This is a genomic window from Nostoc sp. LEGE 12454, assembly GCF_056620565.1.
This window is the reverse complement of record NZ_JBWQXL010000024.1, coordinates 1-57,671: the sequence shown is the minus strand read 5'-3', so window position 1 is coordinate 57,671 and position 57,671 is coordinate 1. Positions and strand designations below refer to the sequence as shown.

Here is a 57,671-nt window from a genome sequence, read left to right as displayed (position 1 = left end):
CGACAAGTTGATTTTGAAGCTTCTTCACCTGGGCAACTTTGGCGATTTTGTCTAAATCTAAAGGATGGGACAGTCGGGCGGGAATTGATTGAGAGCCGCTGTTGTGAATTTCCCAGTATACATCCGGTGAATGTGGCACGCCCTTATCGATATCTATATATAGGTGCGGCTCATGCAAAGACTGGTAATGCTCCCTTACAAGCGTTGCTGAAAATTGATTTAGAGTCTGGAGAAAGACAACTTTGGAGTGCTGCACCCCGTGGTTTTGTCGGTGAACCGATTTTTGTCCCGCGCCCAGGTTCTGAAAAGGAAGATGATGGTTGGGTATTAGCTTTGGTTTATGATGCTGCCGATCGCCGCTCAGATTTGGTAACTTTGGATGCTAATGATTTCTCTAAAGGCGTAATTGCTCGCCTACATCTGAAGCATCATATCCCCTATGGTCTGCATGGAAGCTTTACTTCTGAGGTTTTTGGGGAAATTTGATCGCTTATTTGGGTGAAACCATTTTTTCGCTGGCAATGATATGCAAATCTATATTTTTGAGCAAGCGCACTAATTTTTGCGTCAAAGATCCTTTGAGGAGCATTTGCCAGCGCGATCGCTGACTTTCACCAATTACAATTTGGGTAATCCGATATTTCTCGGCAACTTCCGCGATCGCATTAGCTATATTACCGTTGGTAACACGAATAAAATTGCCTTCAAATTCTTTACAAAGTTTCTCACAAGTGTGGATGTGTAAGCTTTCTTCTTTGGTGAGGAAACGTTCTGGATCGGCAACGAACAAGGTATAAAGCGGCGCGTTCATATAGTTAGCCAACCTCGCACCCCGACGTAACAATTGCACTGAGTTGGGATAGGTGGATACACACACCAAAACCCGCTCGTGAATATTACAGAATTGTCCGTTGGGAGTAGAGGCGATCGCATTTTCTTCCACGTTGTCTGCCACTTCCCGCAAAGCCAACTCCCGCAAAGCAATCAGGTTACGGCGTTGGAAAAAATTATCAAGGGATTGTTGGATTTTGGGCTGTGCGTAAATCTTCCCTTCTAATAACCGTTCTTGCAGCGTTTCTGGTGTGACATCTACTACCACTATTTCATCTGCTTCATCCATAATCCTGTCAGGAACGCGCTCCCGGACTACCACACCTGTAATTCTGGCTACTAAGTCGTTGAGACTTTCCAAATGTTGCACATTCATTGTGGAGTAAACATCAATCCCGGCTGCCAAAACTACTTCTACATCTTCGTAGCGCTTTTCGCGTGGGGAACCAGGGACATTGGTATGGGCAAGTTCATCGATTAAGACTAATTGGGGCGATCGCTTTAAAATAGCATCTGTATCCATATCCGTCAGCGTCAACTCACCGCGAGGATATTGCTTACGAGGTATAATTTCCAGTCCCTCTGCCTTTTCCGCTGTCTCCTTGCGTCCGTGGGTTTCCAAAAGCCCAACGACAACATCAATTCCTTCGTGTTTGAATGCGTGTCCTTCTTCCAGCATCCGGTAGGTTTTGCCTACTCCAGGAGCCATGCCAATAAAGATTTTATGCTTACCACGTCGTCGTGCTGGATAAGGCGAGTAACTTGCAGAATTTAAAGGCGCATTTTCAGCCGAACCAGTATTGGTCATTTGTCCTTTGTCATTGGTCATTTGTCATTGGTAAGGATTTTAAGCCTATTTTCGTTTCGTAAATTTGGTTTATTCCCGCCCACTTACTTAGTACTCTTACTTCATCGGAAACGAAAACAGCGCTTTACCCATGCCCCATGCCCAATGCTCATTTACTGATTTTGCTGACGATTAATATCTTGCAAATCAAGAGCATAATTCAATCGCAGAACATTGACTCCCGGTTCGCCAAAAATCCATAAAAATCTGTCATCAGTATACTTATTAATTAAACGTAAAATCTCATCTTCTTTTACTCCCCGCGCACCAGCAACTCGCGTCAATTGCTGCCGCGCTGCTTTAAAGGAAATATGCGGATCTAAACCAGATCCAGAGGTATAAATGATATCAGCTATCGGTTGAAGATTTTCCTCTCGCAATTTATCTGCCTCTTCTAAAATCCGCTTCAGTAATTCTGGATTGCTGGCAGCGAGATTGCTAGCTCCAGAGATGCCGGTTGGCTTGGCTTTTTTTCCTTGACTATATCTAACAGTACTAGGACGAGAATGGAAATATCGCTCAGATGTGAATACCTGACCGATTAAAGCAGAACCAATTGGTTCATTACTTAGATTCCGCACGATACTGCCATTAGCTTGATAGGGCAAAAAAACTTGACCCACTACAAGAATTACCAGCGGATAGATGATTGCAGTCAACAACCAAAGCATTAGAGTTATAAAAATTGCTCTGATAGTTTCTCGAATAATAGCCATAAAAAGTTTTCCAATTGCGCCTAGAATTTAATTTTTAATTTTTAATTTTTAATTCTTTTGCCCACCTAGCAGGATGTTACAAGATGCTGTTAGCAACAGCATAAACAACTGGGGCAGTTACCACATTCAAGCACAGCAAGATAAAAATAGCGAGTGGTAGATGTTGTTTATGCCATTGCGACTAAACAAAGGATATCGCCAAAGGAGTGCTGAATGAAAACGATATTTATTCATATTCTTCTTGTCCTCCCTATCAACAGGTAAAAGTAAAAATGTTTATTATTTTACTTTGGTCAAGATGCGATCGTTTTTCAGCGTCTCTACTTTTGCTATCCTTAAGCCAAGCCTACAAGTGTAATCAGTACATCGATCGACTTAATTGCAATAAACGGCGCAATCACCCCACCTAAGCCGTAAATTAAGATATTGCGTTGGAGTAACTGATTAGCTGTCAGCGGTCTAAACCTCACACCCTTTAATGCCAAGGGAATCAAAGCGGGAATAATCAAAGCATTATAAATCAATGCTGAGAGTACAGCAGATTTAGGGCTAGTCAAATTCATAATATTCAGGCTTTGCAAATTAGCAGCGACAAATATCACTGGAATAATTGCAAAGTATTTAGCAATATCATTAGCGATGGAAAATGTCGTCAATGCCCCGCGAGTAATCAACAATTGCTTACCAATACCAATGATATCGAGTAGCTTTGTGGGATCGGAGTCTAAATCGACCATGTTAGCGGCTTCTTTTGCAGCTTGCGTTCCTGTATTCATCGCCACACCGACGTTAGCTTGGGCTAATGCTGGAGCATCGTTAGTTCCATCTCCCGTCATGGCAACCAGTTTACCTGCTGCTTGTTCCTGTTTAATGATACTGATTTTGTCTTCTGGTGTGGCTTCGGCAATAAAGTCATCAACTCCAGCTTCTTTGGCAATGACAGAAGCAGTAATTCGATTGTCTCCAGTTAGCATAATGGTACGCACTCCCATCCGTCGCAGTTGCTCAAAGCGATCGCGGATACCAGGTTTAACTATATCTTTGAGATAAATAATCCCATAGATTTCGTTATCTAGGCTAACTGCTAGGGGTGTACCTCCCAAGTGGGAAACTCGTTCGTAGGCAGCATCCAATTCTGGTATGTCGCGTCCGTTACGAGAACGGACAAATCCTTTAATAGCTTCTACTGCACCCTTTCTGGCCTCATAGCCACCAGGTAAGTTCGTACCACTCATCCGGGTTGTAGCGGAAAAACTCACTCCTTCTGCCTGACTGGAGTCAAAATCAAACCGTGCGCCTAACTTTTCTGCCAGTCGGACAATGGATTTACCTTCTGGTGTATTGTCAAAGACACTAGCTGCCCAGGCAACATTAGCAATTTCCGACATTGAATGACCGTTGAGGGGAATAAACTCTTCCGCCAGACGGTTGCCGAGGGTAATTGTACCTGTTTTGTCGAGAAGTAAAGTATTGATATCACCACAGGCTTCGACTGCTCGTCCTGATGTGGCAATAACGTTAAATTGGGCAACTCGATCCATACCAGCAATACCGATGGTACTTAGTAAGCCGCCAATGGTGGTAGGAATTAACGCTACTAATAGGGCAATTAAAACTGGGACGCTAACTGGACTGTTGACATAGTAAGCAAGTGCAGGCAAGGTGACTACGACTAACAAAAACACTAAGCTGAGAACTGCTAACAATACCGTAAGGGCAATTTCATTGGGTGTTTTGCTGCGTTCTGCCCCTTCTACCAAGGCAATCATCCGGTCAATAAAGCCTTTGCCTGGGTCAGTAGTTATACGGATAATTAGTTCATCTGAGATAATCCGCGTTCCACCAGTGACGGAACTGGCAACATCGGAGCCTGATTCTTTTAATACTGGTGCAGATTCCCCAGTAATTGCCGATTCATCCACTGAGGCCACACCCATGATTACTTCACCATCGGCGGGGATGATATCGCCAGCAACGACGTAGATGGTATCGCCCTGTTTGAGGCTGGTGGATGAAACTTCACTAATTGTGCCATCGCCAGCAAGTTTTTTAGCGATCGCCTCTAACTTTGTTAACCGCAAGGCATCGGCTTGGGCTTTACCCCGTCCTTCTGCCACTGCTTCGGCAAAATTGGCAAACCAAACTGTAAAGAATAAAATCCCCGACAACAAGGCGTTGAAAACTTGCGGGTTCTTTTGAAGGGCTGGGCCAAATAGGTTGGGATCGATCGTTAGCAATAGGATGATGATTGTCCCTACCCAAACCACAAAGATTACTGGATTTTTGATTGCATACTTAGGGTTGAGCTTGACAAAAGCATCTCTAATTGCTCTTAAGTACAGCCACTTATTATTTGCCCTAGTCTTTTTACGTTTTTGGCGGCGATCGCCAGAACGAGAACTTGGGCGTCTAGCTTTGAAGTTAGTTGCCACTGGATTCATAAATAAAGTTAGCAGTGAGAAGTTAGGAGTTAGGAGTTATAGGAACTTCTAATAAAAAAATATCCAAACTGTAGGATGCGTTAATAACGCATCCTACGAAACCGGATAATTTATAAGATAACGGCAAGAGCCAGGAGAAAATAAGTATGAATGAAAACTTTAGTTCTGAGTAATTACCCAGTTAAAAATAAGATACTGGTACGAGACGCCTAGTGCAAGATATAGCTGAGTGCTGTTAGCGGGGCGTTGAGCCAGTGCTGAGTATAAACCTAGTTGCTTCCAGGCTTTGAGCAATCAACACGTCCTAAGATGTCTGACTACAGCTATATAACCTTTCTTACTTGAATCTCACACTTTTAAGTCTGGGTTACTCCTTCCTCCTGCCTCCTGAATTACTTTTTGATATCTTCTTAATTTCAAACTTATAACTCATAACTTTTCTAACTGCCAGATGCTAGTTTCAAACCCTCAGCTATGGGGCCTAAAGCCAGAACGGGAAAGAAAGTTAATACTCCCAAAACCAGCGTTACTCCAGCCGCGATCCCAGTAAATACCAAAGAATCAGTTCTTAGGGTAGCAGGAGTTTCTTCTACTGGTTGTTTGCGAGACATCCCGTCAGCTAGCAGCAGGATGGCAATCATCGGAATGTATCGTCCTCCGATTAGGCTAACTAAAGTACTCAAGTTCCACCATAGGGTGTTATCCCCCAAGCCCTCTAAGCCCGAACCATTATTTGCTGCTGCTGAGGCATATTCATAAACTACTTGAGAAATACCGTGATAGCCAGCGTTGCTAATTCCAGATAGGGAGATGGGATAAGCCAAAGCGATCGCACTGGGGATCAAAACTAGAATTGGGTGAATCAACAGCACTACACTAGCGAGGACGATTTCCCGTTTTTCAACTTTGCGTCCTAAAAACTCTGGGGTACGTCCTGCCATGAGTCCAGTGAGGAAGACTGTGAGAATTAAGTAAATAAATAAGTAAGCTGTTCCAGTTCCTTGACCACCCCAGATAACTTGGATAAATAAGTTGAAGAGAGTCGAAAATATTCCTTGCGGCATCAAAGAATCGTGCATCCCATTCACAGCACCAGACATAGTAGCAGTAGTCATAACTGCCCAAAATGCTGTTTGTGCCCAACCAAATCGAACTTCTTTGCCCTCTAAATTGGGCTGTTCTAATCCAAAGGCGGTATTAACCAGGGGATTACCTTGCAGTTCTCCCACGGCTGTCACTCCCACCAGAACTACAAAAATCACAAACACCATCCAAAAAAGTAGCCAAGCTTGTTTGATGTTATTGGCAAATATACCGTAGGTGTAAATCAAGGCTGCTGGTATAGAAATCATGGCGAGCATTTCTATCAAATTAGAAGCGCCATTGGGATTTTCAAAGGGATGTGCTGAGTTTACGCCAAAAAAGCCACCGCCGTTCTCGCCCAAAAGTTTGATCATTTCAAAGGATGCCACCGGGCCTCTGGCGAGATATTGCGTCCCGCCTTCTAAGGTTTGTACATCCATAGTTCCAGCTAAGGTTTGTGGTACACCTGTTACCAGCAAAGCGATCGCGCCAATAATCGAAATCGGCAGCAATATTCGCGTAATTCCACGGACGATATCGACGTAAAAGTTTCCCAGTCTTCTACCCGTTAACCCGCGAATAAAGGCAATTCCCACAGCTAAACCTGTGGCTGCGGAGGTGAACATCAAAAAGCCTAAAGCCGCTACCTGGCTAAAATAGCTTAAGGTTGTCTCACCTGCATAGTGTTGTTGGTCAGTATTGGTTACAAATGAAATCGTTGTATGCAGCAATACATCCCAACTGGGCGCACCGAAGCCGTTTGGATTCCAGGGTAAGAGTCTCTGAAAATAGATCGAGAAATACACTGAAATACCCATAATCAAGTTAAAACAGAGTATGGCCCGGATATACTCCCAACCTGTCATGTCATCTTTTCTCCGAACACCCGCAAATACGAACATACTCCGCTCTATGGGGTTCATTAAAAAATCAAGCAGTGTTTTTTCTCCCAAAAAGACACGCGCTATGTATTTTCCGAATAATGGAGTGATTGCTATGACAATACACAGCGTTAAGCCAATTTGCAAAAAACCTTGTCCCATATATTTCGCGCTAAATTAAATTTAAGTGGTAGTAAGCCAATTCTTAGAAATAATAGATTAACTGTAGGAGTATTTGATTTCAAGGGATTTTCCTAAACAGTACTGAGTGCAAAAAGCAATAATCACACTCAGCATCAAATCAGTTTCGAGTAGTAAGTGCCTCGGCTGAGAGTAGTAAGATTTATAAGTACTAATTTTTACTCATAACTTTTTACTCAATACTGGCTGAACGTCCCACTACGGCTAACATAACTCCTGAATATTTTCAGTTTTGACTATTTTCCAGATACTTATTAAAGTTTTCGTTAAGAATATTTAATTTTGACTCTTAATTTATCTATCTCACTACTTAGGACTATTTGTTTATACAATACATTTTGCAAGTTTGCTACTTTCAAAGAATATAAATATCATAAAGTATTTTCTTAATGGGATTAGGGATCGGGAAGATAGTGGTAGATACCTCGCTTATTGTAGGCAACTACCCAGTTTCCATTCTCCAGTCTCCTTTATTGCATTGGGATAATCGTAGTTTTCGGGTTAATTCTTAAGTTGGTATTTGCAGATATAGATTGTAATTGTGTGAATGAAATAGTTATACAGATTGGATAATCACAATTTTTTAGTAAATCATAAATGACGATGTTTAGTCGATTATTGACTATGAAAGTAGCTATAAATGAGCGGGGAAAGACCTATGGACTAATAACGATCGCCTTTGCGATCGTGATAATACTGGAATATTTGACACCCCCAGAGTACGTATTTGGCTACCTCTACACAGGGACGATTTTGTTAGCAGATTCTCGATTGAATCGGAGAGCAGTTTTGGGGATCACTCTTGCAGCTACAGGATTAACACTGTTGAATTTGTTTGTGCCCGGAGGAGAAATGATTAATTCTCCAACGTTGGCAAATCGGTTAATTGCAGTATTGGCGTTGGTGGTAACGGGTTGGTTAAGCGATCGCAACCACCGCAATGAAGAAGCGATCGCTTATACTCAAGCACAATTACGCTCCCAAGAACAACTGGCTATCATGCGTGAAGATTTTGTTTCTACCCTAACGCATGATTTGAAAACACCTTTATTAGGGGCAATTGAAACGCTGAAATATTTTCAAAATGAGCAATTCGGTGAAATCACGCCGATGCAAGCAAAAGTATTACAAACAATGGCTCGTAGTCATCAGAGTACATTGCAATTAGTCCAAACGCTTTTAGATGTGTACCGCAATGATGCCGAAGGGCTGAAACTACAGATATCGCCAGTTAACTTGGTGACAGTAGCGGAAGAGATCGTTGCTACCCTGACAGAACTAGCGAAAACACGCCAGGTTTATATTTCTCTGCACTATGGCGAATCAGATTTTCGCAGCTTTCTCTGGGTAAATGGCGATTCTTTGCAACTTGGGCGAGTCTTCAGCAATCTCCTGAGTAATGGCATTAACCATACCCCTCGTGGCGGTAAAGTGGAAGTAGTATTTGAAGGTTATTCTAGCGATCAAGTGGTAAAAATACTCGATACTGGTTCCGGGATTACCGAAAAAGAGTTACCTCACTTATTTGAGAGATTTTATCAAGGAAATAGCGATCGCCACGTCTCCGGTTCTGGACTAGGACTTTATTTGACTAGGCAAATTATTACTGCTCATGGGGGTACAATTTGGGCAGAGAATCGCTCACCACGCGGCGCACTGTTCGCTTTCCGACTTCCAGCTTGTCCACCACCGGGGAGATGAGGAGTGGGCAGGGGGGCAGGGGGGCAGAGGGGCAGAGGGGCAGGGGAGCATGGGAGCAGAGGCAGAAGAATTAATGACAAATGACCAATGACAAATAACAAATGACCAATGACAAATGACAAATGACAAATGACAAATGACAAAAATCTTACTAGTTGAAGATGATGAATTGTTTCGGCTTGGTTTGCGGATGCGGTTGCAACAAGAAACCAGTTTGGAGATTGTCGCAGAAGCGGAAGATGGGGAACAAGCTGTAGAATTAGCCAATCACTATCCTCTGGATTTGGTGTTGCTGGATATAGGTTTACCGGGAATTGGCGGGATTGAGGCTTGTCGCCAAATCAAGCAGAAGCACCCAAATTTACCAGTTTTGGTTCTAACGTCTCGTTCTGAAAAACCACTGATTTCGCGGTTAATTGCCGCCGGGGCGCAAGGTTACTGTCTTAAAGGTATTCCGGCTGAGTCTTTGATATTGGCAGTGCGATCGGTTGCTGCGGGCGCTTCTTGGTGGGATCAAACGGCAACAACTGAAATTAGAGCCGCTTTTGAGGGCAATTCGATGGCGGTGCAGTCTGCAAAAACTGAGGAATCTTTAGAAAATCCTTTAACGAAGCGGGAGCAAGAAATTTTGGCACTGGTAGCAGCTGGCAAAAGCAATCAAGAAATTGCTGAAATTCTCTACATTGCCCCTGGTACAGTGCGGGTTCATGTCCATGCTATTTTACAAAAACTAGAAGTACGCGATCGCACTCAAGCCGCAGTTTTAGCTATCCAAAAAGGATTGGTAGCACCAGAATTGTTGATGAATTAGATTTATTGGGAAAGAAAGTCTTTTAAGATTTTGAAAATTGCGATGAGGTATCAGGTTGCTGCTCTATGGGAATTTCGATCGCAAACTCTGCTCCTTTGCCCACAGATGAGTTACAGCTTATATTTCCTCGGTGTTTTTGGACGATAATCTGATAACTAATAGATAATCCAAGCCCACTTCCTTTGCCCACAGGTTTTGTGGTAAAAAATGGGTCAAATAAACGCGATCGCAACGACTCTTCAATACCAAGACCATTATCAGCTATCGCAATTTTGACTAGATTCAAGTCTGTCACCTCTGTATGAATCCGAATTTGGGGAGTAGAGAGTAGGGAGTAGGGAGGAGAAGATTGATTCCCCATTCCCTCTTCTAGAAATTGATTCCCTACTCCCCACTTTCCATGCTCTACTCCCTCCTCTATTGCATCAATAGCATTATTCAACAAATGCATAAATACTTGATTTAGTTCACTCGCATAACAAGTGACTAGGGGTAAGTTACCATAATCTTTCACTACAACAATTGCCGGACGATTGGCTGTTTCCCTGAGCCGATGTTGTAACATCACTAAAGTATTTTCGATGTCTTCATGGATACTGACCCGTTTCATCTCTGCTTCATCATGCCGAGAAAAATGTTGTAGCGCCAGTACAATTTCCTGAATGCGATCGGAGCCTCTATACATTGCACCTATCAGATTTTGCAGATCCTTAATGATAAAATTCAAGTCTACATCTTTGGCTATCTGCTGAATTTTTGGTGTGGGTTTGGGATATTCTTGCTGATAGACCTCAATCATCTTCACTAGGTCTTCCACATATTGACCAGCATATTGGAGATTTCCATAAATAAAACTGATCGGGTTATTAATCTCATGAGCCAGTCCAGCTACTAACTGTCCTAGCGCCACCATCTTTTCATTCTGAATTTGTTGAACTTGAGAGGCTTTCAAGTTGTCAAGAGCCTGTTGGAGTAAAAAGTTTTTTTCTTGCAGTTTAACTTGGAGCAAGCGTAAATTAATCTGATTTTCAATTCGCAACACCACTTCTGCACCATGAAAAGGTTTTGCAATATAATCTACACCACCAACATCAAATGCCTTTACCTTATCGACAACATCATCCAGAGCGCTAATAAAAATTACTGGGACTTCACTAGTTTTATCGTCAGCTTTTAGTTGTTGACAAACTTGGTAGCCATCCATACCTGGCATATTGATATCCAGCAAAATCACATCGGGCAAAACCATTTGACATGCAGTCAGTGCCATTTTACCGTTTAAGGCTTTGCGAACTTCAAAACCTTGTGCAGTCAACATCGCCGATAAAAGCCGCAAATTATCTGGGGTATCATCGACCACCAAAATATTTCTTTTCTGATGGTTAGTTTGATTAAAATGCATTATTGATCAAAAGTTATGCGTATAATTATTGAGGATAGTAAATCCTTCTTTGAAATCACCCTAAAATTTGTTAATCGATTTCACCGAAATTCTTATATTTATAGTTTAACTCTCACGTGGCTGGAGAGTTTTGCAGATTATCGAAGCTATTGGCCAGTTATCACCTTTGGCAACATGATGAATTGTTGTCAGGATTGTAGTAAATAGCACTCACAGATAATAAGCCAAGGATCGACAATAAAATTTTTTCCAGGTGCTAATTGATAGCTACCATTGAGGTGCTGAGGCGAGCAACTCAACAGCCAGTCGTTGTTCTATAGGTTTAGAAAATAGATATCCTTGAGCAAAATTACAGTTTAAACTTCTCAATTGGGCTAACTGTTCTTGTGTTTCGACACCTTCAGCGATCGCACTCATCCCCATTGAGTTGGCAATGCCAATCATTGCTGGTACTAACCCCATATTCTCTTTGTTCTCCTGCATCCGTTTGACGAAGGATTTATCAATTTTGAGTGCATTCAAAGGAAAGCTATGCAGGTAACTTAAAGAGGAATATCCTGTACCAAAGTCATCCATAATTAACTTGATTTTTCGCTGCTTTAGTTGTTCAAGGATTATTTTGATCGCATCGGTATTTTCCATAATTACACTTTCGGTAATTTCTAATTCTAAATATGCCGGATTTATTTGATTTTCATAAATTATTCGGTCAATTTGTTCTACCAAATTCGGCTGCAAAAATAACCTTGCACTCAAATTGACACTCATAGTTAGAGGTTCTGGTGTGACTGGATAATGTTGCCAGATGCTTAATTGATGACAAGCTGACTGTAATACCCAAGTATTGATGGCATTAATTAAACCCGTTTCTTCGGCCACAGGAATAAATTCTATGGGAGAAACCAAACCACGAATTGGATGTTGCCAGCGCACTAAGGCTTCAAATCCAGAAATTCTGCCTGTAACCAGGGAAATAATTGGCTGATAGTAAACGAGGAATTCTCGCCTTTCAACAGCCCTCCGCAGGTCATTTTCTAACTCTAAAAGCTGAATAGCTTCCTGATGCATCGCTGGATTAAAAACGTGATAGTTGGCTTTTCCTTGAGCCTTAGCCCGATACATTGCCGTATCAGCATCTCGCAGCAAATACTCTGGACGATCGTAATCTTTATTGCCCCAACTAATGCCAATACTGGCATTCATAAATACTTCATATCTGGAAAGTTGAAAAGCAAGTGATAACTGTTGCAAAATCCTTTCTGCAACTTGGATTGCTATATTGACATCTGTGATATTTTCTAGGAGAATTCCAAATTCGTCCCCGCCCAATCGTGCTAAAGTATCAACAGGTATCAGACATGCTTGTAAGCGGTGAGCAATGGCTATCAGCAATTCATCTCCTACCGGATGACCAAGAGAATCATTAACAACTTTGAAGCGATCGCAGTCCAAAAAAAGTACTGCAAACTGATAATTAGATTCTTTTTTCGCCCGATTTAGAGCATTTTCTAATCGCCTAATAAACAAAACTCGGTTTGATAATCCCGTCAGGGAATCATGCAGTGCTATATCTAGCAGTTGACTTTGCAATTTCTGGCGGGAATCGATTTCTTGTTGAAGTTTTTGGAGAGTTTTTTCTAGCTCTCCAGTCCGCTGTTTTACCCGATGTTCTAGTTCAACATTTAGTTTCAATATTTCTAATCGCGCCGATCTCAATGCTAGTTGATTTTGCACGCGCACTAAAACTTCTTGAAACTCAAAAGGTTTGGTGATGTAGTCTACACCACCCACTTTAAAGGCTTTAACTTTGTCAAAAACATCATCTAAAGCGCTAATAAAAATTACTGGAATATCGGCTGTTAAATCCCAAGCTTTAAAGGTCTGGCAAATTTCATACCCATCTACTTCTGGCATCATGATATCGAGTAGAATCAAATCAGGTAATAATGTTTGAGTTGCTGTCAGTGCCATCTGCCAGTTCAAAGCTTTACGAACGTTATACCCTTCCCTTGTCAATATGGAGGATAAAACCCGGAGGTTATCCGCCATATCATCAACGATCAAAATATCTTTTTTATTAGGGTCTAAATGCTCGTAATTCATTCTAAGTTTGTTGTAGTCAATTCCATGATTTTCTCAAACTGGTAGTTATTTGCTAAATCCCTGAGAACTTGGAAAACTTGAGCATTATCTGATGGAATTTCTTTGAGTAACTCTAAAATCAATTCATCGCTACAGCTGGCTGCGGCATAGTGAATCTGTTGGAGCCACTCAGGTGACATTTGTGATAAATGGCCCAGGAGTTCGGCAACACTTACAAAAATCTGTGTAGCTCGATCGACAACTACTGTGTTTGTGGTTTCTACTTGATTGGTATATTTTAAACCCAGATGTTTGCTCAGTTTTTCCAATAATACTTCCTGTTTGAATGGCTTGCGAATAAAATCATCACAGCCAATGGACAAAATTTTCTGGCGTTCTTCCTCAAAGGCGCTAGCAGTTAGGGCAATAATGATTGTATTTGTATTGGAGCGATCTGGCATTGTTCTAGAGAAGTCGTAAGGGGGAGCCAAGGCTGTTGGCATCCGCGATCGCCAAGTGGACGCACCATTCGTAGAAGTATCATTTTCTATAACACCAGTTGTTTCTGGTGCGGAAGACTCTTTGCGTACAACTTTCAGAACCTCACCCTCGACTGAATCGGTTAACTCTTCTGCAAGGTACTGGCTCCCCGATGACACCAGTTGTTTCAATTTTGGGAACCTCCGCGACGTATTGGCTGTCCCATGTCCGACTTCTCTAGCTTTAATAATTCTTGTGGCTTCGTAACCGTCCATAACTGGCATTCGCATATCCATAAAAATCAGGTGTGGTTGCCAAGATTCCCAATTAGCGATCGCTTCACTACCATCTGTAGCTTCGTTAACTTCAAAGCCGAGAGATGTGAGAATTTTAACTAGTAATATACGGCTTTCTTTGGAGTCGTCAACTACTAGGATACGGTATACTTTTTCACTAGGAGCTAAAGCTCTAATTTGTGATTTAATTTGGTCGATCGGGATTTCTCTGGGGCAAGTTAGAGCAATCTGAACATCAAAGGCAAATGTACTACCTACACCAGGCATCGTGCTGACAGTAATATCTCCTCCCATCAGTTGCACGTATTTACGGCTAATCGCTAAACCCAGTCCCGTCCCTTGTTGGAATTTTCTGCCGATTTCAGTTTGCTCAAAAGCCTCAAATAGCAAGTCAAGTTCTTGTGGAGCAATACCACAGCCAGTATCTTGTACCTCGAAGAAAAGAAGAGACGGATAAGAAAGATTTTGCTCCTCCTGCTCCCCTGCTCCCCTGCTCCCCTGCTCCTCTGCTCCCCTGCTCCCCTGCTCCCCTGCTCCCAGTCTTACCCGTAGCGCCACCTTCCCTTTATCGGTAAATTTAATAGCATTTCCCAAGAGGTTGAGCAATACTTGACACAGTTTATTTTCGTCAGTTTCTATGTATTTAGGAATATCTGGCGCATATTCAAACAGTAATTCTAAATTTTTAGATGCAGCACGCAAGTGCAACATCTCTTCTAAGTTTTTCAATAAATAAATTAAGTCAAAGCTGCTGGAATTTAAGGTGATTTTACCAGCTTCGATTTTAGACATTTCGAGAATGTCGTTAATTAATTTCAGTAGATGTTCGCCAGCACGATTAATTATTGCCAAGTTTTCTTGATGTTCGCTAGATAGCGAATAATCTTGACTCATGACTTGGGTAAAACCAAGAATGGCATTGAGTGGGGTACGCAGTTCGTGGCTCATGTTAGCTAGGAATTCGCTTTTGGCGAGGTTGGCGGCAGCACTTCGCGCCGCTTCTCGAACAGCTGCTTGTTGTTCCTGTGCAGCGATTTTTTGCGATTGAATCAGTTCTTCTTGGGTGGTTTGCAGTTGCTCGATAACTTGCTGAAACTCTTTAGTACGTTTTTTGACTTGAGCCTCTAAGGTGCGATTGTATTCTGCTAATAACTTTTCTGTTTGTTTGCGTTGGGTAATATCAAAAAATGTGGCGATCGCAAAAGCCACCTTCCCTGATTCATCATAAATTGGCTTTCCTAAAACCTCAATGCGAGTAATATTGCCACAATAGCGAATTTCCATATCATCAACCCTGATGCTTTCCCCAAGCAATGCTCTCAAAATCGGCAAGCGATCGCTGGGGTAAAGTCGATCTGTTCCGGCAAGGTAAGCTTGATATATCTCTGACAATTCTTCGACTTTAACTTCTGCGATCGCTCCTTGACCAAGAATTTGCTGCCCAATCTGATTTGTATAATAAGGTTCACCTTCAGCATCGATGATAAATACACCGACCGGTATGGCTTCTAAAAATTGAGTTAGCTGACTCTGATTATGAGATAGCGCCTCATTTAAAACTTGCATCTGGGCATTCTTTGCTTCTAAAGCACTAAAAGATGCTTGGAGTTGTTTTGCCATAGTTTCAAATGATTTGGCTAGTTCCCCCAGTTCATCGGAACGCTGAATATTTGGTGTTTCCTCCCATTCACCTTCAGCAATTTTCTTTGCCGATCTGTTTAATTGTAAAATTGGCTTAATTACCCAACGAGCAGTCAAAATCCCAATTCTTGTAGCCACTAAAAAAGCAACTATGCACAGCAAAATCGTGATGCGGGTGTTGGCATTAATTTGCTCCATAAATTCGCCTTCGGGAATCACCGCCACAATTAGCCAATCTAAACCCAGTTCGTCCTTCCAGCTTTTTACCTGCACAAAGTAACGCATTCCATCGGCGGTAAAACTTAGCTGTTGCTTCCCCACAACCAACTTAAGACTGCCAAAGCGTTCGATCAAAGACTGTGTAGTGAGTTTAATTAAAGGATTTTGACTATCTAATGCTGATAGACGTTTTCCTTTACCATTAACGATCCTATATGCTGGCTCGCTAGTAGAAGAAGCTACTATTAACCCAGAACGCTCTAAAATAAAAGTTTTACCCGACTCTTTGACCTTTAACTTAGCTAAAAACTTGCCGATTTGTGATAAGAGCAAATCAACACTAATCACCCCAACGAATTTGCGATTTTTATCGTAAACAGGATAGCTGGAAGATATGGATAAAACTTCTGGTTTATCTTCCCATTGATAAATTTGACTCCAAACTCGTTTGCCTCTCTTAACTGGATCTGTATACCAAGCTTCTAGGCGAGGATCGTAATTTTTGACTTGCTGTAAATGGCGGCGATTTCCTTGTTTGTCTGTAGGATAAACATAGAGTTTGCCTACACCATACTTGGCGCTAACTTCATTAATTAAGAGCTGGCCATTATCTAGACGCTCAACACCGATAAATTCACCTTTGGGATTGGCAAAGCTGTTGTAGCCAACATTGAAAACCTGCATTTGTTTCCAAAAGTAATTGCCGGTGGTTTGAAAGTCCGAAAGGTTGAGCAAACCTAGCTCAATTGCATCTAAGTTGATTTGATTAATTTGCTTTGGAGTTGTTAAATAGCTATCGAGATGCTGTTCAATGCGATCGCAGATTTCATTTTCTAATTGAGTAGCAAGCTCCCTTACCGCTTTTTGGCCGTTTTGATACGAAAGATAGCCCACAAGTCCCACTGCACCACAAATTTGCATGATAAAAGGCATAATCAGAACATATCTTAGAGGCATCTTGGCATAAACTTTGCCAACTAAGCGATTAAATGATTTGACGGGCTGAAGTTTGGATAACATTGTAGTTTTATTCTTCCCCAGCATCTACTAGGTGCATTTTGCCGTGCTAGCTACATTGTATATAAGTACAATTACGGCATATATCGCTCTTTATGAAAATTTTATATTTTTAGTATAAAATAGTATGAAATACTTATAATTCTTTGACTGGCTGACTTCCTCCAACACCTAATTTTCACACTTTGCACAGGAGTAGTCCACTATAGAAATCGTCTATGTGGGTACGCCATTACACTTGAATTTGCTCAGTTTTATCTGGCAATATTTCCACAAATTTTCTCAGATGAACTGAAATTTAACCAATAAGCTCCAGTATGCCATTCTAAAATTCAGGTTGCCATTAGCACCCAATCCTAAATTTAATTTTTAATTGTTGAGGTGTTGATTTTCTGGTCTGGAAACCCCTGGACTTTGTACAAGAACTTATATTTAACTACAGCAATTTTAGAATTGTTATGCAAATACACAGCAGAAACAAAAAAAATATATAAAAAATTTACTTTGGATTTTTTATTTTGACAAAATGTAAACTTTGTTATATAGTTGTGTCAACTTCATCACCAATTTGTAAAATTTTTCCGGCTGACAATCGGGGTAGTTGAGTATTGATACTCAATCGATAAAAGTGATTAAAGGGCGATGAAGCAACCCAATTTGGCAAAGTTGCTTGTCGCTGGGTTATAAAGATTTTTTGAAAGTTTGGGTAAGCTTCCCCTAAATAAGAATTGCGTGTTGGGACTATACAACGCTGACATGGGTTAACCCCAAAAAAATCTACATCTCCCACTCGAAAAGAGACTAAATCACCTTGTTCGCTAAATAGCCGATCTTCCCAAAATGCTGGTACACCACCAATCTCGATGTTGGCACGCATTCGACGGCGCATTTCATCTACACTTAAACCAGGAAACCAAGAAGCTACCTCTGCCAATGTGGCCGTACTAATTACTGTTGGGCCAAGTGAGTGTGTATCGTCAGGAAAACCCATTAAAGAGTTTTGTCCCAAGGTGACAGCAAACTCAAAATAATCACTCAAAGTTGCTTCTAAGGCTTGCCGTTCCTCATCTAGATGAAAAATCTGTTGTAAGTTGCGATCGGGGATTTGCAACGAGATAATTCTATTTAAGAGTGCAAATTGTGCCCTTATTAAATGGATTTTAGCATGACGTTTGCCATTGACAAATCTACCTTGTTCGTCAAAAAGGGCAAACTCGCGGTCATACTGTAGTGCGCCACTGGCAAGAACTTTAGCGTTCTCAACTTCAACACCATCCAGTGATTTAACTGGATACAGCAAAATCTTAGCTAGGTAAGGCGTCACGTCGCTTCGCTCCGAATTCAAAATTCAAAATTCAAACATTTTAGACACCCATAAATAAATTTAGGGGTTTGTATCCTTTTCGTTTTCGGTCATAGCAATATTTGAATTTGAGATTTGGCAAAAAGTCGCAGTATCTGGCAAAGAGCGAACTGAACTTTTCAAGACGGATTTTGGATTTTAGATTGGTGATTTAGTAGTCCCCAATCTAAAATCTAAAATTCTTTTGTTAATGAGCTATTTGAGCAATATTGTTTGTTATTTTATGGATATACTGGCGATTTATCGATTCCGCCAACATGATTTAAAGGCCAGAAGCGAACTACAGCACGCCCAATGATATTCTGGCGGGGGACAACACCCCAGCAACGGCTGTCATAACTACTGTTACGATTATCACCCAGTACTAAATATGAATCGGCAGGTATAGTCTGGGGTTTTGCCAAAAAAGGTGGCTGTGGCCCTGATTGGCAAACATCAATAACTGTGGTCTGCCCAGAACTGAGGTAATTAGATTCTGGTAGAGGTTTGTCGTTGATATAGACTTTGCCATCCTTAAGTTGTATTTTCTCTCCAGGTAAGGCAATTATACGTTTAATAAAAGCATCTTGATATTGTTCTTTTTGTAGCTCTTTCGTCGGTGAAAATACTACTATGTCTCCCCGTTGCGGGTCAGCAAACTTATACTTCAACTTATCGACAATAATTTTGTCTGCCTCCCACTGGTTTGGCGTACCATGCAGAGTCGGTTCCATTGATCCAGAAGGAATCCAGCGTGCTTCAGCAACAAAGGTACGAATTCCTAAAGCTAGAACAATGCTCAATACAATTGTTCTACCTAGCTCTGCGATCCAAGAATTATCGGGTTGTTGACTAGAGTTGTTATCAGACACTTGATTATGCATGAAATTACTTAACTTAACGAAAGATGTAGGTAATTAACTCACCTAGTGAGACTTTATCTGTTAATCTTAACGGGAAAATTTTAATTTCCTAGTTATGTTTGCATCTTGACTACCAATTTTAGATTGTGGATTGGGAAGCAGGTAGGAGGCAGTGTTTCGACTACGCTCAACAACCAGGCAGGAGGTAGGAGGCAGGAGGTTTGAATTTAGATAAGGCTTCTATATTAAGACGCTCTCGCGTTCAACCCTATCTAATTGCAGTCCACCAAATCGGAGATTTTGTGGGGGACTTAAACTCCTGCTGCCTCTGTTGTTAAAAATAAACTTTTTTTTAAGGCGCGGCAAAAATTGGTTACTCCGATCGCGAATAAGTTTAACCTAAAAGCATGGTTCTCTGTAATACATAGCTCCCTGTCTAAACTTGGTTATTCCTATGTCATCGCCAAAAATGTTACTGATTCGCCGCGCTCGCATAATCTTACCCGATGGTGAACTGATGGTTGGAGATGTGTTGACGCGCGATCGCCAAATAGTCGAAGTTGCGCCAGAAATCTCCCAAACAGCACTAGCCACTGAAATTGACGCAGAAGGCTTAACTTTGTTGCCAGGAGTTATCGATCCGCAGGTGCATTTCCGGGAACCTGGACTAGAACACAAGGAAGATTTATTCACCGCCAGTTGTGCCTGTGCTAAAGGGGGAGTCACTTCTTTTTTAGAAATGCCCAATACGCGCCCCCTAACTACCACACAACAAGCTTTAGACGACAAGCTAGAACGGGCCTCACACAAATCCTTAGTTAATTATGGCTTTTTTATTGGGGCAACAGCAGAGAGTTTACCAGATTTGCTTTTAGCAAAGCCAACACCGGGAATTAAGATTTTCATGGGGTCGATGCATGGTCAGTTGTTAGTTGATGGCGAAACAGCATTGGAGGCGATATTTGCCAAAGGCGATCGCTTAATTGCCGTTCATGCCGAAGACCAAGCTAGAATCAACCAACGCCGCCAAGAATTTGCCAATATTCACGATCCAGCCGTTCACTCGCAAATTCAAGACGATCGAGCGGCATTGCTGGCAACCGAACTAGCATTAAAACTTTCTCAAAAATATCAACGTCGGTTGCATATTCTCCACATGTCAACAGCGCTGGAAGCAGATTTGCTGCGTCAGGAGAAACCGAGTTGGGTGACAGCAGAGGTGACACCACAGCATTTGTTATTAAATACTAGTGCCTATAAAACAATTGGCACATTAGCACAGATGAATCCACCTTTGCGATCGCCCCACGATAACGAAGTTCTCTGGCAAGCTTTGCGCGATGGCGTGATTGATTTCATTGCGACAGATCACGCGCCACATACCTTAGAAGAAAAAGCTCAAGAATACCCCAATAGCCCTTCGGGAATGCCTGGGGTGGAAACTTCCCTTGCTTTGATGTTAACTGCGGCAATGGAGGGCAAGTGTACTGTGGCTCAAGTTGTAAACTGGATGTCTAAAGCTGTAGCTGTGGCTTATGGTATTCCGAATAAGGGAGCGATCGCCCCTGGTTATGATGCCGATTTGGTGCTTGTAGATTTAAACACATACCGCCCAGTCCAGCGCGAAGAACTTTTAACCAAATGCCGTTGGAGTCCTTTTGAAGGCTGGAACCTCACCGGCTGGGCTAAAACCACCATTGTCGGCGGTGAAATAGTTTATGACAAAGGCCAGGTAAATACGCAAGTGCGGGGTCAAGCTTTGACTTTCTTGTAGCAAATATTTATTTAACTTTACAGCAACTACATCAGGTATATTCCTCCCAAACTTCACGCCAGATTGCAGGGGTGGGGTATTTCTGTACCTCACAACGTAGAAATTTGCTGTATTTCTAAGTGTTTCAAGTTCAATCTTCAATAACTACTCCATTTTTGCGATCGGATTACCTATTTAGATCGCAAAAGATGCGATAAATCATCACAAAGACGCGATAAATTACCGTCTCTACGAAAGCTTGATTATTGTAGAGACGGCGATTCATCGCGTCTCTTGCCTTAACCAAACAGCATTGCCGGAGGCGGAGCCTCTAGGACGACATTCCCAGTCTTCGACTGGGAACGAGACAAACGAGACAATATTTAAAAGCTTCTTCTAGGCTGGTTTTCAAGTTAACTTCACATCAATGCTACGCATACCCCCTCTACAGAGAAGCAAGCTATAAGTAGTGTCTCGTAGAGAAAGCACTTCGTTAAAAAAAACTTAGGTATTCTTCCAGTCGGATAAATCGGATAAGTCGGATAAGAGTAAACAAGCTAATGGAATTGTATTGTGATTCATCTCACGATCCTTGTCCACAGAAATAATCAAAGAGAATTGCTATGTCTTTCAAAATTTTGGCTTTAGACGGTGGCGGTATTCGTGGAGTTGTTGCAGCACGAATACTTCAACAAGTAGAACAAGAAATTAGAAATCAAGGAAAAGGAGAGTTTTTACACGAATATTTTGACATGGTTGCTGGTACTTCTACTGGTTCGATATTAGCAGGAGGGATTGCTATTGGAAAGGAGAGTGATGAACTCATTAAAATGTATAAAAATAGAGGCAAAGATATATTCCCTTTGGAGATAAAAGAGCGCTACAAAAACTTTCCGTCCATCATCAAATCAATTATTGATGTATTTTCCCCATCTAAATATTCTCATGATGGAATTACTAGCGTACTCAAAGATGCCTATAAATCCACAAGAATCAAGGATATCGAAAAACCCATTCTTCTGATTCTTGCTTACGATACGCTATATCGCAACACAACCTTTTTTACAAATTGTCATCCCGATTTAGGAGACAGATGGTACGATGACTGTTATTTATGGGAAATATGTACCGCTTCTGCCTCAGCACCTACTTTTTTTCCACCATATAAATTAGAACCTGTAGATAAACAAAAATTTGGTGACTGGGAATTCCCCCACATTGATGGAGGAGTTTCTGCTAATAATCCTGCTCTGGCAGCTTTGAGTCTAGCAATGAGGATTAGCCAGTCTTCAGTATCTCCAGAAATCAAGCAACAATATAAACTAAATAATCTGCGATTGGAAGATATTTCTATCCTTTCTATTGGCACAGGTCAAACTGGTCAACCATATCAATATAAGCAAATAAGCAAATGGAGAGGCTTAGACTGGATTAAAAATCTTACTAACATTTTCATGGAACCTACATCTGAGATTGATAGTACGATTTGCCGACAAATTATGGGTGGATATGAGTCTAAACGTTACTTACGTCTTCAGTTTGACTTAAATGAGACATTTAAACCCAAACCAAAAGAGACTTATAAAGATCCTCGCATTGTCTTACCTCCAGAAGAGCGGAAAAATAAATTTACAGGGGAAAAAGTCACTGAAGAAATAGATAATACTAATTCCGAGATTCTTCAGCAGTTAATAGATACTACCTCTGCATTCATCGATCAAGGTCTTACGTACTATACCAGAGACGATTCCGGTTCTCCGATAAAAAAGGCGATCGCGTCTTTTATTAGAGATAACTAGCCATCTGTGTCATTATTTACAAGCGTCTACAATTGGTTGGGGTTTGAATACCCATCCAATTGATTTTTACATACCCTTCAAGACTTTTTCTGGCTCGTTCCATTAGCTGAGATAATCAAGGAGCGATGCCTACGGCGGTAAACTACGCACGTAAGCTCTAGCAATAACTGCCTTCTTTGATAAATTCTCGAAATTGTATTTAATTTACTAATTAAAATTTGCTTTTCTGATAAAGTTTAGTAAAGTCAAGCTTTACCTCTTCTTTGTACTACTGCTATCAAATCGTAATAATACCTAAGTTGTTTAATTAGTAATTAACGAGGAGAAGATATAAAACATCTTTTAGCAACCAAATAGAATGTGTAATCCAATACATTTTTCTCAGCCCTGTTTTGTCTTGTTGCCGCAGTATTTACCGAATGTTTTCCATGACAACTGAGGCAGAGAAAATAATATGTTTTTAGACATTTTAGCTAGCCTGCAACGGTTATTTGTTGGTTATATTCCAGCCGCCGTATTGGGTAGTTTTATCGGATATTTTATCGGGATAAATAGCATGGTTTATCAGCTATTTCGGCTGATATTTCAGATCCCTCATAGTATCCCTCCTATCGCTTTGCTACCTATTGCTCTCATCGCTTTTCAAGAGAGCGACTCGGCTGCTATTGTAGTAGTTTTTCTGGGAACTCTTTGGACAATGATTATTAATACAGCAATAGGGATGCGGCATTTCAAGAGACAGAATAACAACTTTCGAGTAGCTATTTTTCATATATTTCATGCCTTAAAAGTTAGCATTTGGGTAGCCTGGTTTATCGTTATTGCCACAGAAATGTTAATAGGACCAAGAGGACTTGGCTTTACCCTCTGGGATGCTTATAAAGCTGGCAATACTGATTACATAATCCAGGAAATATTATACATTGGCATCATTGGCTTTTTGCTGGATCAGTTACTAGATTTCGCAGCCTATCTTCTCTCGCAAATGGTTTCAGATGGCAAAAAATCTTCTTAAACTTTATCGAACAGAATTCAGGAGTCAGGAGTCAGAATGAATTGTGTACGACACAACGACAGGCTCAGTGCATCGCTGGCGGGTAGCGCAGCGTAAAGCCTTCTCTTCTCCCAAAAGGAGATCGCGTAGCGTCTTGATTCTGAATTCTTCTTTATCTCGGCTTGCGAATTGAACCCTGCCAGCTAATAGTTTGCTTGGCAGAACGTATTCCTAAAGAACGAGTTGCTACGACTTCAATATCAACGTTGACACCAGGGCGTAAAGCTTCGTCAGGAATTTTGAGCTTGCCTAAAGCTAGAGTAAAACGATTGTAGTCACGAGTCACAAGTTCTGTGGGAATATCCCCTTCAAATTCAGTTTTGTAGCCAGAAAAACCGTGCGAGCTATCTTGGGCGCGGAATTTCACGCGAAACTGAGTATTAATGGCATCAGACTTGGCTGCCAAATCAACTATTTTTAAGTTGAGATTTTGTCCGGCATCGGCAAACTCTGCCACAGCTAACCGGGTGACATCTTTTTTGGGAATGGCATGGTTAACGGTAAATGTTGTTAAGTTAGCCTCACTTTTGCTGTTACCCTCAACCCATAAGTCCTCAGAAAAAGTAATTTCTACTTGTTTGTTATCAGTTAAATTTAGTGTTACGACTTGATTGCCAAAGCTGGTAATGGGTTGTCTTTCTTGCCAAACTATTTGAAAAGCCTCTTCTAGACGCTGTTCAAACTCTCGATAATCATCGGCGATCGCAGAACCAGGCGCAAGTAGAGAAGCTGCGCCTATACGTTGATTCCACTTATTCTTCGAGAGGTTGAACTGTTTGTTTATCAGTTCCGAAATTGCTAGCTGCACAGCTGGAGTATCAGCTGCCAAAGGTTCCTTGCTATTGACAATACTCAAAGTTCCTAAGCGCCCTTGGCTACCATCGCTACCATCGCTGCCATCTCGCCCATCGCTACCATCGCTACATCGATAAACCTTTTCAGTACACTTGTAATCAGGGCTACCAGGAGTTCCCTCGCAGGTTTTTACTTCCCATCTCCGTCTGTAACAGTTACAGCCCTCTGTACCGTCACCACCTCTACCACCACGCCCACCTTCCCCACCAGTTGCCCGCACAGAAACATTCCGTAAGCCTGCCAAATTGCTGTAATAGACTGTCAGAGAACCACCATTTCCCCCATCTCCTCCTTTGCCACCATTACCACCGTTACCACCGTCTGGTGCGTTTATGTCATGGCTGACGCGTTCGCCGCGTTGGGAACCACAGTCAGGTTGATAACCATGTTCACCGTCTTCCCCGTCTTCACCATCTTTACCCGACAAGTCAAGATTTATAGGTGAACCATTGACAAAAATATTTTGGTTTTCACCGCTGCTACCATCTCTACCCGATCGCCCATCGGTTCCTGCGCGTCCATCTCTGCCATAATTTCTAGCTATTTTATAGTATTCATCAGAGGCAACGGCTGGACATAAAACTGAACCAGAGGCAGGCAAAAAGCTAGTAAATAAGCAGAATGTCAGCAGTAGTGGCAGCTTACTCCTAAAACCATTGTGCATCTATTTACACCTAAAACTTTAGTTGAATTATCTACTCCTGACGCTGACTTTCAACAATTTGCTCCCTCTTGCCCAGTGAGATCGTGTTTGGTTCAAGACTTATCATTAAGATCGCAGAGGGGCAGAGGGGCAGAGGGGCAGAGGGGCAGAGGGGCAGAGGGGCAGAGGGGAAGGGTTTTTAGGCTTTATGTATAGATTCGGGAATTAGGTGTTGCATAAAACTCCCTACCCTAGCGAGGTTTTACCTTTTCTTCGTGCGATTCGATCGATTACTTTTTTCAATCAAAATCAATCGCCATAGTCTCCCACAAGTGATTTTACCAATGTCCGAACTCGCGTGATATTTCCTTCATTGCTAAGGTTCACTTCAAAGAAATTTTCTCTTCTTGGAAGGCATTTTATTGCTTAACTATCTCAAAGCGATCGCTCATAAGAGTAACTGGCAACTTGGGTTAAACTTGGGCATTTTAAAGCAAGGAAATAAGTGTCACACTTCGACACACTTATGAAAAAGGATTAGCTTCTGTTATCACTTCTGGCAGTGGAATAAACTCTGTTTCATTTGGCACGCTAGCAAAACGAGAGTCGCGCCAATCAGCTTTAGCTTGCTCTATTCGCTCTGGTCGGCTAGAGACAAAATTCCACCATTTGTAGCGTGTACCTAACGGCTCACCGCCAATAACAATACATCGAGCAGCATCTATAGCAGAAACCTCAACCCGATCGCTTGGCTCTAGAATAGCGAGACGATATTGCTCTATCGGTTCATCATTAATCCTCAATCCTTCTGTGACACTGTATACTGCCCTTTGTGAATAATCTGTAGGGATAGTGAAGTGGGTGTTTGCAGACAACACTGCATCTAAATAGAGGATAGGTGAGAGAGCTTTCACTGGTGAGGTATAGCCAAATGCTTGCCCAGCAATAAGTTTGATGATAACGCCATTCTCTTCCCAGGTGGGAAGCATTTCAGCCGGATAGTGAATGAACGTTGGCTCGGTTTCTTCGTGTTCAACAGGCAGGGCAACCCAGGTTTGAATGCCATGAATAGTAGTTTCTTGCTGACGGTCAAAGTCAGGTGAGCGTTCTGAATGGACAATTCCCTTTCCTGCTGTCATCCAGTTGACTGCACCTGGTTGGATTTCCTGTACAGTACCCAAACTATCGCGATGCATCAAAGCACCATCAAATAAATAAGTTACCGTTGCCAGATTGATATGAGGATGCGGTCGGACATCGATGCCTTGATTGGGCGGCATAACGGATGGGCCAAGATGATCGAAAAAGATAAACGGCCCAACCGTTTGGCGATTAGGATATGGCAAACTGCGGCGGGCAGAAAAACCACCCAGATTTTTAACTTCGGGTTCAATCAGTTGAAGAATTGCCATAAATAATCGCAGGTGATTAGTAAATGCTGTAATTATTATAAGTATATTTACTTGCAAATAAGCTAATCTTGATAAGTTATCTGTTTGTTTTGTAGACTTGATGCCAGTGCGATCGCCTGTTTTTTACTGTTAAATATTAAACACAGCCCTAGTCAGTATTGTTTCTCAACCAGAGAGTCTTTTAACAAGTGCGATCGCTCACGTTTAACTTTATTAAACTTCTGATTAGATTTCAGTTTCCTACTGTTGAGGAAATTGATTGCAACCAATTAGCTCAATTACTATTAGATTCTGCAAAGCCCCGTCCATTATTACTAGATGCACGGAGTCAGATTGAGTATGCAGTTAGTCATATCGAAACAGCAGTACGCATAGATCCTCTCACAGATGATTTAGCAGCAGTTGCAATTTCCCAAGATAGATCAATTGTTGTGTACTGTGCTGTTGGCTACCGAAGCGCAAAATTAGCCCAAAAACTGGATGAAGCCGGGATTAAGTGCATTTATAACTTGAGTGGTGGAATTTTTCAGTGGGCAAACGAAGGCAGACCGATCTTTCAAAATGGTCATCCGACAAAGGTTGTACATCCTTACAATGCAATTTGGGGAAAATTACTAAAAGCTACTTACCATGCTCAGGAGTGTTGACCTTTAGACTAAGAGCTTGTCAACATTAAGTAAGTAGAATAAAAGCAACGATAAAACTACTTAAGCTGCATGTCTCAAGTTTCGATTGTCATTCCTACTTTAAACGAAGCAGTTAGCTTAGGGCGTACATTACGCCAATTGACTTTACTTAATCCGCCTGCTTTTGAAGTGATAGTAGTAGATGGTGGCAGCAATGATGAGACAGTGGCAGTTGCAAAACAATGCTTGGGGTCATTAAATCAGTCGCTAGGCGTACAAGTTCTCTCATCTGAACGACGTGGACGTTCTATTCAAATGAATTACGGAGCATCGGCTGCAACTGGAGATATTCTTTGCTTTCTTCATGCAGATACTTGGGTGCCAGATGACCTAATCACGGTAATAGAGCAAACCCTAGTAGAGCCAACCATTGCCTGTGGCGGGTTCATTTCTCTGATGAGTGGATCTCAAACGACTCGCTGGGGCATCTCTCTACATAATTATCTAAAAACCTACTACGCACCACTGCTATTTAAGCCTCACCTGTTTTTTCGAGGATTGCGCCTGTTGTTTGGAGATCAGGTAATGTTTTGTCGTCGCACTGACTTTTGGGATTGCAATGGATTTGATGAGGCATTACCGATTATGGAAGATGGAGATTTATGCCTGAGATTGGTTAAAAAAGGACGTATTTATCTGGTGAACCGCATTGTTCACTCTTCAGATCGCCGCGTCGCAAAATGGGGTAGCTGGAAAGCAAACGCAATCTACCTTTATATCGGTTTTTTGTGGGGGATTGGCGTTGATGCAAATTATCTCAAACAATTTTATCAAGATATTCGCTGATTCAGGCTCCAGTCATAGTAGAGATAGGAAATCGGCGTTGAGGCATTTATTGGCAGGTCTGTTTGTAGGTAGGAGCGGATATATTCTGGAATAGAGGATTTGACCTTAAGAAAATCTTGACGATACCATTTAAAGATTTTGCTACAGTAGAGCGTTTTACTATCTGAGTCATAACGAACTTTTTCAGGATTGTTAATGAAGCGACGGGTATCTTCATCTAACTGCTGAGTAACTCGTTGAGGAAAATAAGCTCCAGCGCGCAGTAACGGGCAACCAACGGAAGCACAGACAATTGCAAAATGAATTCGTGGTTCCTGTAATTTATTCCGCAGAATCTGGTTCTCTATTTGGGCTAGACTGTAATGTTCGTCAAATATATAATAAGCACGACGTTGGAAGAACCACAAAAAAGCTAGCCAGTTGGGAATGCCTAAGATTCGCGGACGGATTGACTCAAGTGGGTATCTCTCCAAAATTGTCGAAATGGTGAACGCATTGTAAAGGTTGATCCACAATGCCAATTGCTCAGAAGTGTTGCTATCAGATGTAAAAGCCAGATTTTTTTGACTCGATAACCAATTAGCTAGCGCTTGAGGTTGCTCAGTTTTCCAAGCAATATAGTTTACACGACCCTCTCGATCGACATACTGACGCAACAACCTGTCCCAAGGTTCAAAATCAATCATTATTGCTGTGTTTATATGTTGGCCGTAGCTAAGGGAATTCTTTGCTTTCGCGATCGCAACGTACAGTTGAATTTGTACAAGTATTTATTTAACGAATTATAACAATACTATCTTTGGCAACTTGAAATCAGCGATACACTGAGGAAAATTCCTTGAGGAAGCGTTGATGGCACGGTCAAACGGGGTTACAAGTGAAACGTCTGTAGAGGAATTGCCTACAGCTTCAGACAAAGATACGATCGCAATTGAAAATCCACCTGAGCCAGTGGAAGATGCCCAAGATATTGACGATATATTGAACTCACTAAAAACCTTACTGAGTTCTTTAGAAAAGCTCCAAAAAGTCCGGCAGGAAGTGGGCGATATCAAACCGTTGATTGGGCGGATGCTTGATGGAGAACTAGTTGCTGGTGAAGAACTTGAGCAACTCAAGGCAGGTGTGAGCAGTCTTTCTCGCCTTGTTCGTGCTTATAATGACCATCAAGTAGCGTTGGCTAAAGCACAACCTGCTAGAGACTTGCTAGATCAAGTACTGAAAGAACGTAAAGCTAATTGAGTTGAGACTGGAGATTGGGAAAGAAATTCTTTAGATATTTGGTTGGAGTTCTAATTTCCAGTCAGATGTTAGGAGTTTGTAATCCTTAATTTAACAAGCGATCGCACTTTTTTGAGAGAATGCGATCGCTTCGATAAGCTAGAAAATTTATTATGTCTTTTTTAAATCGGAAAAGTCGATTTTTCAGTAAGTTTAATCGCCGAGATTTAAGGACTAGCCAGTTAAGCTGGCTAATTATATCTAGCTTTTTTTTATTTTTAGGAACTACTGGTGGTGTAGTGCAAGTTAAAACAGCACAGAAGTCAGGGTTCACACTACAACTTTTACATACTTCCGACCAAGAAGCAGGTGTACCCGCGCTGAAGGATGCACCGAACTTTTCAGCGGTGTTAAATGCACTGAAAAATCAGGATGCTAATGGTGATGGCAAACCTGATTATCCTAATACCTTAATCCTTTCATCTGGAGATGCTTATATTCCCAGTCCCTTCTTATTTGCCAGTGACACAGCTTTTGGTGGTCAGGGGCGGGGAGATATCTTAATTTTAAATGCTCTTGGGTTTAGTGCGATCGCCTTTGGCAATCACGAATTTGATTTAGGTTCGGGTGTTGTTGCCGACTTACTCCGTGCTAAAGAAGATTACCCAGGTACAAAATTTCCCTATCTCAGCGCGAATCTAGACTTCAGCACTGATAAAGACTTAGCGAAATTAGTTACTGCTGATGGACAAGAAGCAAGTAAAATTCCGAATAAAATTGCCCGTAGCACCATCATTACCGTTAATGGTGAAAAAATTGCTGTGGTTGGGGCGACAACTCCCACACTGCGGACTATTTCTTCTCCCGGTGGTGTGACTGTGTTACCTAAAGAATTTAATAGCCGCGATGCCGCAGATATTGCCGCTTTGGCTGCTGAAATTCAAACTTCTGTTGATACACTGCTGACAAAAAACCCAGAGATTAATAAAGTCATTCTATTGGCACACATGCAGCAAATTGCGATTGAGCAAAAGCTAGCACAATTACTCAAAGGAGTAGATATTATTGTTGCTGGTGGTTCCAATACCTTACTAGCCGACAAAACAGACCGTCTGCGAGTGAGTGAGAAATCTGCTGGAACTTATCCAATCATCAAAAAAGCCGCAGATGGTAATCCGATAGCCGTAGTTAATACCGATGGAAACTATCGTTATGTTGGTCGTCTAGTAGTTAACTTTGATGCCAAGGGAGTGATTATTCCTAAAAGTATTGACTCTAAAATTAGCGGTGCTTATGCGACTGATTCCCAAGGAGTAGCAGCTGTCGGTAGGAAACCCGATGCTAAAATTGTCGCCATTACAAAGGCGCTCAAAAAAGTGATTATTGCCCAAGATAGTCAGATTTTTGGGAAAACCAACGTTTTCCTTAACGGCTGGCGGGGTGATGTCCGCACCCAAGAAACCAATTTCGGGAATTTGACAGCCGAAGCTAATTTAGCGATCGCTAAACGATACGATCCTAAAACTGTTATTTCTATCAAAAATGGTGGTGGTATCCGTGACAATATCGGTATCTATACTTTTCCCCCAGGTTCGACTCGCTCACAGGATGTTATCAAACTGCCACCCCAAGCGAATCCTGTAGCAGGTAAGAAAGAAAAAGAAATTTCCCAACTTGATATCAGCAATGCTTTACGGTTCAACAATAGCTTGATTTTAGTTACTTTGAATGCTAAAGAACTACTAGCAGCGATTGAACACAGTGTAGCAGCCATAGCGCCGGGTGCTACCCCTGGTAGTTTTCCCCAAGTAGCGGGATTAGCCTTTAGCTTTAACCCAGATTTGCCAGCAGGTAAGCGTGTTAAATCCCTGGCTATCAAAGACGGGAAAGGCAAAATTATTGATGTAGTGGTGAAAAATGCAGAGTTAGTGGGTGACTCTAATCGCATCTTCCGCGCTGTCACCTTAAACTTCCTCGCAAATGGTGGTGATGGTTATCCTTTTCCGAAAAGAGAACGGGTTGATTTGATATCAAAAGATGCTAAACGTACAGGTTTAGCCACCTTTGCTGCTGATGGTTCCGAACAAGATGCATTAGCAGAATATTTGGTTGCTAACTTTAAGCAGATTCCATTTACTCAAGAGGATGTACCACCTAGCAAAGATACTCGCATTCAAAATCTGAAGCTGCGTAAAGATGTGGTATTTTGAATCAATGGTCAGAATTCCAGTAATTGATTTCACTAATTTTACTAAGGGCAACGCAATAACTCGACAAGCTGTCATTAAACAAATCTATGAAGCTTGTCATGAAATTGGCTTCATGTACTTGCAAAATTCAGGAATATCAAAAGACCTAATTGAGGAAGTATTCACTCACAGCAAGTCTTTTTTCAATTTATCTTTAGAAGTTAAGCAAAAGCAAGCTTGGAGTGATGAATTTAGTAATATGGGTTACGTTGGGATTGAAAGAGAAAGTCTTAACCCCAATCAACCAGGCGACTTAAAAGAGGCATTTAATGTAAACAAACAAGCGGTAGAGATAGATGCTTCTCTTGTCACCTTTTATGATAATTGTACAGAACTTGCTAATACGATATTACAAGCTTATGCGTTGGCGTTGGAATTGCCAGAAGATTTTTTTACTGTAAGACATAATCAACAAAATCATACCTTGCGACTATTACACTATCCGCCATTGCAGACACCAGTGAAACCCGGACAAGTGCGTGCTGGCGAGCATTCCGATTATGGCAGTATTACCTTACTTTTCCAAGATGACATTGGCGGGTTAGAAGTACAGACAGTATCTGGAGAGTGGATTGTCGCGCCTGCAATTCCTGATACTGTAATAGTCAATACTGGCGATTTAATGCAACGGTGGACAAATCATCGATTTTGCTCAACTAAGCATCGAGTGATGATTCCCACTGATAATAGGGTGAACCAATCGCGGTATTCTATGGCTTTTTTCTGTCATCCTAATGATGATACAGAAATTGCTTGTTTGGAGAGTTGCCAGAAGGAACAATCGCCTATCTATCCCCCTATCCTTGCGGGAGAATATCTTTTACAACGTTTACAAGCAACTTATGGTAATTCGTAATTCGTAATTCGTAATTCGTAATTAAGAAAGATATTTAATATGAAAACCTACGACTGGATTGTGGTTGGCGGTGGAATTACGGGTGCTGCACTCGCTTATGAACTGGCTAAAACTGGCTTTTGTGTACTTTTGTTGGAGCAAGACAGCAGACCACAGAATGCAACTCGCTATAGTTATGGTGGGCTGGCCTATTGGTCGGGTACTACACCACTAACTCGGCTATTGTGCGAAGAAGCGATCGCACGTTACCATATCTTATCTCAAGAGTTAGACGCTGATATTCAATTTCGGGAATTAGATTTATTACTGACTATTTCAGCCCATAATGACCCAGAAACAACTGCGGCATCATATAATGATTGTGCCATTCCACCGCGTTTACTCAGTATTCAAGAAGCTTGTGAGTTGGAACCGCAGCTAAATCGAGAGGCAATATCTGGTGCTTTAACTGTCAAACACGGTCATATTCACCCAGAAAAAACAGCACAAGCTTACATCCAAGCTTTTGAGCGGGCTGGGGGTGAAATGCAGATTACCCAAGTATTGCAAGTATTGCAAGATGGCGTCCAAACCACCACTGCAACTTTCCACAGCGCTAACGTTGTCATCTGTGCGGGTGGACTCAGCCGCCAGCTTCTCAAATCTGCTGGTGTTTCCATCAAGCTGTATTTTACCCACGAAGAAATTATTGAAACTCCAGCCGTTGATGTCAGGTTACGCACCTTAGTTATGCCAGCGAGTCAGCAACGGTTTCAACTAGAAGCTGAATCTACTCAAGTTGATGAATTATGGGATGAACTTGGTAATGATTTAGTACCAGCGATTTTAGATGTGGGTGCAATTCAGTTTCAAGATGGTAGTATCCGCATCGGTCAAATTAGCCGTGCGATCGCAGATCCTCAAGCCGAGGTAAACTCAGACGTAAGCGAAAAATGGTTGCGAAAAGGTGCTGGTCAAATTTTACCAGCATTGGAGAATTTACCAGGGACTTGGTATCACTGCTTAGTGGCATTTAGTAGTAATCAACTTCCCTTAATTGGTGCTATCCCAGGATTGGAAGGCGTTCATGTTTTCTCTGGATTTAGTAATCCCCTAGTACTTATACCACCTTTGGCAAAGCGCTTTGCTAATTTTGCAACTGGCCAGGAAGATGAAATTATTACACAAATAGCTAATCTAAGGTGATTTCTGACAAAGAATCTACCCAGGTTGACGAGTTTCGACTTCTCTTCGAGACGCTACGCGAACGCTCAACTCTCGATTCTTTAGTTGGTTGAGCGAAGCGATGCACTGAGCGTAGTCGAAGTGTCGAAACCAACGGTAGCGGTAGATTTATTAACGGAAATTGCCTAAAAGCCTCGCAGTGAAAAACACAAATATTACTGATGCTGGCACATTCAGCGCTGCACTGATTTTAATTCAATCTCAAACTTGGTTAATTGACAATAGTGCATCTTGTCTGTCTAAATAAACAATTAGAGTTCGCCTAATTTTCAGTAGAGGAACAGCAGCAATGTCTTCCATTGAGGAGAACAAAATTATTGCTCAACGGTGGATGGAACTTATTAGCGAGCATAAAATCGCAGAAATTTGCGAGATAACCGCCCCGAATTGGAAAATGCACGGTGGTTTACCAGGACTTCCCCTTGGCCCTGAAGGGGTACGCAAACTCTTTGGCTCATTTGGGCCTATTCAGCAGAAATGGACAATTGAAGACGTAATCGCTGAAGGTGACAAAGTTGTTGTGCGTGCGACTAACACCTGCATCCAAGAGAGTTTTCTTGGCATACCTAGTCGCGGCCGTCAACAGACTTTCACTGCTACATTCATTCATTATATTGCCGACGGCAAGATAATTGAAACCTGGCGAAACGCTGACGACCTTGGACGGGTTCTTCAGCTTGGGGCACGGATTGAACCAGGAGTATCTGAATAATAGCAGTAGTTGATTAAAACTATTGTTGTGTTAACCAGCTATCTGTTCAGCACATACCAGACTTTTGAAAAGAGATAAGTAGATAGACATAATTAAATATAAAATAAACTCTTAGTTTGTAGTGAGCGATTTATCGCTCAGAACAAGAATTATCGGGACTAAAGTCCTGACTACAAACAATAAATTTATTTATGCCTAGATACTTAGCAGTTTTTAACTGTCTAGAATCAAAGACGTTCGTGGAAGAGAAAGTTTTTACTCTTCCATAACGTATTGCATAGATATGAGAATCTTTATAAAGTTAATAAAGCTTAATCTTAAAAAGTTTGTTTTTGTAATAAAAAACAAACCTTTTTGTATAAGTCGTCACTTTTTACTAGTAAACTATCGCACTATTATCACACTTTGAAGTTTGATATTGTCAGCTTTCTATTAAGTTAGTTGATTCATCAAGAGGAAAATTCATAAAAAGATGAGAAGACAATTTAACCGACGCAAGTTTATAATCTACGGTTCTTTAACTTTTGGAAGCAGCTTTTTTTTGAAAGCTTGCGCGAATAATTCTCCAAGTGCTACAGAGAGTCCAGCCGCACCTCCCACTGCTTCACCAGCGGCGGCGACTGCTGGTGACACCATCAAAGTAGGTATTTTGCACTCTTTGAGTGGTACGATGTCTATTAGTGAAAAAAGCGTTGTTGATGCTGAAAAGTTAGCAATCAAAGAAATTAACGCTGCTGGTGGTGTTTTAGGTAAGCAAATTGAAGCAATTACCGAAGATGGCGCTTCTAACTGGGATACATTTAGAGAAAAGGCAACTAAGCTAATCGATCAAGATAAAGTCACTGTAGTTTTTGGTTGTTGGACTTCTGCTAGCCGCAAGAATGTTAAGCCAGTATTTGAGAGCAAAAACCACATGCTCTGGTATCCTGTGCAATACGAAGGTCAAGAGTGTTCTAAAAATATTTTTTACACTGGCGCTGCACCAAATCAACAAATCGAACCATCTGTTGATTGGCTGTTAAAGAATAAGGGCAAAGAATTCTTCTTAGTTGGCTCTGACTATGTTTTTCCCCGAACAGCTAATACCATCATTAAAGCTCAACTAGAAGCTTTAGGCGGAAAAACAGTTGGTGAGGATTATTTACCTCTCGGTAACACAGAAGTTACACCAATTATCACTAAAATCAAACAAAATTTGCCCAATGGTGGCGTGATTTACAACACCTTAAATGGTGATAGCAACGTTGCTTTCTTCAAACAATTAAAAGGGGCTGGATTGACACCAGATAAATATCCCTCTATGTCTGTAAGTATTGCCGAAGAAGAAGTGAAAGCAATTGGTGTAGAGTATCTTAAAGGTCATTATGCAGCTTGGAACTATTTTCAAACAGTAGACACACCTGCTAATAAGAAGTTTGTAGCAGCTTTCAAAAAAGAATACGGTGAAAATCGGGTGACAAATGACCCAATGGAAGCAGCATACATCGCAGTTTATTTGTGGAAACAAGCAGTCCAAAAAGCTGGTACTACAGACATAGCTAAGGTAAGCGCTGCGGCTTACGGTCAAACTCTAGATGCACCTGAAGGTAAAGTGACAATGGATGCCAATCATCACATATCCAAAATTGTGCGGATTGGTCAAGTTAGGCAAGATGGTTTATTTGATATTGTCTATGCTACTCCGACAGCAGTTGAACCAGTTCCTTGGAATCAATTTGTGAAAGAAACTAAAGGATTTGCTTGTGATTGGAGTGACCCTGCTAAGGGTGGTAAGTACAAGAAAACCTAAATAATTCGTAATTCGTAATATTCTCGTTTCCAGGTTCTACCTGGAAATGCTGCTCATTGGGCTGCTGCCGCGAGTCAGGAGGCAGAGCCTCCTAATAGGCATTCCCAGTCTGAGGCTGGGAACGAGGCACACGAGATATAACTACTCGCTGATAGCTGTTGTGGAGAAATAAGTGTTAGCAGGATTTTTGGAAGCTGTATTTAATGGTATTAGTATTGGCGCGGTATTATTAATCGCCGCGTTGGGACTAGCCATTATATTTGGATTGATGGGCGTCATCAATATGGCGCATGGTGAATTGATGATGTTCGGCGCTTATACAACTTATGTTGTGCAAAATGTCTGCAAACAATTGGGTGGGGTGTGGTTTGAAGTCTATATATTTTTGGCTTTGATTATTGCTTTTATCTTCACGGCTGCTGTGGGATTAATTCTAGAAAAAGGTGTGATTCGTTATCTCTATGGACGCCCATTAGAAACTTTACTAGCAACTTGGGGGGTAAGTTTAATTTTTCAGCAGTTTGTTCGCAGCGTGAATTGGGTATTGATAATTGGTATCGGCTTATTTTCTCTGCTGTTTTTTGGAGGTTTATGGATTTTAAATTCCCGCACAGATTTGGGAAGGATTCGTAACTGGATTGTGGCGGTGATATTTTTATTATCGCTGGGGGTGACAATCACAACGGGTAATTTATTGAGTCAAACTTATCAGTTAGCAGTAACTCAACCTTGGTTTGGCGCTCAAAATGTAGATGTAACAGCACCGACTTGGTTACAAGCAGGAATCTCTTTAGCTGGTGTGCAATTGCCCTTTGCCAGGTTATTTATTATTGTTTTAACAATAATCTGTGTGGCGGGAATTTACTTATTTTTACAACGTTCTAGCTGGGGTTTAAGAATTCGGGCGGTGACACAAAACCGGAGTATGAGCGCTTGTTTGGGTATCCCAACTCAAAAGGTTGACGCAATTACTTTTGCGCTGGGTTCTGGTTTAGCTGGTGTGGCTGGATGTGCGATTAGTTTGCTTGGTTCTGTAGGGCCAAATACGGGGCAAAACTATATTATTGATACTTTTATGGTGGTTGTTGTTGGGGGTGTGGGCAATTTAGCTGGGACGATTGTGGCTGCTTTGGGTATTGGTACGGCTAATTTTTTAATTGGTTCTGGTACTTTGGCTTTGTTGTTGACTCCTGTTAAACCTTTGGCTGATTTGTTTACTTTTTTTGCAACGACGAGTATGGCGAAGGTGATGGTGTTTGCGCTGATTATTGTGTTTTTACAGTGGAAGCCTGGGGGAATTTTTCCGCAGAAGGGACGTACTGTTGATGTTTAAACGAACCGCCAAGACGCCAAGGACGCAGAGAATGAGAAAGAAGGGGGGAAGGTTAATTTTAATTGAGGTGGGGGTAACGATCGCGATCGCACTCTTCCTTATAATTGTTATGCCAGTGGTGCTGTCGGAGTTTCGTCTAAATTTGTTGGGGCGATTTTTGTCGCTGGCGATCGCAGCTTTGGGTATCGATTTGATTTGGGGGTATACTGGTTTATTGAGTTTGGGACATGGTATTTTCTTTGGTTTGGGTGGATATGCGATCGCAATGTACCTGAAGTTGCAAGTCCCTACTGGAGAATTGCCTGATTTCATGGGGCTTTATGGGGTTACGGAACTTCCTGCCTTTTGGCAACCTTTTTATTCTTTTCCTTTGACAATAGCTTTGGTGGTACTGATTCCGGGGTTATTGGCGGGTTTGTTGGGATATTTGGTTTTCCGAAATCGCCTCAAGGGTGTTTATTTTTCTATCTTGACTCAAGCCGGAACTATTGTATTTTTCAACTTCTTTAACGGTCAGCAACAATTTTTCAACGGCACGAACGGACTGATAGATTTTACAACTTTGTTTGGGGCAACGGTCAGCGATGCCAAAACGCAGTTTATTTTCTACACGCTAACGGTAGTGTTTCTCGCAGCCACCTACGGTATTTGTCGCTGGTTGACAACTGGACGCTTTGGCAGGTTGTTGATAGCGATTCGTGATGATGAAAGTCGGGTAAGATTTTCTGGCTATGACCCCACAGATTTTAAGGTGTTGGTGTTTGCAGTTTCCGGTGCGATCGCAGGTATAGCAGGAGCATTTTACACTATCCAAAGTGGTTCTGTCTCACCTAGAGCAATGGATATTGCCTTTTCGATTGAAATGGTGATTTGGGTAGCTGTAGGCGGACGCGCTACTTTGATTGGGGCGATTGTCGGAACTTTGTTAGTAAATTATGCCCGCACTTTTTTAAGCGAACAATTTGCCGAAATCTGGCTATTTTTCCAAGGCGCATTATTTTTGATAGTCGTCACAGTCCTTCCTGACGGTATCGTGGGATGGTTGCGTAGTCAGAATATTTCTCTTTTCAACCGTCGTCAAGAAATTGCGACATATCCCACCTTGGAAAAAGACCCGGAAGTGCAACATGAACGCGAAAATATTGGAAACTGAAAACGTAACTGTTAGTTTTGACGGTTTTAAGGCTTTAAACCAGCTTAACTTTAGTATGGATGTGGGTGAGTTACGAGTAGTAATTGGCCCGAATGGTGCGGGAAAGACAACGTTTCTAGATGTAATTACGGGTAAAGTTCAGCCAACCGTGGGGCGAGTTTTATTCAAAGGAAGAAATCTGCGTTCTTTACCTGAATATAAAATTGCGCGATTGGGAATTGGGCGCAAGTTTCAAACACCTCGAATTTACTTAAACTTAACGCCACGTGAAAATTTAGAAATTACTAGTAACAAGAAGAAAAATGTCTTTTCTACCTTGTTTGAACGTTCTGAGGCTGTTGAAAAGAATAATATTAAAGGATTATTAGAAACCATTGGTTTAACACCGAAAGCTGATATCAGAGCAGCTTTACTTTCTCACGGAGAAAAGCAACGTTTAGAAATTGGGATGTTAGTAGCGCAGTCACCTGACTTATTACTTGTTGATGAACCCGTTGCTGGTTTAACAGATGAAGAAACGTACAACATCGGCGAACTACTTTTAGCACTAGCGCAGAGCCATTCAATTTTAGTAATTGAACATGATATGGAATTTGTGCGTCAAATTGCCAAGAAAGTAACAGTATTACATGAAGGTTCGGTGCTGTGCGAAGGTAATTTTGAAGAAGTGCAAAATGACTCTCGTGTTATTGAGGTTTATTTGGGAAAACAAGAAGAATGAAAAACTTAATCGTACTTTCTATTCATCTAGTAATTCTGGTCGATTTGCGCTGTTAAACACCTGCTATACTGTTAGCGCCCAATCAGCAATTACTACTGATTCTATGCAAGTCGCACCTGTAAATACCTTATCCTCATATAGAACTTGAAGATATTCCTCCCGATGAATTTGATCTTTTTGAAAGCCGTTTACGAATGATCCGATATGCTTCATCGCCTTGCACTAGTGCAGAAGGACATATTTTCAATGACAACGAAGGGCGATGGTTTCATTCTCAGTTTGGTGGCGGTCTTTCTTGGCATTTGGTTTGTGCAAGATGTGGAGCATTGCTGCTAGATACAGGGGATTTCTTTGATTAATTGAAATGCTTTTAACATTGCCTTCCAGCAGCATAACAACGCGCATACACCCGCAACCGACCAATATTTGTGAAGAAAAAAGCTATAATTGCCCTAGCTTTAGTTGAAATCGTTTATTCCTATGAGCCAACTGCTAACACTAGAATTAAGTGATGATGTTTATGCAGCTTTGCAGCAGCAAGCTGATGCCGTCGGACTTTCTGTAGCAGAATTGATTGTGACATCTCTTGATGGGCAGCATCGTCTTCTGACTATTGCTAAACTACAACCAGAAGTTCAGCCAGAAGAAGCACGTCAACGGTTACTTAGTTATGCAGGTGCAATTAGCTTGGGTTATGCCACAGGTATAGATAACGAAAGCATTGATGCTGACTTGGCAAAAGCTTACACCAATGATTTTTAAGCATTGGAATGTAGATTATGCTGCTTGATACGTCAGGATTGCTCTGCTTTCTCCATAAAGATGAGCCACAACATGAAAGGGCAGTTGAACTGATTGCTACTACAAGCAGAACTCGGCTTACGCACAACTATGTTCTAGCAGAATTAGTGGCTCTAGCATTGGTTCGAGGCTTTTCCCGTTCAATTGTACTGTCATACAGCCTTGAACTGATCAACAATTCAAACGTTCAAATTGTATGGGTTGATGAGCCGCTACATCAAGAAGCAATAGATTTATTGTTAGCAAGACAGGATAAAACCTATTCATTATGTGATGCTGTAAGCTTTGTGTTGATGCGTAGGCAAGGAATTATGGAGGCATTAACAACTGATAAACACTTTGAACAAGAAGGTTTTACTCGTTTGTTGCGGTCAGCAGGCTAACACTGCGCTGCACCTCTGTATGAAATTTTCATCTCCATATCTTCCATAGCAATTTCTAATGTCTGGCGATCAAATGGAAAATTTTGGACATCCCAATTTTGATAAAAAGCTTGCTTTAGCCAGAGGTAGAAACACCTTTGAGATTTTAGATTGTTCAATCCAAAATCTCAAATCCAAAATGGTATTATCTCATTTTCTATGCAGTTTTACCATTTTTATCTGATGCTTGCTCTGCAATATTTTTTAAGCGGCTAGCTCTCATTTTGCGAATGCGATCGCTATTACGAACACCACCCGCCATTTCATATTCAGCGCTGTCTTTGCCGTACTTGATAGCAACCACCATTAACATTTTCTCAGAAAGCTGCTTCAAGTTTTTTTCCATCTCTTCAACTTCTGTTAAAGTAGAGTCAACTATAGCCAGAGCGCTATTATGAACATCAATTTTGTTACGTAACTGTTCGATTGAATCAATCAGTTTTTCTAAAGTATAATTTTCTTCAAATTTAATGCTTGGAAGAATTGATTTCATCCCAGATGCTCTTAATTCAGCTTTTTCTAAAACGCGGGATGTACGTTTTTGACGAGACATAAATTTGCTTCTTTTAAGATAGTTCTAGAACTAGCTTGCCTCAATTAAACCCGATTCCGGTTCAGCATAAATCGCAAATTGCGATCGCAAAATTTTTAGCTTATACCAGTAATATCTCGGTATATAATTACTCATGTACGAGGACAAGAGGTAAAAAACACGAGAGTAGTCGCTACAGGCTTGAGAGTAGTCGCTACAGACTTGAGAGTAGTCGCTACAGACTTGAGAGTAGTCGCTACAGACTTGAGAGTAGTCGCTACAGACTTGAGAGTAGTCGCTACAGACTTGGGAGTAGTTGCTACAGACTTGGGAGTAGTTGCTACAGACTTGGGAGTAGTCGCTACAGACTTGGGAGTAGTCGCTACAGACTTAAGAGTAGTCGCTACAGACTTGAGAGTAGTCGCTACAGACTTGAGAGTAGTTCTGAAATTGACAAGCTGTTTTCTGATTAGGGCGATCGCTATTGTAAATTTGCTGTGCTACTTTGCATTAGCTTGGCAACATTTTATCAAAGGTTGTTTAGCTAAATTCTCTAAATCTACGGATTGAAGCAAATTCATCCACTCCACCGCTAGAGTTGGATCTTCAGGTTTGCTAAGACGTAATTCAGCCAAACTAGTCACAGCATCGTACCAAATACCATTCTCGGCGTAAAGGTTTACCCGTTGCTGAGGAGTTGCTTGCTTCAAACTATCTACTAATTGAGGATTTGGATTGACTCGTTGCACCCATCCTTCCACATACTCTCGTTCTGGAGGTTGTTGTGGATTGCAAATGACTTTTATCTTAAAAAACCAGTGATACATCTTGTCTACTTGCAATGGGGAAGAATTTGCGTTTAAGCGAATGCTAACAATTCCTGGTACTTCTGGTATTGTTACTATTGTTCGGTAAAGAGTTTGACTTGATTTACCTGACTCATCTTTGACAACAAACTCAATCGAATCAATTAGAGACTTTTGATAGGGGACAAAAAACCAAAAAGTTGGATATTCCTCATTCGTCATGCCCCAAACTTTAGTAACAGCAACAGCTTCTCTTTGCCCTTTATTTAATGTCTGTTTGTATACAGGTACAAGTGCAACTATAGACTTATTACCAACACCACAACCACGACTTGCAGCCCCGCCGCGATCGCCTGCTGCACCCCTGTCTGGGGGAGGCGGAGGAGGCGAAAATTTCTTGGGAGCGGCTGTAACTGGTGTCATCCAAATCATTGGAGAATAGCCGATAATTCCCCACAAAGTCATTCCTACTGCCGCGATGATTTGTATTTTTTGCCAATAGCTTTTCATAAAACCTCCTAACTTCTGTCTGCTGAACGGCGATTTTCATGCTTCAAATTGGCATTATTATTAATTTTTAAATTTTAAGTTTAAGTAAGTTGTAGCTATTAAACTATTAACTACTAAAGCCAACATAGCAGGAATGAGGGGAACCCAACAACTATATACAATTAAAAATATAAAACAGCTAACGTATAAACTGATAATAGCGATTCCTCCTGCCAAGGTTAAGTAAATAAATCGGTGCAGATAAGCAGTAAATAAACCGCCTAAAAAAGACCAACCCCAAACCCAAATTACCTCACCCCAAAGCGGCCAAGTCCACAATAGAGGTTGTCCGTCTAAAGCAGCCCTGAGTAGTTGACTGACCATCTGGGCTTGTAAAAATACCCCTGGTATTGCCTGTAATTTTCCTTGAGGAGTGATGTAGGGAGTTAACCAGTAATCACCAAAAGTTTCTGCTGTTGTGCCAATAATGACTATTTTGCCTTTGACTGCATTGGCATTTAGCTTCCCCCTTAACACTTGTTGTAAGGTCATACTTGGTGCGATCGCTTCTGGTTCACCAGAGGAACGATAATTTAATAAAGTTTGGTGTCCAAAAGCGTCAACGCCTTGATAACCCCCGGTATGAGCTTCTATTGGTTTAAATGTCACCTTCCCTAATTGCCATGCGCCATCAGGAGTAAATTGCAACCGAATTCCTTTCGTATACAGGTAACGCAGCGCCAGCTGAACATTCAAGGCATAGTGCGCAGGACAAGGAGATGAGGGCGCAGGAGTTAACGCTAACAGATGGCGACGCACGACATTATCTGAATCTATGGCAATATCGCTAAAACCGAGATTCTGTGAAGAAAGTTCTGGGGGTGGTTTTACACCTGGTTTTCCGGTTTGAGAATCGCTGAGTTGACACACTCCCACAAAGCGATCGCTTTTTCGCATCCTTTTTGCCAATGCTGGATAATCTTTATCCACTGGATAATCTCGGTATATGTCTAAACCAATAACCTGTGGTTGATATGCCTCTAATTTCTCTAACAGTTGCGCAAGTGATTTGTCTGACAACGAACCTTGAGGTTTTTCCGATTTTTGCGCCTGGACATCTTCTTCAGTCACAGTCACAATCAGTAGGCGTGAGTCTGGTTTTTCAGGAGGGCGCAAGCGTACCAGTTGGTCAAATGCACTTAACTCTAATGTTTGCAGCACACCCAAATACCTTACCCCGATTAATATTACGGTTACTACCATGCTCGTCAGTAATATTAATGAGAAGCCAAGCCGATTTGTGGTTCCTCTAACAGGCGTGGTTTGAGACAAAGATGCCGGAAGATTGGGTGTATTTCTAAACAATTCCCGCCAATTCAACGGCATCTCAGCCGGATTTTGAAAGATGACAGGCAGCCATGTAGCACAGGGAAATTGGTTTTCTAGTCCTTGTAACCTTTCTCGTGCTTCCCTGACGGCTAAATACAATGAGCCTCCCCGCGCAAAGGCTTCTAAAAAATACTTTAAAAACTGTTGCGCCACGCGATCGGGTACAGGTTCTCGCATGACGATAATTTGGGGAATATGTAAATCTGCAAACTCCCATGCCAATCCCAAGCCATCACAAGAATTGAAAATCGCTAGTTTTAAACCTCGTTCTACTGCCTTTTTCAAGGCATACTTTAACTGGCTAATTGTTAGACTTTCAGTTTGATTGATATAGATTTTTCCTGTTTGATTCGTTTCCTGAGTGGAACTATGTCCGGCGAAAAATAGAATCTGCCAATTCTGCTCCCATAGTTGGTCAGTCAGGTCAAGGCATTGTGGTTCAACTAAAAAAGTGATATCTGTATTGGGTAACAAATTAAGTAGCGCCTGGTCTGCTTTGGTATCAATACCTTGGCTGTTACCCAAAATCGCTAAGATTTTTACTTTATCGGATGTAGTTGCTATGCGGTTAAGGTTGACTTGTTCGTAAACAGGAGCGCTCAAGGCGATTTCTGCCTGGGGATAGCGTTCTATCAAATCCCAAAGATGCCAGGGGAATTTCTGTAATCGCAAGTCTTTGGTTTGTAAAAGCATCCGAATATTATCCGCAAGCATGAGTTTTTCTAACAATTTCTCGCGGATAGAACGAAAGGAATCGGAAGCAAGCCAAGTATTAAAACTGACTTTAAATTCCTCACTCACCTGCTGGCAGTATTCTAGGCTGGGGGCTTGGTTAAGTTCTTTAGCTAAACCAATCGGACGAGATGGCAGCTTTAAATTACGATAAATAGATTGCCAACGGTGATAATCGCGGAGAATTTCCGGGTTGGGGGGAAGCTCACCTGTGATTTCCACAGTCGGGCGGACATTTTCATCGCCAATCTGTAGAGTCACGGTAAACCCTTGTTCAAAGTTTCCCTCCCCTAACTTTAAGATGATTAACTTGTCCACAGCTAGTTCTCCCTAGATGTTGAGTGTACCCGTAGGGGCAGGACACTGCCCATTGGTGTTAACTTAAGCTCAAACCCTTGTACCACATACGTTTTACTCCACCCTAACCCTCCCTTTGGAAAGGCTACGGTGTACACACAAGTCTTTAAGAGTTGCCCCATAAGCTTTTGATCCCCCCAACCCCCCTTTTAAGGGGGGCAAAACCTCTCAAAGTCCTCCTTTTTAAGGAGGATTTAGGAGGATCTACAACATTTGGAACTGGATTTCCGGCTTCCCCCCCTTTACAACGGAGAATTGAGGGGGGAAATTTGACTTGTGTGTACACCGTAGCCCCAAGGCATCGGGGAAAGGCGGTTTTGGGTTTAGACAAAATCGGGGTGAGGTGACGCTGTGAGTAACCATAAGTGAATGAACTCAATATCACCTCCTGACAAGGGTTTCAAGTTAATTGACACCAATAGGCACTACCGTGCCCTTACACCCTGCTATATATATCTTGGTTACTAAATAGGTTGTTGTGTGTTGTGAAATTCAATTTAAGAGTAAATAATAGAGGCTAAACGTGAAGATTTTTGAAGGTAAAACTTAAAACCGCAAAATCTCTCGGTCATAGTCTTCAGGTGTAGGTTCTATTTCCCAAACTAATCCTTCTCCTAGTTCCAAAATTACTTCCAAATACAACATATCTACAGGAGTTGTTGCCGTATCTTGATTATTTTCAAAAGCTTGTAAGTCTTCCGTTAGTAGTCGAAGCTTAAACCCAGCCGGAATTTGACCATCAAGAGTTGTACTTCGCAATTCAAAACGCCAAACATAGTCCTCAGAAGCGCTTTTTGGGAAAATGCGTAACTCGTATGTTTGCTCTGCAATTATTATTTGCCGAGACAAGCCGAGAACTGGTTCTGCACTCCGCATTCCCACAGGTACCACAACGAATTCTCTTTTTTCCCATCCCCACTGTTGAGCTAAATTGGCTACTCCTTTCTGCAACCATTGCGGAATTGACTGCTGTATGAGTAAACCCTGACGCAGTTCATACAACTTTTTTCGCCAACCGCTATGTGCCAAGAGCGCACCCCAGAGTGAAAATGGAACTGCTAAACGCGGGAATTTCACATCGCGATCGCCCAATCTTTCTAAGAGGTTTTCTGCCTGGGTTTTGCCAATAGAATCTAAAGGTGCAATCTCAGCACGTAAGGCTTCTGACCGATCGAATTGGCGTGTAACCCACAACACATTAATATCTGGAATTAAATCTTCACTTTCCAAGCTGTAAGTGCGATCGCCAGCATCATAAACCCCTTTTGTTTTCAGAATTTGATGGGTTGTATAGCCAAAAATCTTCATCCAACCATCATCGGGATTAACTTGTACTGCTATGTAATAGTCAGCAACCCACTCTGGTATATCTACCCATTCTTGCGGTACGCGCAACTCATCGTCATCTATTGCCAGGGTGGGAATTAATACCAGGCGATCGCGATCGAAAGTAATAGCTGTGCCATTGACTACTTCCCAAAAACTCGGCAATGCCGCACTGTTAGGATAAACCCTGGCGGTGGGAGCAATTTCCTCCTGGAACCAAGGCAAAAATGCTTGCAAGCATTTTTGATTTATCCACCCACGTTGACAAGCACCAGCTGTTGAGTATGGTTGTTCTTGCACTTCTGGAAATTGAGTAATTTCCAAGTATAAATGCTGTGAGTCAATAGTGAATGGGGCAGGTGGGTTCAACATAAATAATTTGAGAATGGCTCCATATAAAGACCATACTAGGGAGAGGGAAGAGACAAAATTATTTCTTGTCTACCGATCGAATTTGGGTATGGCTATATTGGACTTTGAGCCATTCCTCTAAACTTGTGTTTATGGCATCTACTACGTCGGATTTAGGAGAAATATGCAAGGTGTTTTGACTCCATTGCGTGAGAGTCAGGAGCAATGACTTTTTAATGCTGCTCAAGCGACGGGAAACAGTATATTGCTTAATTTCTAACTGGGCAGCAATTTCTTGTTGAGTCAGTTGTTGAACGTAGTAAGCTTGTAGTACTTTTTGGGACTCAGCATCGAGTGCAACGATCGCTTGGGACAAAACTTGGTTTAACTGAGCTTGCTGCGATCGCATATTCACAGCTTCTTCCTGCTCAATGATTTCCGTTAGTAAAGATGTTTGCAAATCTACAGGCAATATATCTAATAAATTACCCTCATCTTCTTTGAGGGGAGCGTCTGTGGAAACAAACTTAGGATAGAGGAAAGTACGGGCAGCTTTAGCAGCAGATAATACCCAGGTTTCTATGGTTTGCTGATTGACGGCGGCAGTGGGTGAACTCAATCGGCTGAAACGTTCTGCATTATAAAGATTACTAATAGCCTCCCAAGTCAGAGCATCTGGTTTGGGAAGCTGACGAATTTTTGTATTGTCACCCGTGTAGAGTTCCTTAAAGCATTCCCAGGCTAAAACATAACTCTCGATGCTTTCGGCGTTAAATCCGGCATTTTGTAATGACTGCACTAGTCGTTTGCGGCTGAGTTTATGCAATAAAGCCCAGTCTGAGCAAATGTCTGCTTCCCGCTGTAAGCGCACTGCATCTTTGATAATCGATTCAAAAGTTAATTGTGCATAGGCTTTTAAATGCGAACTGTATTGAGGATTGAAATTTTTGAGTATTCTGTTAATACGAGCGATCGCCATCTGAAAACAGTCTGCTACAGATGACTGCGTGGGAAAGTTGAGGGCGAATTTTCTGGCAGTCCAGTAGCACACCTCTTGTAAATAAGCAGAAATATGTGCCAGTGCCACAGCACTAGATTGAGTCTGCCAAACTCTATACCAGTAAAGTGCCCAAAAGGTATCTGATTTCTCAGTTGACGACTCCAGGCAAACTTTCATACTACGTCGCAGTTTGGCATCTGTTGCCCAACCACTAAATTGATCTACATCAAATTGCACAAAGGTAGAAAAGATTTCAACAATGCCCTGTCGGGGTTGCATGGAATACTTGCCGCTGTTTGAAACATAGCTGATTTCAATTATACAACAATAGGGACAAAAGCTAATTCCTTACTGCGTAAGGATTTTACAGATTTTTCAAAAATTTTCCGATCTCAGTGCATAAAGACTAAAAGTCATCGTAGAGAGTGATATGCAGAGAAGTTCATTTAAAAAGATGCTTTCTTTGGGGACTAGCGGAATCATTGAATAAGTTCGTTAAATACAGAACAAAATTTCGATGGTTACAAGCACAAATTCATCCCACAAATATGCAACTTCTGCTGAGTTTAACTTAACCAATATCAACAACAAAAGGAGTCAAAAATGACTGTCTACGATAATATCGGTGTTCTGCCTGCTACCCCTGTTACCCGCAATGACTTTAATTTAAATGTTTTAGATTCCACTGATGTCTTTGAGTTCAGAATTGACACTACCCAAAATATAAATTTGTCTCTGACAGATATCAGTGCTGGTGATGATGCCGATTTGCGCCTTTATCAAGATAACGGTAACGGTTTCTTTGATACAGGCGACCAACTAGTTGATTCTTCTAGTAGGGGGAGCAACCAAGATGACTTCCTTAATCGTCGAGCTGACGCAGGTACTTATTTTGCCGAAGTCCGTCGCTTTAGCGGTTCATCAGGCGATGTAAGTTACGATTTAGCCTTGTCTGCAACTACACCCAATTCGACAAGTGGTTTCAGCAATCTTTTGCCTAGAGAGTTTGCACTTGGTGACTTGTCAGGTGATGTTACCCGCTTTGGGACAATAAGTAATACCAACACCACAGATACTTACGAATTCTCTCTGGGATTATTTGAGGGTGTCGACATTACACTGAGCGGACTCCAAAATGATGCTGACATCCGACTGATTGCGGACTATAACAACAATCGTATTGTTGATGCAGGTGAAGAAGTTGCACGTTCTACTAGGGGTGGTATTACATCGGAACTAATTTCCAACACTAATCTTTCTGGTAATTACTTCTTGCAGGTCAATCAATTTAGTAGTACACAGACTGCTTACACCTTAACTTTTGACCAATTTACCACTACCGATGCTTAAGTTTAGGCATTAGAAGTGATAGACGGTAATTGAAAGCATTGTAAGGTAATGCTCTCAAGTGTACGTAAATAGTCTTGCGGCAGAGAATCATACTTGAACTTTGCCGCTTTATTCCAAAAACGATCGCTGCACTTATCAAATATTTCAACAAAATAGTCTTGAAATATGATTAAAGCTTTACAAATAGGCAATGTCTACGACGGGCATAGCTGCATCTCGGTCTTACCTAAAGAAATTATCCCATTTTTGGCTAGTTACAACCTGATTGGGCAATTGTTATCTCAGAGCATTATCGAATCTGCGATCGCACCAATCACCTGCACACAAGCAGAAACATCTCATGCTCTAGAGCAATTTTATCAGCATTGGGATTTAACAAGCGAGCAAAAAATCCAAGATTGGTGTTCGCGTTATTGTCTGACTCAAGAGCAATTAGAACTTTTCGCAACCCGAAAGCTTAGAGTTGAAAAGTTCAAGCAAATAACTTGGGGGCATCAACTAGAATCTTACTTTCTCAAATATAAAAAACATTTTGATCGAGTCATTTATTCTTTAATTCGGACTGAAAAAAGAGAAACTGCCAACGAACTATTTTTCCGAATTACAGAAGGAGAACAGTCATTTGCTGAACTAGCGCGTGAATATTCTCAAGGGACAGAAGCTAATACAGGCGGCATCGTCGGCCCAGTAGAACTTGGTACTATTACTCCCAATTTTGCTCAGTTACTTTGCACAAGGCAAGTGGGTATAGTTCAACCACCCATACTCTTTGGAGAATCATGGGTAATTTTACGTGTGGAAAAGGTTATAACTGCACAGTTTGACAACTTTATGCGCCAACGATTACTGCAAGAAAATTTTGAAACTTGGTTTCAACAGCAAGTGAATCAACTGTCACCGGAAGAAAAAACCTGGATGTGAATCATACCAATTCAAAATTAAAATTTTCAAGTACCCTTCTTCCGTCACTCTCCGGAAAATATAGAGATTTGGTTTAGCATTTTGGTTCGGAAATTACTAAGAAGAGCTAGCTTCAAGAGCCAGGATGACCTCAAAACTCGAATTCACGGATTTATCGACTATTTTAATAAAACAATGGCTAAACCTTTTAAGTGGACATACAAGGGTAAAGTGTTGGCTATCTAATACTTGGTTTATTTACGCCAAGCTGTACTAGAATCTTTTGGTTTAATTGAAGAAATTGACGAACAAGCTGCTGAAACAATTAGTGGCGGTTACAAAGTTTTTGAAGTTAAAAATAAAACGGTATACAATATTCCCTACACTGTCGATGGTAAAACAACAGGCGATCCAGCACCTGGCTCCGATCGTATATAGACTGCGTACAGTGATTTCTATTCTGCAACGCCTGAATTTTCGAGGTTAGATTGTCCCATCTCGGTTCAGATCAAAGAGCTAACTACTCAAAAATCTGGGCTAAAAAGCTGAATACAATATAACGTCGGGGCAAGTGCCCCGATTTTTTCATGCATAAGGATTTGCCCGATTTTTCAAATTTTTTCCGATCTGAGTGCATAAAGACTAAAAGTCATCGTAGAGAGTGATATGCAGAGAAGTTCATTTAGAAAGATGCAAGTTTGGAGACTAGCGGAATAATTGGATAAATTTGTCAAATACAGAACAAATTTTCGATGGTTACAGCCGCAAATTCATCCCACAAATATGCAACTTCTTAAAAGTTACCTAATTATCTCTGCATCACCTAATTAACAAAGAGAGAAAAACCATGTTAACTAATCAAATCTGTCTAGAATCTTTTGGTTTAATTGAAGAAATGGACGAACAAGCTGGTGAAACAATTACTGGCGGAGCTACCGAGGTGTTTACGGTTAAAAACAAAACGCCATACAATGTCTCCTACACTCTTGATGGTACAACAGCACCAGGGTATGCCGCAAATCCTAATGATGGTTATGCTGTATGGACTGCCACTAGTGGAGGAATCATTAGATATGACAAAGACAGTCGAAATGACTTTGAGGATTACATAACGTACAATTTGGCCGATGGAGGAGTATATGAGTTTCAAGACAACACGAACACTGTTGGCAATCCATACGATATACAACTCTATCGGGTAGACTAATCTGCAATTCTCAAGTGGATTTACTGATTTGAGTTTTTGAGGTTAGATTGTCGTATCTCGGTTCAGATCAAAAAGCTAATTACTCAAAAATCTGGGCTAAAAAGCTGAATACAATATAACGTCGGGGCAAGTGCCCCGATTTTTTCATGCATAAGGATTTGCCCGATTTTTCAAACTAATTATGCTCCAAGTGCATAAAAAATCAAAGTAGTCGTAAAGAGTGATATGCACAGAGATTGAACGAGTAAATACCACAAAAAAATGCTTAGGCTAATGTGCAATTCTCATGTTGATTTACTGATTTTAATTTCCGAGGTTAGTTACAGCAGTTTTCTTTTGCATGAGGTACAAAGTCACTGGTTTTGAGGCAGGAGGCAGAAGGCAGTTCTTGCTGGAGGGAGAAGAATAATTTAATTTGTGAATCCTTGCTTCTGTACCTCATTTAGTTGCAAAGTGCTGTATTTATCAAGGAACACAAATTTATGACCATCTCTATTCCGTAGAAACTATCCCACTATTCTAAAAATCCCTACTTCTTTTTGTAAAATGTGCTTTAAAACCTTGATTTTTAGTTTTCAGTTTTCAATAAGTCTAAGCTTTGCAGCACAGATATTATTAGTGGGATAGGTTCGTAGGCTAATGTGCAATTTAAAAAAAATGACAAGTTAAACACTCCTATAAGTCGGGGTTAAAAGCCCCACCCGACCTTCTTTCTTGGCTACCAAAAACCTTGAATATGAAATACCAAATAGTCCTCCAACACACTGAAGAAGACTGCGGTGCAGCGTCTCTAGCCACCATTGCCAAACACTACGGACGAACATTCACCCTCAACCGCGTCCGAGAAGCCGTAGGTACTGGTTCTAGAGGAACATCCTTGCTGGGATTGAAGCGGGGTGCAGAAGTACTAGGATTTAACGCCCGCCAAGTTAAAGCCAGCCCCCAATTAATCGACCAACTAGATCGAGCTCCCTTACCAGCAGTTATCCACTGGAAAGGCTACCACTGGGTTGTATTATACGGGCAAAAAGGCAAAAAATACGTCATTGCCGACCCTGGTATTGGTATCCGTTACCTTACCCGTCAAGAGTTAATGGCGGGTTGGGGTAATGGCGTAATGCTGCTGCTGACTCCAGACGACAGTCGTTTTTATCAACAAGAGTCAGATAAAATTGGCGGTTTGGGAAGATATCTGCAACGGGTTTGGCCTTATCGTTCTATTCTCGCTCAAGCGATCGCCATTAACATCGCCATTGGACTGCTTTCTTTGGCATCTCCTTTTATGATGCAACTCCTAACCGATGATGTCTTAGTACGAGGTGATACCCAACTACTAACCACCGTCGCCATTGGCGTTATCGCCATGAACTTAATTAGAAGTGCCATTAGCTTAGTCCAATCTCACCTCATTGGTCACTTCGGTCAAAGATTGCAATTAGGACTAATTCTAGAATACGGACGCAAACTCTTACATTTACCCCTTTCCTACTTTGAAGGACGACGCAGTGGGGAAGTTGTTAGCCGCATTGCCGATGTCAAAGCCATCAATAATTTAGTTTCCCAAATTGTCCTCGGATTACCCAGTCAATTCTTTATTGCTGTAATTTCCTTGGGTTTTATGCTCTTTTACAGTTGGGAACTAACTCTAGCTTCCATAGTTGCATTTATGATTGTCACGGGTGTTAACCTGCTTTTCTTACCCGCGATGCGGCAGAAAACCCGAAATTTAATTGTTTCAGGTACAGAAAACCAAGGCTTTTTGGTAGAAACATTTCGCGGCATCCAAGTATTAAAAACTACCCAAGCCACTCCCCAAGCTTGGTCAGAATACCAAGGGAATTATGGTCGCCTCGCCAACTTGGGCTGGAGTATGATGAAACTGGGACTGTATAGCAGTACAGTTACTGGCATTCTTTCCACCTTCATTAGTATTGGCATCCTTTGGATGGGTAGCTATTTAGTCATTAATCGCACCTTAACAATCGGTCAATTAATGGCATATAACGGCATGAGTGGCAACTTTCTCGGCTTCTTAGGTGCTGCCATAGGTTTAGTAGATGAGTTTATCACAGCCCAGATAGTCCTTCAACGGATGACAGAAGTTATTGACGCCACCCCAGAGTCCGAAAATGATTTTAAAAAGCCTTGGGCACAAATTCCTGGTCATGCAGATATTACTTGCACTGAACTTAACTTTCATCACGCAGGTAGAGTTGACCTCCTACAAGATTTTTCCTTAACTATTCCTGGCGGTAAAGTTATTGCTTTAATTGGCAAATCTGGCTGTGGTAAAAGTACCCTGGCAAAATTGCTGACTGGTTTATATAAAGTCGAGTCTGGGAATATTCGTTATGGTTTATATAATCAGCAAGATTTATCCTTAGAATGTTTGCGTCAACAAGTGGTATTAGTTCCTCAAGAACCCCACTTTTGGAGTCGTTCGATTATTGATAACTTCCAGTTTAGCTATCCCCATATTAGTTTTGAAGAAATTGTCAAAGCTTGTCAAATTGCAGGTGCAGATGAATTTATTAGCAAATTACCTGATAAATATCAAACTGTTTTAGGAGAATTTGGGGCAAATCTTTCTGGTGGACAACGCCAAAGATTAGCCATAGCCAGAGCCATAGTTACTCAGCCACCAGTCTTAATTTTAGATGAATCTACGGGCGCACTTGACCCAGTAAGCGAAAGACAAGTATTAGATAGACTTTTATCCCATCGTCACAATCAAACGACTATTTTAATTAGTCACCGTCCCAAGGTGATACAGAGAGCAGATTTAATTGTATTTTTAGAACAAGGACGCTTAAAAATTCAAGGAACACCAGAAGAATTGCGCTCTTTACCTGGCGAACATTTAGATTTCTTAGATGATATTTTTCCCTCTCATAATGGGTTGGCGCTAATATCTTCCCCGGCTCATCATAACGGTAAGACTGCCATTATTAATTAAGATAATTCGTAAGACATCATGGTTAGCAACACAAATTTTCTCCCCCCAATTCAAACAAACGAATTTCTCCCACCAATTACTCGTTGGACAACATGGGGCGGAATGTTTATTCTCTGCGTTCTCGGATTAGCTGTGCCACTTGCTGCAATTTGTAAGTATAAAGTTACAGTCCAGGCACAGGCGGTTGTGCGTCCGGCGGGTGAATTGCGAATTGTGCAAGCGGCGACTGAAGGCCAGGTTATGCACATTTATGTCAAAGAAAATCAACTTATCAAAAAAGGAGATGCGATCGCAACTATCGATGACTCCCGTCTGCAAACCAAAAAAAGCCAATTGCAAACTAGTATTCAACAATCTCAGTTACAACTAGTGCAAATTAATGCTCAAATTAGTTCCCTTAATAGCCAGATTCAAGCCGAAACTGAACGCCTTAACCGGATTATTACTGGCGCCGAAGCGGAATTGAGCGGCCGCCGTCGGGAATATCAAGATAAAAATCTCACCACTGTTTCCGAACTCCAAGAAGCTGATGCTAACGTCAAAATTGCTGAGAAAGAATTGCTGGCTGGGGAAGCACAGTTAAAAACAACACAAGCAAATCTCCATGCTGCTGAAGCTGCATTAGGTGTAGCCCAGTCAAAACAGAAGCGATATGAGAGTGTAGCCAACCAAGGGGCGCTATCTCAGGATCAATTGGAAGAAGCACAATTATCTGCCAGACAGCAAGAGCAAGCGGTAAAGGCGCAACAAGCAGCAGTGGAGGCGCAAAAACAGACAATTGAACGGTTACAACAAGCGGTATCTGCGGTGATGGCGAGAAGACAACGCGCCCAAGTTGCCGTAAATCCAAGTAATGCAGCAGTAACTGTTGCTACTGAGCGAATTGCTCAAGAAAAAGCCGGAGGGGAAAGTAACAAAGCAACATTAGAGAAGGAACGCCAAGCTTTAGTTAAGCAACGGATTGAAATTGAAAAGCAGTTAGAGCGTGATACTAGCGAACTCAAACAAGCCAAAATAAATTTAGCTCAAACTGCGATCGCAGCTACTGCCGATGGTATCATTTCCCAACTCAATCTGCGAAACCCAGGTCAAACTGTGCGTGCTGGCGAGGAAGTATTGCAAATTGTCCCTTCTGATGCACCTCAAGTTTTGAAAGCTGCGGTGGCATCTGAAGATCAAAGTAAGTTAAAAATTGGTCAAAAAGTCCAAATGCGGGTCAGTGCTTGCCCTTACCCAGATTATGGTACTCTTGATGGTCAAGTGCAGACAATTTCTCCAGATGCGATCGCTCCTCAAAAGAATGGCACAAATACATCTATGAATGGGACTACTAGTCCAAAAGCTACTGCACCTGGTGCTTTCTATGAAGTCACAATTGAACCGGAAACTTTGGTTTTAGGTAAAGGGAAAAACCAGTGTCACATTCAATTGGGTATGGAGGGTAGGGTTGATATTATTTCCCGTGAAGAAACTGTACTGCAATTTTTCCTTCGTAAGGCGAGGTTGATTAGTGATTTGTAACTTTTTCTTTTGGGAACCATTATCTAACTTTAAGTTTTAAAAACTTTACTCTCATCTAGTTCAAATATCTGCTGAAATTAGTGAAAAGTTTATAAGGACGGCTAGCTGAAAACCCAACCTACACAGTTTATGGTTTTTGACGCTAACTGAACTGTATTGGCTTAAAACCCTAAAGATGTAGCTCGAAATGGTGGCGTAAGGGAATTGCATATTCATAGGTAGGAAATGAGCAAGCGAGGCTGGTTCTGATATGGCAATCTATGGAGATAGGAATTGGCACTCAGGTTTATTAGAAGTTTTTAGTATTATTGGAATGCTTGCTCATGTCATATTTTGTTGTGAAAATCACGCCTTAGCCCAGATTACTCCTGATAGAACATTGGGTAATAACTCTTCAATAAGAACCCCCAATGTCAATATTAAAGGTAGTGCTGCTGACCGGATTGATGGTGGAGCAATTCGCGGTACTAACCTGTTCCATAGTTTCCAAGAATTCAATGTGGGAGAGTTGCAGCGTGTTTATTTTGCCAATCCTGCGGGAATCTCCAATATTCTCACACGGGTGACGGGAAGTAATATCTCCAATATTCTTGGCACATTGGGGGTGGATGGTGGCGCAAATTTATTTTTGATCAATCCTAATGGCATTTTATTTGGAAACAATGCACGCCTGGATGTGGCAGGTTCCTTTGTAGGGAGTACGGCGAATTCTTTTGTATTTGGTAATGGGTTGGAATTTAGTGCAACTAATCCTCAGACTCCTTCTTCATTACTAACAGTTAATCCTTCCGCTTTACTATTCAATCAACTTCAGGCTGGCAGAATTGAAAACAGGTCAATTGCACCAGCAGGAACAGACCCCGCAGGTCTTAATGCATCTGGTTTACGAGTCGGAGATGGTAAAAGTTTGCTGTTAGTGGGCGGTAATGTCAGTATGGATGGCGGAAGGTTAAATGCTTATGGTGGGAGAGTTGAATTAGGGGGGTTAGCAGCACCTGGAAATCTCAATCTTCTTTTTAATGGCGATAATCTCAGCTTGAAATTTCCTGATAATGTGACTCGTGCTTCGGTATCACTTACCAATCAAGCGCGTGTGTATGTAGAAGCTGCTGGTGGCGGTGATATTGCGATTAATGCCCGCAACATAGATATTTTGGGAGGGAGTTTGCTGAGTGCTGGTATCGCCTCTGGTTTGGGTCAACCAGAGTCAACTGCGGGGGATATCACGCTTAATGCTACGGGGGAAATCAAAGTTGCTGACTCCGGGAGTAGGATTCTCAATCTTGTGAGTCAGGATTCAAAAGGCAATGGCGGTAGCATTACCATCGATTCTGGTGACTTTTTATTACGAGATAGCGCTCAACTTTCTGCCTCAACTTCAGGAGTGGGGAATGCAGGAAATATAAAAGTGAGTGCAAAAAATGCTATTTCCCTTGCAGGTAACGCTAATATTTTCAGCACAGTGGATGAAGGGGGCGTAGGTAAAGGAGGCAATCTCAACATCAATGCTACAACACTGTCACTTACTGATGGCTCTCAACTGCTAACCATTACTCGTGGTGCATCCGCTACCCAACCAGCAGGAAGGGGGGATGCAGGCAATGTCAATGTTAAAGTAACAGGTGCTGTTGACATCTCTGGGGAGAAAAACGGTTTTCTCAGTGCGATTCTCAGCTATGTGCAAACGGGGACTATTGGGAATGGCGGTAGCATTACCATCGATTCTGGTGACTTCTCTCTAAGTGATGGCGCTCAACTTTCTGCCTCAACTTCAGGAGTGGGGAATGCGGGGAATGTGACAGTGAGTGCAAAAAATGCTATTTCCCTTGCAGGTAACGCTAATATTTTCAGCACAGTGTCAGCAGGAGGCGTAGGTAAAGGAGGCAATCTCAACATCAATGCTACAACACTGTCACTTACTGATGGCGCTCAACTGGTAACTATTACTCGTGGAGCATCTGCTACCCAGCCAGCAGGACAGGGGGATGCAGGCAATGTCAATGTTAAAGTAACAGGTGCTGTTGACATCTCTGGGGAGAAAAACGGTTTTCCCAGTGGGATTCGCAGCAATGTGGAAACGGGGACAAGTGGCAATGGAGGTAACATTACCATCGATTCTGGTGACTTCTCTCTAAGTGATGGCGCTCGACTTTCTGCCTCAACTTCAGGAGTGGGGAATGCGGGGAATGTAACAGTGAGTGCAAAAAATGCTATTTCCCTTGCAGGTAACGCTAATATTTTCAGCACAGTGTCAGCAGGAGGCGTAGGTAAAGGAGGCAATCTCAACATCAATGCTACAACACTTTCACTTACTGATGGCGCTCAACTGGTAACTATTACTCGTGGAGCATCTGCTACCCAGCCAGCAGGACAGGGGGATGCAGGCAATGTCAATGTTAAAGTAACAGGTGCTGTTGACATCTCTGGGGAGA

The 57,671-nt window shown here is 41.6% G+C and carries 46 protein-coding genes (1 of these 46 running past the window's edge); 28 read left to right on the top strand and 18 right to left on the bottom strand.

Going from position 1 to position 57,671, the window contains the following annotated elements:
* Positions 1-486, top strand: partial view of a carotenoid oxygenase family protein gene (locus AC1F2U_RS22565; RefSeq protein ID WP_480263099.1) — the end only. 1,014 nt of this gene lie to the left of the window's left edge; only the last 486 of its 1,500 coding nucleotides appear in the window; its start codon lies beyond the left edge, outside the window; the stop codon is at positions 484-486.
* A gap of 4 nt (positions 487-490) precedes the next feature.
* On the opposite strand, the gene AC1F2U_RS22560 is transcribed toward AC1F2U_RS22565, so the two are convergent.
* From AC1F2U_RS22560 to kdpA, 4 genes are all read right to left on the bottom strand, one after another.
* Entirely contained in the window at positions 491-1,639 is a 1,149-nt protein-coding gene (locus AC1F2U_RS22560; protein WP_480263140.1) for a universal stress protein, read from the bottom strand.
* 152 nt (positions 1,640-1,791) lie between these two features.
* On the bottom strand, positions 1,792-2,394 hold the full coding sequence (kdpC, locus tag AC1F2U_RS22555) for a K(+)-transporting ATPase subunit C (RefSeq protein WP_480263098.1): 603 nt from the start codon (positions 2,392-2,394) through the stop codon (positions 1,792-1,794).
* A 335-nt stretch (positions 2,395-2,729) separates the two neighbouring features.
* Positions 2,730-4,835 carry a potassium-transporting ATPase subunit KdpB gene (gene kdpB, locus AC1F2U_RS22550; protein WP_480263096.1) on the bottom strand — a complete coding sequence of 702 codons (2,106 nt, stop codon included), beginning with the start codon at positions 4,833-4,835 and terminating at the stop codon, positions 2,730-2,732.
* Between the two features lie 440 nt (positions 4,836-5,275).
* Positions 5,276-6,961, bottom strand: coding sequence for a potassium-transporting ATPase subunit KdpA (gene kdpA / locus AC1F2U_RS22545; RefSeq protein WP_480263095.1), 1,686 nt, complete (start codon positions 6,959-6,961; stop codon positions 5,276-5,278).
* 663 nt (positions 6,962-7,624) lie between these two features.
* Here kdpA and AC1F2U_RS22540 point away from each other — a divergent pair.
* Both AC1F2U_RS22540 and AC1F2U_RS22535 read left to right on the top strand, forming a co-directional pair.
* The gene (locus tag AC1F2U_RS22540; RefSeq protein WP_480263094.1) at positions 7,625-8,701 is read left to right on the top strand and encodes a sensor histidine kinase; all 1,077 of its coding nucleotides are present in this window, start codon (positions 7,625-7,627) and stop codon (positions 8,699-8,701) included.
* A 136-nt stretch (positions 8,702-8,837) separates the two neighbouring features.
* Positions 8,838-9,512: a response regulator transcription factor gene (locus AC1F2U_RS22535; protein WP_480263092.1), complete on the top strand. Its 675-nt coding sequence runs from the start codon at positions 8,838-8,840 to the stop codon at positions 9,510-9,512.
* A 22-nt stretch (positions 9,513-9,534) separates the two neighbouring features.
* Here AC1F2U_RS22535 and AC1F2U_RS22530 read toward each other — a convergent pair whose 3' ends face one another.
* The 5 genes from AC1F2U_RS22530 to lepB form a co-directional block, all read right to left on the bottom strand.
* The gene (locus tag AC1F2U_RS22530) at positions 9,535-10,914 is read right to left on the bottom strand and encodes a hybrid sensor histidine kinase/response regulator (protein WP_480263091.1); all 1,380 of its coding nucleotides are present in this window, start codon (positions 10,912-10,914) and stop codon (positions 9,535-9,537) included.
* 267 nt (positions 10,915-11,181) lie between these two features.
* Positions 11,182-13,017: a GGDEF/EAL domain-containing response regulator gene (locus tag AC1F2U_RS22525; protein ID WP_480263090.1), complete on the bottom strand. Its 1,836-nt coding sequence runs from the start codon at positions 13,015-13,017 to the stop codon at positions 11,182-11,184.
* Positions 13,014-16,652, bottom strand: a complete 3,639-nt coding sequence (locus tag AC1F2U_RS22520) for a response regulator (protein WP_480263089.1) — start codon at positions 16,650-16,652, stop codon at positions 13,014-13,016. The genes AC1F2U_RS22525 and AC1F2U_RS22520 overlap by 4 nt, the downstream gene beginning before the upstream one ends.
* 535 nt (positions 16,653-17,187) lie before the next feature.
* A complete protein-coding gene (locus tag AC1F2U_RS22515; RefSeq protein ID WP_480263088.1) occupies positions 17,188-17,973 on the bottom strand; it encodes an MOSC domain-containing protein in 786 nt (261 codons plus the stop codon).
* Positions 17,974-18,233: 260 nt separating this feature from the next.
* Positions 18,234-18,875, bottom strand: coding sequence for a signal peptidase I (gene lepB, locus AC1F2U_RS22510; protein ID WP_334837863.1), 642 nt, complete (start codon positions 18,873-18,875; stop codon positions 18,234-18,236).
* A gap of 433 nt (positions 18,876-19,308) precedes the next feature.
* Here lepB and AC1F2U_RS22505 point away from each other — a divergent pair, with 433 nt between their 5' ends.
* The 3 genes from AC1F2U_RS22505 (at position 19,309) to AC1F2U_RS22495 (ending at position 23,421) form a co-directional block, all read left to right on the top strand.
* The gene (locus tag AC1F2U_RS22505) at positions 19,309-20,628 is read left to right on the top strand and encodes a dihydroorotase (RefSeq protein WP_480263087.1); all 1,320 of its coding nucleotides are present in this window, start codon (positions 19,309-19,311) and stop codon (positions 20,626-20,628) included.
* A 602-nt stretch (positions 20,629-21,230) separates the two neighbouring features.
* Positions 21,231-22,406, top strand: a complete 1,176-nt coding sequence (locus AC1F2U_RS22500; RefSeq protein WP_480263086.1) for a patatin-like phospholipase family protein — start codon at positions 21,231-21,233, stop codon at positions 22,404-22,406.
* Positions 22,407-22,860: 454 nt separating this feature from the next.
* The gene (locus AC1F2U_RS22495; RefSeq protein WP_480263085.1) at positions 22,861-23,421 is read left to right on the top strand and encodes an ABC transporter permease; all 561 of its coding nucleotides are present in this window, start codon (positions 22,861-22,863) and stop codon (positions 23,419-23,421) included.
* A gap of 151 nt (positions 23,422-23,572) precedes the next feature.
* On the opposite strand, the gene AC1F2U_RS22490 is transcribed toward AC1F2U_RS22495, so the two are convergent.
* Both AC1F2U_RS22490 and AC1F2U_RS22485 read right to left on the bottom strand, forming a co-directional pair.
* Positions 23,573-24,979 (bottom strand): collagen-like protein, encoded by a 1,407-nt coding sequence (locus AC1F2U_RS22490; protein ID WP_480263084.1) that lies wholly within the window; start codon positions 24,977-24,979, stop codon positions 23,573-23,575.
* A gap of 503 nt (positions 24,980-25,482) precedes the next feature.
* Entirely contained in the window at positions 25,483-26,370 is an 888-nt protein-coding gene (locus tag AC1F2U_RS22485; protein ID WP_480263083.1) for a pirin family protein, read from the bottom strand.
* 188 nt (positions 26,371-26,558) lie between these two features.
* Here AC1F2U_RS22485 and AC1F2U_RS22480 point away from each other — a divergent pair, with 188 nt between their 5' ends.
* Together AC1F2U_RS22480 and AC1F2U_RS22475 are read left to right on the top strand one after the other, a co-directional pair.
* Complete coding sequence (locus tag AC1F2U_RS22480) at positions 26,559-27,017, top strand: rhodanese-like domain-containing protein (protein ID WP_480263082.1); 459 nt, start codon at positions 26,559-26,561, stop codon at positions 27,015-27,017.
* Between the two features lie 69 nt (positions 27,018-27,086).
* Positions 27,087-27,842 (top strand): TIGR04283 family arsenosugar biosynthesis glycosyltransferase, encoded by a 756-nt coding sequence (locus AC1F2U_RS22475; protein WP_480263081.1) that lies wholly within the window; start codon positions 27,087-27,089, stop codon positions 27,840-27,842.
* Here AC1F2U_RS22475 and AC1F2U_RS22470 read toward each other — a convergent pair.
* Entirely contained in the window at positions 27,827-28,528 is a 702-nt protein-coding gene (locus AC1F2U_RS22470; protein ID WP_480263080.1) for a DUF547 domain-containing protein, read from the bottom strand. The two genes, AC1F2U_RS22475 and AC1F2U_RS22470, sit on opposite strands and share 16 nt — an antisense overlap.
* 166 nt (positions 28,529-28,694) lie before the next feature.
* Between AC1F2U_RS22470 and AC1F2U_RS22465 the strand changes: the two genes are divergently transcribed.
* The 12 genes from AC1F2U_RS22465 to AC1F2U_RS22410 all read left to right on the top strand — a co-directional run bounded on the left by AC1F2U_RS22465 (position 28,695) and on the right by AC1F2U_RS22410 (position 40,284).
* Positions 28,695-29,084 carry a hypothetical protein gene (locus tag AC1F2U_RS22465; protein ID WP_480263079.1) on the top strand — a complete coding sequence of 130 codons (390 nt, stop codon included), beginning with the start codon at positions 28,695-28,697 and terminating at the stop codon, positions 29,082-29,084.
* Between the two features lie 152 nt (positions 29,085-29,236).
* Positions 29,237-31,273, top strand: a complete 2,037-nt coding sequence (locus tag AC1F2U_RS22460; protein ID WP_480263078.1) for a bifunctional metallophosphatase/5'-nucleotidase — start codon at positions 29,237-29,239, stop codon at positions 31,271-31,273.
* A gap of 4 nt (positions 31,274-31,277) precedes the next feature.
* Positions 31,278-32,168: an isopenicillin N synthase family dioxygenase gene (locus tag AC1F2U_RS22455; RefSeq protein WP_480263077.1), complete on the top strand. Its 891-nt coding sequence runs from the start codon at positions 31,278-31,280 to the stop codon at positions 32,166-32,168.
* Between the two features lie 39 nt (positions 32,169-32,207).
* Positions 32,208-33,353 (top strand): NAD(P)/FAD-dependent oxidoreductase, encoded by a 1,146-nt coding sequence (locus AC1F2U_RS22450; protein WP_480263076.1) that lies wholly within the window; start codon positions 32,208-32,210, stop codon positions 33,351-33,353.
* A 328-nt stretch (positions 33,354-33,681) separates the two neighbouring features.
* The gene (locus AC1F2U_RS22445) at positions 33,682-34,104 is read left to right on the top strand and encodes an ester cyclase (protein ID WP_480263075.1); all 423 of its coding nucleotides are present in this window, start codon (positions 33,682-33,684) and stop codon (positions 34,102-34,104) included.
* Positions 34,105-34,576: 472 nt separating this feature from the next.
* Entirely contained in the window at positions 34,577-35,893 is a 1,317-nt protein-coding gene (gene urtA, locus AC1F2U_RS22440; protein ID WP_480263074.1) for an urea ABC transporter substrate-binding protein, read from the top strand.
* A 172-nt stretch (positions 35,894-36,065) separates the two neighbouring features.
* On the top strand, positions 36,066-37,226 hold the full coding sequence (urtB, locus tag AC1F2U_RS22435; RefSeq protein ID WP_480263073.1) for an urea ABC transporter permease subunit UrtB: 1,161 nt from the start codon (positions 36,066-36,068) through the stop codon (positions 37,224-37,226).
* A gap of 31 nt (positions 37,227-37,257) precedes the next feature.
* Positions 37,258-38,379 (top strand): urea ABC transporter permease subunit UrtC, encoded by a 1,122-nt coding sequence (gene urtC, locus AC1F2U_RS22430; protein WP_480263072.1) that lies wholly within the window; start codon positions 37,258-37,260, stop codon positions 38,377-38,379.
* On the top strand, positions 38,354-39,100 hold the full coding sequence (urtD, locus tag AC1F2U_RS22425; protein ID WP_334843027.1) for an urea ABC transporter ATP-binding protein UrtD: 747 nt from the start codon (positions 38,354-38,356) through the stop codon (positions 39,098-39,100). Before urtC ends, urtD begins: the two co-directional genes overlap by 26 nt.
* A gap of 194 nt (positions 39,101-39,294) precedes the next feature.
* The gene (locus AC1F2U_RS22420) at positions 39,295-39,459 is read left to right on the top strand and encodes a hypothetical protein (protein WP_480263071.1); all 165 of its coding nucleotides are present in this window, start codon (positions 39,295-39,297) and stop codon (positions 39,457-39,459) included.
* A 121-nt stretch (positions 39,460-39,580) separates the two neighbouring features.
* The gene (locus AC1F2U_RS22415) at positions 39,581-39,862 is read left to right on the top strand and encodes a hypothetical protein (RefSeq protein WP_251956857.1); all 282 of its coding nucleotides are present in this window, start codon (positions 39,581-39,583) and stop codon (positions 39,860-39,862) included.
* Positions 39,863-39,879: 17 nt separating this feature from the next.
* On the top strand, positions 39,880-40,284 hold the full coding sequence (locus AC1F2U_RS22410) for a type II toxin-antitoxin system VapC family toxin (RefSeq protein WP_109007385.1): 405 nt from the start codon (positions 39,880-39,882) through the stop codon (positions 40,282-40,284).
* Here the strand turns inward: AC1F2U_RS22410 and AC1F2U_RS22405 are convergent.
* The gene (locus AC1F2U_RS22405; RefSeq protein WP_480263070.1) at positions 40,281-40,442 is read right to left on the bottom strand and encodes a hypothetical protein; all 162 of its coding nucleotides are present in this window, start codon (positions 40,440-40,442) and stop codon (positions 40,281-40,283) included. The two genes, AC1F2U_RS22410 and AC1F2U_RS22405, sit on opposite strands and share 4 nt — an antisense overlap.
* A gap of 38 nt (positions 40,443-40,480) precedes the next feature.
* Complete coding sequence (locus AC1F2U_RS22400; protein ID WP_480263069.1) at positions 40,481-40,876, bottom strand: hypothetical protein; 396 nt, start codon at positions 40,874-40,876, stop codon at positions 40,481-40,483.
* A gap of 180 nt (positions 40,877-41,056) precedes the next feature.
* Here AC1F2U_RS22400 and AC1F2U_RS22395 point away from each other — a divergent pair, with 180 nt between their 5' ends.
* Complete coding sequence (locus AC1F2U_RS22395; RefSeq protein WP_480263068.1) at positions 41,057-41,425, top strand: hypothetical protein; 369 nt, start codon at positions 41,057-41,059, stop codon at positions 41,423-41,425.
* Here the strand turns inward: AC1F2U_RS22395 and AC1F2U_RS22390 are convergent.
* From AC1F2U_RS22390 to AC1F2U_RS22375, 4 genes are all read right to left on the bottom strand, one after another.
* The gene (locus tag AC1F2U_RS22390) at positions 41,356-42,171 is read right to left on the bottom strand and encodes a DUF928 domain-containing protein (RefSeq protein ID WP_480263067.1); all 816 of its coding nucleotides are present in this window, start codon (positions 42,169-42,171) and stop codon (positions 41,356-41,358) included. The genes AC1F2U_RS22395 and AC1F2U_RS22390 overlap by 70 nt on opposite strands.
* A 60-nt stretch (positions 42,172-42,231) precedes the next feature.
* A complete protein-coding gene (locus AC1F2U_RS22385) occupies positions 42,232-44,589 on the bottom strand; it encodes a CHASE2 domain-containing protein (protein WP_480263066.1) in 2,358 nt (785 codons plus the stop codon).
* A 585-nt stretch (positions 44,590-45,174) separates the two neighbouring features.
* Complete coding sequence (locus AC1F2U_RS22380) at positions 45,175-46,326, bottom strand: DUF1822 family protein (RefSeq protein ID WP_480263065.1); 1,152 nt, start codon at positions 46,324-46,326, stop codon at positions 45,175-45,177.
* Between the two features lie 58 nt (positions 46,327-46,384).
* Positions 46,385-47,584 (bottom strand): sigma-70 family RNA polymerase sigma factor, encoded by a 1,200-nt coding sequence (locus AC1F2U_RS22375; protein ID WP_480263064.1) that lies wholly within the window; start codon positions 47,582-47,584, stop codon positions 46,385-46,387.
* Positions 47,585-47,908: 324 nt separating this feature from the next.
* Here AC1F2U_RS22375 and AC1F2U_RS22370 point away from each other — a divergent pair, with 324 nt between their 5' ends.
* The 7 genes from AC1F2U_RS22370 to AC1F2U_RS22340 form a co-directional block, all read left to right on the top strand.
* Positions 47,909-48,655, top strand: a complete 747-nt coding sequence (locus AC1F2U_RS22370) for a pre-peptidase C-terminal domain-containing protein (protein WP_480263063.1) — start codon at positions 47,909-47,911, stop codon at positions 48,653-48,655.
* Positions 48,656-48,820: 165 nt separating this feature from the next.
* Positions 48,821-49,576 carry a peptidylprolyl isomerase gene (locus AC1F2U_RS22365; protein WP_480263062.1) on the top strand — a complete coding sequence of 252 codons (756 nt, stop codon included), beginning with the start codon at positions 48,821-48,823 and terminating at the stop codon, positions 49,574-49,576.
* A 228-nt stretch (positions 49,577-49,804) separates the two neighbouring features.
* The gene (locus tag AC1F2U_RS22360; protein ID WP_335184605.1) at positions 49,805-49,993 is read left to right on the top strand and encodes a hypothetical protein; all 189 of its coding nucleotides are present in this window, start codon (positions 49,805-49,807) and stop codon (positions 49,991-49,993) included.
* A gap of 409 nt (positions 49,994-50,402) precedes the next feature.
* Positions 50,403-50,762 carry a hypothetical protein gene (locus AC1F2U_RS22355; RefSeq protein ID WP_335184607.1) on the top strand — a complete coding sequence of 120 codons (360 nt, stop codon included), beginning with the start codon at positions 50,403-50,405 and terminating at the stop codon, positions 50,760-50,762.
* A 736-nt stretch (positions 50,763-51,498) separates the two neighbouring features.
* On the top strand, positions 51,499-53,718 hold the full coding sequence (locus AC1F2U_RS22350) for a peptidase domain-containing ABC transporter (protein WP_480263061.1): 2,220 nt from the start codon (positions 51,499-51,501) through the stop codon (positions 53,716-53,718).
* An 18-nt stretch (positions 53,719-53,736) separates the two neighbouring features.
* Positions 53,737-55,239 carry a beta-barrel domain-containing protein gene (locus tag AC1F2U_RS22345; protein WP_480263060.1) on the top strand — a complete coding sequence of 501 codons (1,503 nt, stop codon included), beginning with the start codon at positions 53,737-53,739 and terminating at the stop codon, positions 55,237-55,239.
* Positions 55,240-55,489: 250 nt separating this feature from the next.
* On the top strand, positions 55,490-57,671 hold a 2,182-nt coding region (locus tag AC1F2U_RS22340; protein ID WP_480263059.1), incomplete at its 3' end, for a two-partner secretion domain-containing protein.

What these genes read in the sequence shown, in the direction of transcription:
- AC1F2U_RS22420 (WP_480263071.1), top strand. Translation starts at nt 39,295, where the DNA reads ATGATCCGATATGCTTCATCGCCTTGCACTAGTGCAGAAGGACATATT.
- AC1F2U_RS22525 (WP_480263090.1), bottom strand. Translation starts at nt 13,017, where the DNA reads ATGAATTACGAGCATTTAGACCCTAATAAAAAAGATATTTTGATCGTT.
- AC1F2U_RS22560 (WP_480263140.1), bottom strand. Translation starts at nt 1,639, where the DNA reads ATGACCAATACTGGTTCGGCTGAAAATGCGCCTTTAAATTCTGCAAGT.
- AC1F2U_RS22415 (WP_251956857.1), top strand. Translation starts at nt 39,581, where the DNA reads ATGAGCCAACTGCTAACACTAGAATTAAGTGATGATGTTTATGCAGCT.
- AC1F2U_RS22355 (WP_335184607.1), top strand. Translation starts at nt 50,403, where the DNA reads ATGTTAACTAATCAAATCTGTCTAGAATCTTTTGGTTTAATTGAAGAA.
- AC1F2U_RS22495 (WP_480263085.1), top strand. Translation starts at nt 22,861, where the DNA reads ATGTTTTTAGACATTTTAGCTAGCCTGCAACGGTTATTTGTTGGTTAT.
- AC1F2U_RS22530 (WP_480263091.1), bottom strand. Translation starts at nt 10,914, where the DNA reads ATGCATTTTAATCAAACTAACCATCAGAAAAGAAATATTTTGGTGGTC.
- lepB (WP_334837863.1), bottom strand. Translation starts at nt 18,875, where the DNA reads ATGCATAATCAAGTGTCTGATAACAACTCTAGTCAACAACCCGATAAT.
- AC1F2U_RS22485 (WP_480263083.1), bottom strand. Translation starts at nt 26,370, where the DNA reads ATGGCAATTCTTCAACTGATTGAACCCGAAGTTAAAAATCTGGGTGGT.
- AC1F2U_RS22500 (WP_480263086.1), top strand. Translation starts at nt 21,231, where the DNA reads ATGTCTTTCAAAATTTTGGCTTTAGACGGTGGCGGTATTCGTGGAGTT.
- AC1F2U_RS22490 (WP_480263084.1), bottom strand. Translation starts at nt 24,979, where the DNA reads ATGCACAATGGTTTTAGGAGTAAGCTGCCACTACTGCTGACATTCTGC.
- kdpC (WP_480263098.1), bottom strand. Translation starts at nt 2,394, where the DNA reads ATGGCTATTATTCGAGAAACTATCAGAGCAATTTTTATAACTCTAATG.
- AC1F2U_RS22445 (WP_480263075.1), top strand. Translation starts at nt 33,682, where the DNA reads ATGTCTTCCATTGAGGAGAACAAAATTATTGCTCAACGGTGGATGGAA.
- AC1F2U_RS22350 (WP_480263061.1), top strand. Translation starts at nt 51,499, where the DNA reads ATGAAATACCAAATAGTCCTCCAACACACTGAAGAAGACTGCGGTGCA.
- AC1F2U_RS22375 (WP_480263064.1), bottom strand. Translation starts at nt 47,584, where the DNA reads ATGCAACCCCGACAGGGCATTGTTGAAATCTTTTCTACCTTTGTGCAA.
- AC1F2U_RS22535 (WP_480263092.1), top strand. Translation starts at nt 8,838, where the DNA reads ATGACAAAAATCTTACTAGTTGAAGATGATGAATTGTTTCGGCTTGGT.
- AC1F2U_RS22540 (WP_480263094.1), top strand. Translation starts at nt 7,625, where the DNA reads ATGAAAGTAGCTATAAATGAGCGGGGAAAGACCTATGGACTAATAACG.
- AC1F2U_RS22505 (WP_480263087.1), top strand. Translation starts at nt 19,309, where the DNA reads ATGTCATCGCCAAAAATGTTACTGATTCGCCGCGCTCGCATAATCTTA.
- AC1F2U_RS22390 (WP_480263067.1), bottom strand. Translation starts at nt 42,171, where the DNA reads ATGAAAAGCTATTGGCAAAAAATACAAATCATCGCGGCAGTAGGAATG.
- AC1F2U_RS22460 (WP_480263078.1), top strand. Translation starts at nt 29,237, where the DNA reads ATGTCTTTTTTAAATCGGAAAAGTCGATTTTTCAGTAAGTTTAATCGC.
- AC1F2U_RS22450 (WP_480263076.1), top strand. Translation starts at nt 32,208, where the DNA reads ATGAAAACCTACGACTGGATTGTGGTTGGCGGTGGAATTACGGGTGCT.
- AC1F2U_RS22400 (WP_480263069.1), bottom strand. Translation starts at nt 40,876, where the DNA reads ATGTCTCGTCAAAAACGTACATCCCGCGTTTTAGAAAAAGCTGAATTA.
- kdpB (WP_480263096.1), bottom strand. Translation starts at nt 4,835, where the DNA reads ATGAATCCAGTGGCAACTAACTTCAAAGCTAGACGCCCAAGTTCTCGT.
- urtA (WP_480263074.1), top strand. Translation starts at nt 34,577, where the DNA reads ATGAGAAGACAATTTAACCGACGCAAGTTTATAATCTACGGTTCTTTA.
- AC1F2U_RS22345 (WP_480263060.1), top strand. Translation starts at nt 53,737, where the DNA reads ATGGTTAGCAACACAAATTTTCTCCCCCCAATTCAAACAAACGAATTT.
- AC1F2U_RS22380 (WP_480263065.1), bottom strand. Translation starts at nt 46,326, where the DNA reads ATGTTGAACCCACCTGCCCCATTCACTATTGACTCACAGCATTTATAC.
- AC1F2U_RS22365 (WP_480263062.1), top strand. Translation starts at nt 48,821, where the DNA reads ATGATTAAAGCTTTACAAATAGGCAATGTCTACGACGGGCATAGCTGC.
- AC1F2U_RS22465 (WP_480263079.1), top strand. Translation starts at nt 28,695, where the DNA reads ATGGCACGGTCAAACGGGGTTACAAGTGAAACGTCTGTAGAGGAATTG.
- AC1F2U_RS22475 (WP_480263081.1), top strand. Translation starts at nt 27,087, where the DNA reads ATGTCTCAAGTTTCGATTGTCATTCCTACTTTAAACGAAGCAGTTAGC.
- kdpA (WP_480263095.1), bottom strand. Translation starts at nt 6,961, where the DNA reads ATGGGACAAGGTTTTTTGCAAATTGGCTTAACGCTGTGTATTGTCATA.
- AC1F2U_RS22470 (WP_480263080.1), bottom strand. Translation starts at nt 28,528, where the DNA reads ATGATTGATTTTGAACCTTGGGACAGGTTGTTGCGTCAGTATGTCGAT.
- urtC (WP_480263072.1), top strand. Translation starts at nt 37,258, where the DNA reads ATGAGAAAGAAGGGGGGAAGGTTAATTTTAATTGAGGTGGGGGTAACG.
- AC1F2U_RS22455 (WP_480263077.1), top strand. Translation starts at nt 31,278, where the DNA reads ATGGTCAGAATTCCAGTAATTGATTTCACTAATTTTACTAAGGGCAAC.
- AC1F2U_RS22520 (WP_480263089.1), bottom strand. Translation starts at nt 16,652, where the DNA reads ATGTTATCCAAACTTCAGCCCGTCAAATCATTTAATCGCTTAGTTGGC.
- AC1F2U_RS22410 (WP_109007385.1), top strand. Translation starts at nt 39,880, where the DNA reads ATGCTGCTTGATACGTCAGGATTGCTCTGCTTTCTCCATAAAGATGAG.
- urtD (WP_334843027.1), top strand. Translation starts at nt 38,354, where the DNA reads ATGAACGCGAAAATATTGGAAACTGAAAACGTAACTGTTAGTTTTGAC.
- AC1F2U_RS22370 (WP_480263063.1), top strand. Translation starts at nt 47,909, where the DNA reads ATGACTGTCTACGATAATATCGGTGTTCTGCCTGCTACCCCTGTTACC.